Here is a 57,204-nt window from a genome sequence, read left to right on the forward strand (position 1 = left end):
TATTTGAAATGCGACGTAAAAATACCGTAAAATTCATTCCTGAATAATACGGTATTGCATAAAATGATTACACTAATTTAGGGATACAGAACTTTAATGGAAATCCATATAAACTTTAACTGCTAACACTATTGACCACATCTTCAATTCCATTAATAAACCATTCTAGACTTATAAATTCACGGCCAATTCTAGTCACATGATAATTAGATGCAACCATATCTATATCCTCTCCATCATGTTCGAAAGTAATTGTAAATTCACCATTCTCATTATGATTAAAAATATATCCTTTTTGTTTTAGTTTATTTCTCAAAACTTTCAAATCAATTACTACCAATATTATCAAATTACCATTATAAAATTCCATCAAAGACTTTTCATCCTTAAATATTATTGGAAAGGGAGTGTAATTTTCATTAATATACTTCATCTGATTTATATAAAATACTCTTGGTTCATTTATGTTTTGACACACTTCTTTAAAACTATCAAAATCTTCTAATTTATAGTAAATAGCATATGTTAAACCTTCTTCCATTTCTTTAATTATTTTGCCTTTTAGAAATGCTTCCTCAATTAAGAGTTGCAAATCTTCTTTATAATTAATTTCCTGTTTATTTGTATGTACTCGCTTAAATGTTTGATTGGTTTCCTCAAAATTTTCTATATAATCATTTTGAATTACCTCCATCTTCTCATCAAGCCCTTTTTCTTGTCTAATGATCCTATTATTTCTATTATCACTTGATTTAATCTCTAACAGGTATGGTTTCCCCTCTTTTTCAATTGTTATATCTCCATATCTTAGTGAATTAGTTATATCATTTAGAATTGCAAACCTACCTGATTCAAAAATAGATTTTAGTTCGTAAAGTTCTTTTTTTAAACCTTCTTTACCACCAATAAAGCCAGCTGTCTGTTTCCAACAAAGAGTTTTTAAATCATGTTTATTGAAATATGCAAAAGCTAAAGAATCCCCTATCTCACGAAGTCTTTTAATATCTTCCTTAAGATTTATACTTTCATCTTTAAGATTTTTAGATTCTGTACTCAACTTACGTCTAGTATCATTTGTAGTATTTTTATCTTTAGTTATACCCTTATTACGAGTGATTTTGCCTTTATTTGATTTTATTTCATTTTCTATTTTTAAAATTCTATCTAATAAAGACATCTGGATATCATATGCAAGCTTCATATTTTCAAATGGATCGTCTACAAACACTTGCAAAATTTTGTTTAATTGTATAAAAAACAAATTATTGTCTGTCATCATTATCACCTCTTGCTAAATTTTGTATTTTTGGCACCGCTTCACTATTTTTCTAAGTATTTATATAAACATATACGAATACTTATCATTAGTATTTATATTAAGGCTAAAGGTAATCATATCATATACTTACAATTACTACATTTTCTTTTCAATAAAATTACGTATTACTTTTATCTTTTAATACTGTATTGTTCTGCTTTCAAAGAACATTGCTCGTAATTTAATTTTAATAGTTACGTCGTCTAATTATAATATTATTCAACAAACTTTCTAAACACTTATTCTATTTCCTTTTATAAAAAAGCACCTCAGCTGTTACACCAAGGTTAATTCTATTCCCATAAATCTTCAGTTAATTTTTCAATTTCTCTTTTTCTTTTTTCAGTTTCCTCTATATCAATAGTAATTATATTATTATTGACATTAAGTACGTCACCTTCTTTAGCCCCAGGAGGAATGTTATCTTTAGATATATCCGTCATAGTTCTATCTTCTTTTTCACAAACTGCGTAAGATCCTTCGAATCTATCTATAACTACCTTCATAATATGTCCTCCTATTGTGGTGGTCCACATTTACTACATGGACTATAACTTTTTTTAGCTTCTTCTAAAGTAACTTGTGTAGCATTGTTAGGGTTCATCTTACCACAATTATTTATTGAGTGATATTTACTCCCTGTTGCAGATAACCAAACCATTGTGCCGCTATTGCTTTGTTTTGGAGCTACCTCTTGAGTTACTTTAGGTGCGGCTACTTTTGGTGTAGCTGCTTTAACACTATTCATATTTGAACTTTTGGTAGTGGTAGTTGTCTTAGCAGCTACCTTTTCTTTAGCACCATTATAGCTGCCTGGTTTTACATTGAAACTAATATCTTTACCATTTGATGTAGCAATAACAGTACCATTTTCATCTGTTCTGTAAACCGATATATTTTTATTTTTAAATTTATCCATTGTTGATTGTACAGGATGACCATAATCATTTCCTTTTCCAACACTTATTACTGCATACTTAGGATTGACGGCATCTAAGAATTTTTGTGTAGTAGAAGAATTACTTCCATGATGGCCAACTTTTAACACATCTGCCTTAAGATCGTAACCTTTTGCTAACATCTCATTTTCTGATACGTCTTCTGCATCTCCAGTAAATAAGAATGAATTACCTCCAAACGTCACTTTAATAACTATAGAATCATTATTAGTGTCTTTATATCCACTTCCATTAGGAGCTAATATGGTGCATGTAGCTTCACCTAGTTTAAAACTTTCTCCTGGAGTCGGTGCTGAAACTTTCATACCCTTACTCTTAATAGCATTAACTACATCTGTAAAAGTTTTAGTAGTAGAAGTAGCTTTTGGCATGTAGATTTTGCCTATTTTAAAGCTATTTATTACATAATCAAGTCCGCCAATATGATCTTCATGCGGATGTGTTCCTACTAAAAAATCTAAATTAGTAATCCCTTGATCAGTTATGTATTTTTTAACTGTTTGTGAATCGGCATTGTTACCAGCATCTATTAACATAGAGCTTGAACCTTGTTGTATTAAAATGCTATCTGCTTGTCCTACATTAATATAGTGTACTTTTAGTTCACCAGAGACTGCTACTTTAGATGTTTCGGTTTTAGTAGTATTTACAGCTGCAACTTTAGCATCAGTTTTTACTTTTGCCTCATTCGTACTGCACCCAGTAGCCATACTTACAACCATTGCAATAGCAATTAGCCAAGTCCACCCCTTTTTATAAGATTTATTCATAGATTTAATTTCCAAAATTATGCCCCCTTATATTCTTTTTTTCTTTTATATAGTACCATATTAGTTATAATCATACAATTTTAGCATTGCCTTTAAAAAAGTAAATTAAATTAAAAAAGTCATGAATTGCCGTTTGCCAACCCATAGCTTTTCTATACTACCTTAGAAATTCTCAAATACATTCATAATGCCTTTGACCTGTACTTAACTTTATTACCAATCTTAAAACTTAACCAACTTTGTTATGATTAATTTAAATTATATTACTAAAATTAGTACTTAGCGAATCATACCTAGCTTTATTTAGTTTGTTTACAGGTTTGTATTTATCAGGAATATTTTCATCAATCAGTAAATTTTTATTTTCTTTACCTTTATATATCTTAGGTCTGTTAAAGCATTTAGGATAAAGATTCGGATCCTTTATATACTTATATGCTCTTGCGTCACCTGAGCATATAAGCTTAGTCTTTGAAACTATAGTTAATGCTATTAAATGAGGATCATCAAAATCCCTATGTACCAATTGCTTTTTTAAATTTATTTCTATCTGATCTACTTCTGCGTCATCCACATGTATAATTTTGTTACAAGAGGCCAAAAGCGTAAATAACTTCAAATACCTTTTTGCTTTTTTCAATTCAGTCCTATATGTATTTCCACCAATAACCGCTTTCCCGCTACCTTTCGTTATCCAATCTAATACTGGTTTAAAATCTTCATGTTCTGCCGATGAACAATTAAATACTGATGCAAATACGTTTGTGTCAATTATTATACACATATCATTATATTCCCAACAGATTTATTTCTTCTGTTATAAAAAAGTCTCTAAAAGCATCTGGTTGATTGTCAGAATAATTACCATTTTCATCAATATCTATATTATAAACATTATTACCAGCGTCAGTTCTTTCAAAGAATAAAACTTGTGAATCATTATTTTTATTATGCATTTTTGTACAAATTCTAAACCTATCAATTATGAAATCACTGTGAGTTTCTACAATAAATGTCCTATTTTCCGACCACATATTATATATAAATTCACCAAATGCAGCTTGTGCTCTTGGATGCAAATGCACTTCTGGCTGTTGTATAATTTGTAACTCGTATTCATCATTTAAAGCCGAAACAATAATAGGTAATATCTGTGATACCCCATAACCTACATTGGCAATCTTATACGATTTATTGTTAAAACAAATATTGACCTCAAAAGGAGATATTTTCCCTCTTGAATAACTTTTTATCTCTAGTGAATCAAATAATCCACTTTCTTTACCAAATCTGTTTATAGACTCTATTATTGCTGGCTCACTCCATTTATCCGCGTTATTCTTAGATAATATTTTTTTTAAAAAATATGGCATTAGTTCACTTCTATCATTACGCCTATTAAGACTACTATAACTATCATAAATGTATTTAGCCTTTGCACGAATCGGCCCTATCCATTCCACTGATTTTGAGGAATGCGTTAAATAATCAAAATCAAATACTTCACCTTTATTTTTCTTAGTTTCACTAATACGTCTATTAATATCTTGCTTAATTTTTCTAACAATAAAAAACAAACCATTCCTATCAATTCCTTCTAGTTCATTGGTTATATAGCTGCGCTTTCCTTGTAAATAATAGTTATCAGCCCATTTTCTTAAAAAATTAATATCTATATTTTTTTCTGTGATTTTACTATACTTATATTTTAAGGAATTATTATAAAAGGTAATTTCCATATCGATATTATCTTTAAGTATATGTATTGACTTAATTGTGGGTATACCCTCAATGTTAATAAACGTAAACAATGTTGACTCTTGGTCTACACTTTCTTCTTTAACAACTAATTGATCTTGATCTCGATCACCCTTTTTAATTATTTCATTCAAAATACCCACGGTAAATGATTTTTTACCCTTTGTTACTATTTCATCAAAGAATCTAACATTTATTTCATCTAGTCTAAAGTCAAAACTATATTCAAAATGAGCACTTTTCAATAGGTAAATTAATGATAAAATTGATGTTTTTCCAGTGCTGTTTTCACCTACTAAAAAATTTACTTGTTTTAATGGAATAAATGCTTTAGTAAAATTACGATAATTATCTACATATAATATTTTCATGACTTATAATACCAACCTTTCAAAAATTATTAACATTATTTATTTTATTTCGACACATATTGTATTTTAACCTTTTTTTTTGCAAATAAATATTGTTGTTAATAATTTCTCTCTATTTTTTTAAAAAATCACTTTTCTAATTATCCTATGCGCCAACAAATTTATCTACTTCTCTTTTATAATAACTTTGAAATTTAAAAAATAAAAAAGACCTCAAGGATTTCTCCCTGAGGTTTAGCTAGATTGTTCTTCTTTTATTTTGTTCTTCTTATTTTTTAATGTTTCCAAATCTTCTTTAAAGAATAAGCTTTCTCTACTTAATACTTTAATGGGTATTATCTTGCCCTTAGATACTAACTGAGATAGATACTGTCTTGAACAATCTAATAATTCTCTAGCCTCAGGAGTTGTTAACACCTCTGAGGCTAGGAACTTAATTAATTCGTCCTTTGTTTCAAATTCATATTTCATAATATTACCTCTTTCTTTTTAACAATTCATCTTTTTCAGCTTGAAGCTTTTTCTTAGTTATTTTTAACAATAAATTCCTAATCCATAAAATACAAATTACACCTAGTAATAAAACTAAAATACTGTATATTATTTTCATATTTATTGTGATATATTATTAGGTAAAGAGGAGAGAGGTTAATCACCTCTCAACTTTTTAATTTCTAGCCTTAGCTTTTCAATTTCTAACTTCGTTTTTCTGTTCATGCAGTTCAGTTGGCGTATTGTTAGTATTGAGATTACTAAGGCTATCATTTTACCTAAATTATCTATCACTTTCTCACCTCCTCTTTAATATAATTATACCACTTCGCTTGTCATGTGTCAACTAAATGTTCATAAATAATAGCAATATTAAAAATATATTTCACAAAAAAATAAAAGCCTAGAACCAGTATTTCTACTGAGTCTAGGCTTTAAATTATTGTGCTACTTGTACAGCTCCTTGTATGGTCGCTATAGTCTGTTTAAGTTGTACATTTTCGACCTGTAATTGACTTGCTCGTACTTGAACTTTCTGTAACTGTGCTTGTTTTTCCACTTCGGTTAAATCTTTATGTCCAAGTGCAAGCGTTTCTGCTTCTATAGTCCCATTTATAATAGTATCTATCTCCTCAGTTGGTTCTATATTCAGCAATTTTAGTGCAGCATATATAATTTCTTTGGATTTAGCATTTCTTTCATCTTTACCTAATTTACTATTAATACATAGCTGTTCTGCTTGATGGACCCCTACATGAACATATTTTTCTACTACTTTTAATATATCAAAAGCAGGATTAACTGGCATAATTTTATCTGCGACTGCAATAACTGCACCCGCTCCATTTAGTGCCACGTCCACCTTTTGTAATACTTCATCTACTTTTACATCTTTTCTCTTAATTAACGGAAATAAAACTAACATTGTTGCTACTACCCCTAAAGTTACCCCTAAAACTGTGCCTACATTTAATAAATTTTGCATTTTTACATTCCTCCAAGAATTTATTTTTATAATGAAAAAAAGATATCTACAAGATAGATACCTAATTGATTATTTTATATAGTCTGCAGATACATATCCACCATGATCTCCATAGAATGTTGAGTACCAATTGCCTCTTTTACAATCAATTTTAACTTTTTCGCCTTTAGTTAATTGCCCAATAATTTTGCTATTAACATTTGGTGATTCTCGAACATTCAATGTAGTTGCTGTTACAGTCCCTAACGTTGGAGTTGAAGTAATAGTAGTGCTTTTTATTGGAGTAATAACTTCTACGCAATTAGCCTTACTGATTTCTCCTATCGTTAATACCCACCAAACGGAATCAGAATCTATCGCTGTTAGTAAATCTCCCACCTTGAATTTTTTTACTAGTGCTCCAGTTATCGGATTGATGCATAATGCATTAGATTTTATTACTTTTAACACTTTACGAAATTTGATTGTAGGAGTTGGAGTAGATAACCTAGCTTTAAATTGATTCCACTTAGCCCAGTTATTATCGCTAAATGATTCCGGGCAACATTTATGTGAACAATCATAATGCCTCACCACATTGCTTATACCAATATCTAATTGTTTCATTAAGTAATTTGTTAATTCTAATGTGTTTTGTATAGTTTTCTCTGAAGGTTGTCCATTACTTTCTAAACACATTTCTATTGAGACGGAATTTCCATTAGTTTTACCAAATGCTCCATGTCCGTCGCCAATAGCCCAACTGTAATTATTGATATAGTCTATTATCTGAATTATGTTATTTGAGTCCACAAAGAAATCAGCTGAAGCTCCTCTATTTCCTCCTGAAAAGTAATCTCTATTATTCTGTGCTGTAGAACCTGTTTCTCCTACATCGTGTATAACAATAAATTTAATTGATTCATTTCTATTCGAAAAATTATAATTGATAAGTAACTTTTGAATATTTAACATTTTTATCATCTCTCCTATTTAAATATATTTTGTTGAACTGCATAAAAAAGAAGCCTTAAAAAGACTCATCTTGAAAAAATCATAGTTTTGATAAATTATTTTTTAAGTATTATAATTTGTTATTATTAATTCTTTATATTTACCCCTAGCTTTTTTGTCTTTTGAAACTGAATAATTAACCTCCACTTCCTTAAAATTAAAGCCTTCATACCATTCTCTAACCTTTTCATGATCATTAATCGTTAGAAGAAATTTTCCTTGTAAATTCTTGAGCATATTTCTTAATATAAGATGTTCTTTTTCTCCAAAAGTATTTCCATATCCAGCAGTTTCCCAATATGGAGGGTCACAAAAGAAAAAAGTGTTAGGTCTATCATACTTTTCAATGATTTTTTCGAAGCTCAAGTTTTCGACATAAGTATTTCTAAGTCTTTCTTTTAAGCTTTGTAATGCATCTTTATAAAATATTTGTGGTGATGGTCTTGTAGTAGTTCCATAACCATAGTGACCCCCTTTTCCTGCAAAACTTTGGCTTGTTAAATACAAATACCTCGTAGCTCTATGAATTTCCGTTAGGTGCTCGATAGTAGCATTTTTATATTCATCAAAAATATTTCTACCTGAGAAATCATATTCAAGTATTCTTTCTATCTCTGGAGCATGATATTTAATCATTCTGAATAAATTTATCAATTCTTTATCTATATCATTAATAACCTCAACTTTTGAAGACTCTTTGCCAAAATAAACCCATCCAGCTCCAAAGAATAACTCGGCATAACATGTATGTTCAGGTATCATCTCTATAATTGTTTTTCTTAACTTTGATTTTCCACCCATTCTTGTAATAGGTGGTTTTAGCATAGTTTCCATCTGTTTATCTATTTTTTTCATACGTATATATCCCCTTTTCATTCGTTTTTTCTAAAAAGCAATAAAAAAAGGCCTATAAAAAGCCTAAATCTACTGCTTAATTTTTATTTACTTGGAATCAATAGTGTCCTGATCCTTAATTTCTTTTTTATTTCCTTCCTGTAATTGGATAAGAGCATCTTTTAGTTTTTTAGGTATAGGTACGTTTAATCGTGCTGCGTTTTCTAAAATACTTATTCCTTCCATACCAATGTAAAAGTATATTACTAAAGTTCGGAATACCCAACCTTGACCTAGTAATCTATCTAACATTACTGCTAATGTAAGTATAATCAATATAGTGAATTTCTTTTTAAGCCCCTTAAAGCCTATATCAGAACTTAATTTGTTTTCCTTTTTGCCACATAATATCCCCATTATGTAATCTGCAATCATACAGTAAAACAAAGCTTGTAGTCCTATTTCCCATGAGCCAAACAACCATGTAAAAAGTCCAGCTGATGCAGTTCCAATAACTGCGGTTTTGCCTGTAAAGTAGTCTTGGCAGTACTCAATAAAGTGTTTCATTTACGCCCCCTTATAAAAATAAACAAAATAAAAAGACTATTTCTAGTCCCACATCTCACTTACTTTATAAATTATTTTTCTTTACACATGAATATTTTGCATTTAGAAATATCTAATAATTGGCTACCAAAATTATTCAAGGCAGCTAAATCTTCAAATCCTTCTTTCATAACCAAATCACCTACTGGAGGAATTTTACCTAAATTAGTCAACAAACCATTACTTACTTTATATACATTATTGTCTTTATCTTGTATAAGATATTTCGTTTCAGTTGCAAGTGTAATCATAGTTAATTCATTTATATACATGGCACCATTATAACTTGATGATTTTGATGTTGGTAGGATAGCGTAATATAAATATGGATTAATATTATTTAAATCAATCGTCATTGTACCAATTTTTTCTTTCCAATTAGCCACTGATATATAAGGTTGTGTGTCTAATATTACCCATGTTACACCATCATTGCTAGCTTTAAATAACCATGACTGTGGAGAATAATTATATGAAGTTGCTACTACTTTATATTGACATATAACTATCGGAGCATTAAACTTATATCCTATATATCCAAAATTGGAATTTTCTCCAAATCTAGCATCTGATGATGTTGATAGATTTTTATCAAACATAGAATAAAATTTAGCATTGCTAGGGCTTAATATTCCATTATCTCCAACTCCGTTCTTTAATAGCGGTATTGCATCCACCTTTTTCAAAATATCATCTCCCTAAGAATTTAATAATTTATTTTAACATCTCCACTAAAATATATTTTCACTTGCAATAATGTATTAGATGCATATACAACATCATACTCATTTTCTTTTGCTTGTATCCATTGTCCTTGACTATCATATTGTATTGTAAGTTCATCATAACTCTCATTATAATCAATATCATCTTGTTGTAAGAGATAAGCAAATCTTATCTTTTTAGCAGTATTTATATCATTCCAATGTTCGCCTACACTATTAAATGTATCTATATTCATTCCATATGTCTTTACATTATCCAATGATAGATTAATATCTTTCCATGTCCCTCCATACCAAGTTGCCCACGTTTCCCCACAATCCGAACTTAATATGATTTTCCCGTTTTTACCAAAGGATTTTAATTGGAATTTATCTATATGCTGAACACTTGATAAATTCATATCTCCTATAGGAATCATTAATCTATCACTTGGGATAGATTTAATTGACACATACTTATCCACCCCTTTATCTATTTGAACTATTTCTTTAATAGCCTTAAAGTCACTGAAATCAAGTTCTACAGAGTAGATATCATATTTTTCTGAAACCTCTTCAACTTTCATTTTATATTCGTAATTATTATTTAGATGGACTGTTCCATCAAAAACTAGTTTATTATCTAGTACAAAATCATTTGATTCCCCATTATTAAAACTATTTTCTGTTTTTATAACATTTTGGTCTCCGAGTTGAAATCTAAGAACATTTACCCTAGGTACTTTAAAATCTATAGTATTAATAGGAATATCTACTACCTTAGGCACTGTAGGGCTTCCTATTACACTCATTTTGGATATTTGTTTTAAACTTAATCCCGATTCGTCACCAATTTGCCTTAAATCAATAGTTGTAAACCTATTTGTATCTCCAGAAAAAACCACAATTTGTTTATCTTTTTTATTTACTACATCCACATCTGACAATTCTTCAAATTTAGTAATTCTTTTATCTATAATTTCCCTAAGTATCTTTTCACTTGACCATCCTATTTTACTAGAAACTATACTGTCATCAAGCAGTACATCATCAAGAGTTACATTAAAAAACTCACTCATGTTCTCACCTCCTACTCATTTACAATTAGCTGAAAATCTCTAACATTAAAACTATGATTATCAGCATTTTTAATTATCCTTACAAATATTTCTTTTTGAGTTCCTTGTGCTATATCTAATGCAATATTGTCTGTATAGGTTACATTATCCAGGGATAATTGAATTAGGTCATTACCGTTTGATTGAGTGCCTATATTTATATTCATATAATCTTTATTCCCTATGTTTTTAATAGTGATAAGTTCCTCCAAGTCCTGTAACAATGCTGAATCAATATTATTTATCACATTGCCAAGATATATGATTTCAAAATTGTAAGGACTTAAAACATAAGCATCTCCATAGCCAAGCTCCAATAATTCAGACTTATAATATTCTTTATTATCTAAGTCTTTAAATATAAAATATCCTTGAATTTTAGCATCTAGGAACACCTTGCATTCCATCTCAGCATTGAATTTTCTAGTGACGACTATTTCATCTTTTGAATTGTAAAACTCAACTATGAAGCCCTCTGGTGCATTTTGTAGGGTAACATATGGACTAGCATATACTTTATAATTATTTAATATAAAATCATCTGTGTTAGATTTCGTAAATCCTTGTTTTGTAAGTGAATCTGAGAACTCCATGCCTCCAATATTTATATAGGCATCTCCATCTTTGCTACTATAAGCTTGTATATAATTATCTTGCTTTAATATCTTCCAAAACTTATTTTGTGTATCTGCTTTTGTATCTTTAATTCCGAAGCTATAATCCTTATTACCTAAATAAATCATAGAATAATCGTCTATATCCATAGTTTTAAAATTCTCTTTTTCTAACTCTATAACAAACTCTTTATACTCAAATTTTCTTTCTATTTTGTTATTTGAGATTAGCTTCAATTTGCCTGAGGAAATATCTCTAGTTATATTTGCACTCCCAGCAAAATCAGAAAAAGAAGAAGCTAAGAAATAGTTCTCAGCTTCCAACAATCCATTTTTAACTTTTATAAGTTTCATTTAAATCACCTCTAAACCCTAGGTTGCATCATGTAATCATATGGTACGAACTCAATTATTTGCACATTTTTAGTTCCTGAGCCTTTCGCTATTAGCGTATGTGCCTCTTCTAAAGCGTCTGCGTAACAATTAGTTGCATAAGACATTTTTTCTACTCCTAGATTGTCAGATTCATGCCCAAATGGTAGCTGTGTTAAAGTTTTGTCTTTTAATATACCCCACATGTTTTGTCTGGGTTTTTTAAAATCTATTGTGCTTTCTATCATATTTTTTACCTCCCTAAAATATTTTTCTTTTCAAAACTTTGCGTTTCTATTATATAATTTCTTTTGCCTTTTAATTTATCTGTAGCCTTCATTAAATCACCATTTGTGGCCATTCTGTTAAAAGTTCTTTCTATATCCATAGCCTTTACATTTCCCCATATTGGAACTAAGTTGAAATGATGATACTTCATATAATCTATTAAATTTGCCATCAATATGCCTATAGATTGCAGTCCATTTTCAATATTTAAGAAATATACCTTTTCGGCTTCCCACCTAATCCATCTATATGCTCTTAAATAATCAGTATTAGGACTGGAAGTATCTAAAGTGTACCAATCATAAATCAATTCCATTAATAATTGTATAGCTTCTTTGCCGGTTATACTTAGCCATCCTTGTGTGTTCTTGTGCCATACCATTGTCAATATATTTATTAAATCCAACATTATTTCTATCGATACCGAACAAGGTGGGATATTATAATCTATTCCCCAATTCTCGCCCCATTCTATGGGGTGATTATTGTATCTTAAATATTCAAAGTCGGTATTTTCCAAAAGATCTTTCATTCTTGCATAGTCCTTATTAGGTACAACTAATCTATCTATTGGAGAGGTAGGATATAACCACCACCACCTTTTAGTTACCTCAATAAATTTATTATTGTGAGGTAAAAATATTTCTTTTTCAATTGTATTTAAATTTTTATTATAATCTTTGAAAATTTCTATTATACTTGTATTTAATAAATCTTTTTCTATTTGTTTATAAATATTTATTAAAGGATCATTACTTAAATATTTTTCATTATTTTTAAATATGTTAGTTATATATTCTCTATCAAAATATTTTTCACTGCTTTTAAACATAGTTGTTATAGCTTCTCTGTCTAAATACTTTTCTTTATCTTTAAATATAAAGTTTAATCCAATTCTATAAAAATATTTTTCATTATCTTTAAATATTTCTTTGTTTGCTATTCTGTATAATCCATCTTTAGCTCTATATTTTTCTATATTTTTCAATGCTGCATTATACATTAATATTGTTTTACAATCTTTAGATATTTCTTTAATACCTATCGGATTTAATTTATATATGTTTTTGTCTACATATATAGTTGTTACAATATCTCTATTTAGCATTATTAGATTGTTGGTAATATCTGTTTCTTTTAGACTGCTTCTATCTATAAACCTATATTTATTTTTATCTATGCCCTTAGTTCCATACCTTTCAACAAATTTTAATTTATTTGTATCAATTTCCTTGGAATGAATCTTTTCAAGATAATTCATTACATGTTTTTCTATGCCTATATTTTTCTGTAGTTCTAAACCCTGTTCAACTCCACATTTAGACAGTTCTTTTTTGACTTCTAAATGTGTAAATATACTTTCAAATTTATTTAATTGTAGAAGTTCATTGGATAAACCCATGACTTTACCATTTTTATTTAATTGCGGTAGTTCTATATTCAATAGATTTTTATTGCTTTCTATATATACTACATCATTATCTTTTATTTCCTGTATTTCTTTACCTTTACTTTTATTTATTTCTCTATCTTGTAGTGTTAATTCTTTCCCAATTTCTCTTATTATAGCAGAATCTTCTTTATATAAATGTTTGGTATTTTCTTTTTTTATATTTGCAAATCCTTTATACAAATGTTTATTTTCTTTAACCTTTTCTATTTCAATTATTGCTTCTTTATAAAACATTTTTTCTTTTGTTTTTAATATATTTTCTTCAGTGTCATATTTAAAAGTGGCACTGGAAAGGGTATCCCTTGCATATTTGAAGTTACACAAGGGGATTGTATGCAAGGGCATTTAAATCACCTCTACTCTACTGTTTTAGGGCATCTAATAGCTATACAGTAATTAATATTTGCACTATTATTTAAAAAATTATATGGTGCAGTAATCTTGAACTTCTTGTAATATTCTTCATCAGTAGTATCCTTTTTGTAAGCTAATTTATCCATATCGTGAATTGCACTAGCATCACCAGCTAAAATATTAATCATTTTACCCCTTTCCATGTCTACTGGATGAACCAATGTAATATCACTAAATTGGTGCTTTTTGTGATTCCATCTACTGCCTTCTATATTGCATTTATCCATGAAGGGGTTTGTAGCGTAAAATGCCGGATAATGTGGTTGATAAGGCATACCTATTTTATTTGCTATCATACAAAAGTCTGTTATTCCAGTTGCAGTTCTTTCGCCGTAGGGACTTGCATAACTAGGTTCTATGTCTGAACTTGTTGTTATACCGAAATTGTACATATCGTCCGTAGTAGCTGAATCTTCCACTGGCTTTAACGCACCTATATATGCATGACCTGTTAACCAGTTTTCGTAGGGTTCAACATCTGCTGAAGGGTCTCCTCTTAATACAATATTAATTGCATCTTTAGTCTGATTGATAAAATATTCAACTGGTAGAAAATCCTTAATCCCTGATTGCACTTTTCTGTACCAGGCAAGTCTGTAATTATATTCTTTTTGTATTGCTAACGATATGTCTAAATCAGTTCCAGCACTATTTAATGCTCCTGATATTTGTAACACTATATTATTCAGTGAATTACTTTTAGTCATAGCGCTAACATACGCATTATAAGCATCACTATTCCCATTTACAGCTCCTATCCCAGCCATCATATTTAAAACTTCTGCATCTGTTCTAGTTCCAACCGACCCCATCCCAATACTGTAAGTATGTAAATTTTTAAAATTAATTAATGCCTGCTTTTCCTCCTTCGTTAAATCTGACTTTAATCTATCCATTTTTAAATAAAATTGTTTTCCGTAACTCGTAGAAGCTTTCAAAATACACATATCTTTGCTACTTCCAACCGTAAATTTTGTATCAACTTTATCAGTTACACTTGCATCTGTTATAAGATCTATTTCACTAGAAGCACCTGAGACCCCTACTAAATCAATTGTTGCTGGATATATTAAATCCCATTTATATATATCTGCATTTTGTGTTATTTCAGTTACTAAACTTTTAACTAAATTTTTAACACTTGTATTTCCTTCTACATAATAAAATTTTTCTGTAATTGTCATACTGTAACCCTCCTATTTTTTAATTGTTTCTCCATCCAATGAATAATTCTCCCATTCATCACCATCGCGTATATATTTCCGCTCGCAATTTTGTATAGGAATAATTTCTAATGTATCCATATTTATTTGGCACACTCCTCTAGTTCCTTCGCCATTATATTTTGTAAAATCGACATTATATGTTTGTAATAATATTTTTTTAGTTCCATGTTTAGTTTTTAAATATATATCTACAGTAGCCGGGACTCGTTCTAGTGCTGGACTGTATTGGATCACATCAATATATATCTGAAGTATTCTGTTTTCGTATCCATGAACATATAGGGTAGATTCCATTACTGTTGCACCATCTGCACTTGGATTATGATACCCATCTGTATAAAATATAGACTCTTCACTTAGGGCATCGTCAGGTGTAGGCAATTGATACGGGCCATAATTTAAATAACTATAATTATCTAAAAATTCATCTTTTACAAACTGATGTGCGTTCATTGCGCCGATGAAATAACTTCTGTTCCCGCCATTGGCGTCAAAATGAGGGAAATATCCCAAAAGACACATAAAAGTTCTGCCATCAATTTCCCTAGAGCCATAAGGGCCACCACTACTATATTGAGGTATTCCCGGTTGATCATTTTCAAAACGCAATTTTATTTCCAAGTCTGTTTTTTCGACTAAATATTCTAAATCGAGCATTACGTGTCTACTGTTGCCACTATTATTGTTTATCTTAAATAATATTGGATCAAGCGAATTTACCAGTTTATAGCTTGGGTTAAAATATACATGTTCCCCTATTTCCTTTAATCCTTTATTAGATATTAACTTTTGATTATTTACTGTTAAGTCAAAATTATCATTCTTTTTCCAACCATCTTGATATATATGTAACCCTGTTAAATATATATCTTTAATAAATTTAAATTCCTCTGTGGTTCCCATTTTCAAAGGTGGCAAATCTAATACTCTTGATGATATTTTTTGGATCCTACCAAACATAAAACTTATAAGCTTATTTACCTTTATTAATAATTCTTTGTATTTTTCAGCTGGTAATATTTTTTCTATCTCTTCTAATAATTTGTTTATATCATTTAATTTGGATGGTGGATAATATAAAGATTCCAACTCCGAGTTTACTAATTTAATTATTTTCGTTTTAAAATCATCTGAAAATTCCTCAAAGTTTAATACATATTTTACTGTATCCATCTTGCTATCCCCTTTTATTTACCTATAGTGGAATAAAATCTGCAGTTACAAAAGTGGACTCCAAGCCAATCCATTCGCCATCAGGATTGGTTGCACCTGCAGAAGCAATATATTTAGTACTGTACTTAAACATTTTCGACCTAAACATAACAATTTTGCTCGTGGCATCTACCCATAAATCACCTTCCACAAATTTTGCTGGGACATAATCAACAAGTTGAATACTAAAATTTGACGGGTTAAAATTAATAGGTTTTGCAAATGTCCACACAACATCATAAAGGATTTCTAAAGAAATATCACCATTTGAATTAACAAATTTCTCGGTGACTATTTGAACAGGACCAGTTTCGGGCTTCGGTTGAGGTGTCTCAGTGTATCCTTCCAGCATCTCAAAATCCACCCATATAACTTTACTTGTACCACTATCATTATGATGAATAAATTTTAATGATTCGCCCGCTCTTATTGCTAGAAATACATTAAAATATTTATGTTCTCCATATTCCTTAGTTCTCACCTTATCAAATAAAACAGAATTTCCATAGAATAAATCCCAGTTATCTTTAAAATTCCAGGTCGATTGAGAATAGGTAATACCTGTAATTCTGCCATTTTTACGTGGCTTAAATTCAATCACATAATCCCCAATCGTGGCTGGGATTTCTATCATTTCTCCGTACATATGTTGTGCTCCACTATCGTCTCCTGTTAATAAACCCGTTAACTTAACACCTAGATCATTTAACGCTTTTATTAAATTGCCATAATCTATGCCTTGTATTTTATCTCTAATTTCAGCTAATAATTTTTCCATATCCGCAGTAGAAAAGGTTATATCTCCAACGTCTACTTTTATCCCATTTTCTAAATAGCCCTTTATGGCATCTACTAATTCATCAAAATTGACTACATAACTTGGTAATCCCATGACGTCCACCTGCTTTATACATATTTTATTGTTTCTACCCCGTTATCTGTATTCTTAAACAACTCTATTGTCTTAAAACTCTTATCAGGATATATTGTTTTTATTTGAAATACTTCGCCCTCTGTATTTCTTATTAATTCCTCTGACCATTCTGAGGCTGTACCTTCTGAATAGATTACGCTAATTACTTTTTTAGCTTCATTTCTGACAAGTCGGCAAGGATATTCAGGTAATTCTACTTTAGATTTACTGGCATCATCTTCAACAGTTATTTTTGTATTTTTTTTTCTGTCATAACTTTTTATAATATATTCAATTGGTTCTCTAAAGTTTATAGTTGCCATATCCTTCCCCCCCTAATCTTTAATAATATAATTACCACCTACTGCTAATGGTTCTATCCATTTATCTCCAACTACTACTTCTATTTCCAATGTATCTTGCCAAATGCCGTCTTGAATGCTTGTGTTTATGCCATTCACGATTGCCCAGCCTTGCACCTTGTTTTGATTCATAAAGATTCTTGTCATATCCCCAACGTCTCTATCTAAACTACCATCTATAGTTGTTAAACTGAATTTTTTTGCATGTCTTAGTTTATCCCTAAAATACCTTCGTGCTACATTTCTTTTTTTTTCTAAAGTGTTAGCCAGGTCTTCATCAATTACATCTAAATATATTTCATTATTCATGTGATCTACAAGATAAGGGCATACAAACGCCTGTACATCACTATCGTTTGCTTTGACAATCACTTTATTTCTTATATCATTTTCATTTCTGCTATACTCGCCAGTACTAATGAAATCCATACTTTCGAGTTTATATTTTATTATTGGAGTACCATCATAATTTTTAAATGCTTTTACAATATCCACGCTACCGTCCCTGTTGCAATTAAACCGCGCATACATAACATTAAAAAATTTATCTAACACATCTACATACGTATTGTTATATTCTACTTTTATTTTTTTTACATCATAGTCGACTACTTCGTCCGAAAATCTAACATCACTTATACCAGCATTTTTAAATAAATGTATTATTACTTGTTTTGCGGTAGTATTTTCATAAATTAATGATGGTGTAGCATCAATAGTTCTAAATATTTTATATAACATGTCCTCTGCTCTAAAGTAATAAGTGTTATTATCTTCATCATATTTATATTCTTTAAGTACACCAATAAAGGCTATTTCATCATCTATATACACTTTAACTTGATTATGATTATCATAAAACCCTAGTCCAGTAAAGTTTACTATATCAGTTAAATTCTTATCTCTAGCGGTATTATCTATAAGACAACTACAAGTACCTAATTCAAAAATTCTCCTGCTAATATTAATATTCATTATTTCATCATTTCTCAATATCCTTGGGGTTGCATAATACCCACCTGTTATTGTTTTTTCATATAATTCTATTCTAATTTCCATTTGTATCGCATCCCGTCACATCATGTCCACATAGCATTTCTAAAGCTATGTAATAAATATCTCCCTCAATCGGCGAATCTATTTCATAATTTCCCACGAGTTTACCTTTATAAAGCGTATTTAGTTCATCTTTAAAATAAAAATATTCATTGTATTTACTTCTAAATTCTTTAAAATTATTAATATCTTCTACTGTATTTATATCAAATACAATAGAAAATTTAATTTGTGTATCTGCCTTTATGCCCTCTTGAAAATGTGTGTAACCCAGTAATACCTTATTACCTTTATTGTTAAGTACAGGGCAAGGAGGCTTATAATTGGCTATTGCCCCTAATACTTCTGTACCTTTTGTTTTATCTGTATTGCTAAAATACATTTTTGGCTCGTTGTATACCAATTAGTCCACCTCCTAAAAACTTTTAATTGCATCATTCATAAACATTTCAACCATGCTATTTTTCATAGCAGTTTTAGCCATACCATTTAGTTCATTTGTTAACTGTCCTGTACCTTTCACACCTGTATCTGCAACAGTAACATACATTTTTATGTTTGGACTATAATTGAGTTTTTTGGTGCTTTCATTACTATTATTACTTACATTGCCAATTCCACCAATACCATCTCTACCACCGCTAGTTGGACCATGTAAAGCGGTGTTATTAAGTCCAGAAAAATCAGGCCTTATATTTCCCAAACCTTTTATTTTATTTCCTAGTCCTTTGAATTTAGCGGTTATAGCACCGTCTTGCTTATCCAAACCACCAACAAGACCCTCTCCTATAAATCCACCGTAAGAATCAAAAACTACTGAAGGTGAGTTTATTCCTAATATCTTTTTAAATGTATTTTTGATTCCATTTGCCATTTTCCCTACAAAATCTGTTACTTTTTTAAAGCCTTTTCCAAGTCCTCCTAAGAGTCCATCACAAATCCAATCGCCTACCTTGCCCATGAATTTCCCAAGTTCAGAAAATCCATATTTCCAGCCTTCAATTGATGTTTTGAATGTATGACTTATCTTATTACATATGTTACTTAAACTTTTAGATAGAGACCCCCAATGCTTTGATATTAGTAGTGGGATCCCTATAATTGCTACAAACGCGGCTAATGTTTCCACCCCCCATTTTTTGAAGAAGCTACTAATCTTCCCAAGAGTTTTAGTGAAAAATGCCGACAACCCATCCCAGTGCTTTCTTACTTCATATACTATAAATCCTAATCCTGCTATTATTCCCACTGCGATTAAAACGGGCGGACTTAGTAATGCGGGCAACATAGTAAATACTCTTGCTGCACTTGATATCCCACTAAAAACACTCATTACTGTTCTAGTGCTAGTTATAAGCTTAGCAAAAACTAGCATAATTGGACCGATTGCCGCCACCAATACCGCACTTTTAACTATGAATGTTTGTACAGGCTTGGGTAATGCACTAAATTTATTAGTTAAATCTGCTATAAACCCCGCTATTTTTTTAATAGAAGGGGCCAACACATCTCCAATTCTTATAGCTGCTGTTTCTAAACTACCCTTCATGGCTTCAATACTACCTTTTAAGTTGTCTTGCATAGTATCAGCCATTTTTTTACTAGCGCCATCGCAATTTTTAAGGCTACTTGATAATTGATTAAATTTTTGAGGGCCTTGGTCTACTAACGTAAGCATTCCTGACATTGCTTCTTTTCCAAAAAGTGTTTCCATAGTTGATGCTTTTTGCTGACTTGTAAGTCCTTTAGTTTTGTCTTTTAATTGTTGTATTACTTGTCCTAAAGGTAACATTTTGCCATGTGCATCAAAGAAATTCATTCCTAGTTTTTTCATTTCTTTGCTTGATTTAGTTGTTGGAGCTGCTAAACTGGTTAATGCTCCTCTAAGCGTAGTTCCCGCTTGGCTTCCCTTTATACCCGCGTTAGAAAGAAGTCCTATTGCTGCACTAGTATCTTCTAAACTTATGCCCAGTGATTTTGCTACTGGTGCTATATATTTCATTGCCTCGCCTGTATCTGTAATTCCCGCATTAGTATCACCTGCAACTTTTGCAAGTACATCCGCAACATGTGAAGTTTTATCGGCTTCAAGCCCAAATCCTCGAAGAGAACTACTAGCAATATCGGCAGCGGTTGCAATATCAACTCCACCTGCAGCTGCTAAAGATAACATTCCTGGCATGGCAGTCATTATTTCAGTATTTTTAAATCCTGCTGATGCTAAATTCTCCATTCCATTCGCGGCTTCACTAGCACTAAAATTCGTGTCCGCGCCTAGCTTAATCGCCTGTTCTCTTAATTTATTAAAGTCTTCCCCTGTTGCTCCACTAATTGCCTTAACCTTCGACATTTGAGCTTCAAAATCCATACTAGCTTTGCTTGCTGCTACACCTATGCCGACAAGCGGTGCGGTTACTCCCAGTGCCATACCTTTTCCTACACTTGTCATTGCATTCCCCAATGATTGCACTCCGCCACCACTCGCAAAGCTTCGCATTTCTGCTCCAGCACTAGCTAACCCATTGCGGAAGGGGCTTCTATCTAGTGTTAAGTAGGCAACTGCTGATCCAACATTTACCCCCATGTATTTTCACCTCCCATTTTAGAGGAATAAAAAAGGAACATATCTCTATGCTCCATAAATTTTCTTATACATGCCTGAAATTTCTAAATTTCTTTCGTGCAATTTGTTCTGTAAATTTATTAATTCTTTAAGATCTTTATTGTTTGCTGACACTTTAGTAGCTTTTTTACGAATATTATCTATTTCAATTAAATTGTTATTAAATTCTTTATCCTTATATACAACTATAAATTTATGCTTGCATTTAGGACATTTAAAATAGGTTCTTTCAACTTCTTCACCTACTTTTTCTGTTTTTAATATGCTAGGTTTTAATTTAAATTTATGTTTGCATTCATCACAATCCACTATCTGATGTTTAACAGTCGCCATTGTATCACCTCATTTTAGAATAGCACTTTAGTTAATCTCTTTAGAATGTTTCTTCATCCATTCAATTGTATTTTTATTATCATCATTTTCTTCATGATTTTTAGATTCTTCCCAATTAGGAGTTTTAGGTTTCTCTTGACTTAGTTCATTTAAAATATAAGTACAAGCTTCATCAAAACAAAAAGCTTCATAATCGTTTTTAAGCCCTATGATACTACTCGGTGACTCGTAATATTGCTTTGCCATTATCAGTATCGACATTATTCTCTGACTCTTCACGAAACGGTTCTATTTCCTTTATACCTTCTTGTGTATAATTAAAAATCGCAACTATCTGCTCATCTGTAAGTTCTAATCCTACACTATCTAAATCTTTAATAGAAGGCTCTACTAGTGCAATTTCAGCCAGTATAAACATTACCTTAGTCATTTCTTTTAAATCTACACTCTTACTCGATTTCTTACCGTAGAATAGCTCCTCTGCTGCACTCAATAAAGTATTAGGTATTACGCCCTTGCTTATTAAATTCAAAAGAGACACTCTCTTAACTTTCACGTTAAAGGGTATATCTTTCTTAAATCTTGGCAATTCCAATATATCCGCTTCAGCCATTTTTTTTAATTGTTCTAGATTCGTTACTTCCATTTTCTCACTCCTATATTTTTGTTTTATTATCGAAACAAATTTAGCAGTTGGTCTGCCATTTTCCAATGCCCACTGTTCATTATCCATAATATTTTCTCCCAGACCTATTTCTACATAGTTGTAAATTCTACTAAAATAGCAGTAGTTGTACCACTTGCATCCAATAGATTAACTGCCTTAGCTTCAGCTATATAAACTACACCTTTTTCAACGCTAGTCGGTATAAATGTAACTATTTTTTTAGTAGAATCAATAGTTACATTGCCAGTTACTACAGTACTATCAGATTTCTTTTTAACTACAAAATTACCCGCAGTTACATCATCTTGATTTATAGCTTTTACAAATGTCCATTTTACATTAGAAGTAACAGTAACTCCGACATCTGAATTACTTTGGGTTACTGTTCCGCCAACTACGGCCATGTCTCCTGTACCTGTTGGAGTCACTGGAACAGTATCGCCCGTAGGTAACTGCTTAAGAAACTTTATGTAAACAGGTTTCTCACCCTTTTTAGGTCTGCTATGAGATTCAAATTCAGGTACAAAAAACTTACCATCTTCAAACTTGAACTCTACTGGTTTACCCTTGTTGTGTTTAAAAGCAAACTGCACATACTGTAAAGTTTCACTGTCATAGTCCTTTTCTTCGCTGTACAGATTCAAAGTGAATGGATGCCTTTCTATAACTTTCCCAACTTCTGGGCCCTCATAGCCGTCTGATGTAATTATGCCACCATCAATGATTGCCATAAGTTCTGTTGGAAATGTATTGTTTGTAAGCTTTATGTCATATCCAATACAAATATCCTCCGTACGGTTCATAGCAATTATCCTGTTTTTCACTCTTAAAATATCTTCCTTACCTGCAGACAAATCAGGTTTAACATCCGCTTTGTCTGCTGTGTCGAAAATATAAGTTTTTTGTGTAACTTCGTCTATGATTTCACCTAATACAATATTTGCAATAGGCATACCTTCAAGTTCTGTCATCTTATCTCCTCCTCAATGTTTTTAATGCTTGATATTCTATAGATGATGTATATCCCTCAACTTCATCATCTATGATGCTTGGTGTCTCTACTCCAGTAGGTCTGAGTTCCTTCATTTCCTTTAGAGCTTGTTTAATATTTTCTGCATAAAATTCCATATCGGAATAATTGGTTAGAGGGCAATATAAGATAATATCAAATAACTTATATCCAACTTGGTTACCGTCTTGTCCATGTATTCCGTTTTCTTTTATTACCACGTAAGCTGATTCACATTTATCTCTTTTTTGTCCTTGAGAATATACTTCATATCCTTTTTTCTCTAAATGAAGAAATATCTTCTGCCACAAAGTTTGTGGTACCGCATTTTCTATATCTTCCTGATCCAGTTCTTTACCTACAATTTTATAATTAAAGGTAGCCACTATTGCATCACCTCAATAAATTATTTAGGCCTCTTAAAATTTCTGGTGAAAGCTTGTCTACAGTGGGTTTAAGCACTGCGTATTTTTTATCATTACAAAGTTCAAGATAAGGCGAATACACCATATTTCCACATACGTACACTCGACATTGGTCGCCTTGCCATTCCTTTCCGCCTTTAATGTTCTTGCGTGCTAACCCTGAACGATCTATCCATGTTGCACTTTTCTTAGCCTCTGCCTCGAGTTTTTTACCTGCTGTATCTGCATACAAGCCGATTGCAGCTTTGCTTTTTAATTCAAATACTGCTAACCCTTCTAATATACCTTTTATGTCTATACTAAACCCACTCATAATTTCAACTCCTATCTAACTGCATATCATAAATAATATTTTCTGCATTTCCAGTATCTATTATCTTGTATTTGGTTTCAGCTAATGTGAAATAATCATCTTGTTTAATCTTTTTAGATTCTTCATCATAGATAATTAGTACTCTTTCGCTATAGTTAGAATTTAAGGTAGCGCTCTCTGTTGCACTGATATTTATTCTAGTTTCTTTTCTATAATAAAACCCTTTTACAGTGCACACATATAAATCATTCAGCTTTTCCTTGTAGGCATTTTTCCCAATTCTCAATATTTTAATTTCTTTCAATAAACCCTTTTTGTCAAGTTGCTTATATAGTTTCTCACTTATTTTTGTTCTATTTATTCCTGCCATTACCAGCCATCAACTCTTTTCATACTGGTTATATATCCATTGCCGGGTTCAGCTGTAACGTTAAAAGTTTCCGCTAAAGTTAGCCAATATTCCCTATTAGAACTAAGCTTTATTCCAGCTACTTCAAGTTTATCATCTGCAGCTGCTTTTAATATACAACCCTGGTGACTAGCCTTTTTAATATCACCATCATTAGACTCTAATAATAATTCAAGTTCATCATCCTCAAAATACGGATATTCTCGTTCCTGAAGGTTAAATTTCAAGAAGTCTATTGGCAGCCTATCCATAATTATTCACCTTCTTTAGGTGAAAGTACATCCGCTCCTAGTTCTTCAGGGGCATCATTTAGGTCTTCTTTGAGTACCTCTTTCCCTGGCCCAATCAATCCTTTCTCTCCCATTTCTTCTAAATCATCTTCATTGACTTGGAATTCATCATCTATTTTGTAGCAGTTTTTATTGTATTTTAAATACACTAGAGCTTTAACGTTTATCATTTTAGCCTCTTCTATTTTTTTAGCCATTAAAATCAATCCTTTCTTTTCAAAATTAAAAGAGCAACCACATGGGATGCTCTAAATTATACTACTGTAGCAAAGAAACATTCATCTGCTCTTTCAAAACTTGGCATACCTAGCTGAGACACTTTAGTTTGTACTGTTACTGGATCTTGTTTTTTCATTGTCATAATGGCAATACCAGTCCTTACTACCTCACAATTAGTCCCTTCCCCAAACATTTTGTCGGCTTCCTCTGGAGTTGTTCCATAGTAAGTTTTGCCCAAATTGCCATCTGGAAGTAATGATACTTTATTGTCTTGAAAGTAAGGTTGCTCTGTTTCATCTTCTAACTTATATGATCCAGATACTATTGCCACTGATAAATCAACTTTATTTTTTAGATAACTCATTACCATTGCATCTGTCATTATTACTCTTCCATCTTTGTCTATGTCTAGTTTTATGGCTTTGTTAAGAGCAATATAACCAAAAGTTTTAGAAGACAATGTCATTCTAGTAGGGACTGAATAACCATCATCTCTTAATGTTTTTTTCCATCTTTCAATATCACCTACAATATCTGCATCAGGATTGTCCCATTTAGCAGTTCCAGTAAGGACTTCCTTGTGATTGCTAGGTACTCCAAAATCAAACACAACATCACCATCGTCACTAATTATGCTAATAGTACCATCTGTAATTAATTGCATCCTCATTCTTTCCATTTGCATATCTCCACCATCAACTAGCGCTAAATAGTTATCGTATATTTTTGATACTATCATGTCAATAATAGATTTATTCTGAGCTTGCATTGCAAGTAACAACTGTTGTCTATCAGCTTCATTGATAAGTACTGACTCCTTGAAAAATGGCATTTGTTTAGTAATTTCATCTACCTGTGCCTTTAATGCTCTAATCTTTACAGCTACATCAAAAGTACTTTGTTTAAGCACTACAGCTTTTTGTTTAGCCCCCTTAATATATTTCAGTTCCATCCCTAATTGCTTTGTGCGTGGGAATAAGCTTTCCCCTATAAGCATTTGTGTTGGCAGCTCTCTAATATAAGTTGCTATTTCTTTTACGTTTATAATGTCTCTCCAATCCATTGTAATTCCTCCTTTTTATTATAAAAATTTAATCATATTTAGTGCTGATTTAACTAGTTCAGTAGGTACTATTGGTAGTGCTGCTGTTTTAACAAATCCAAAAATAGTTACTGAAATGTTTTCAGTTCCATTTGATAATGTAAAATCAACATCTCTGTAAACTAACCCAAAGGCAGTCCCATCAGCTACGATTTTACCAGCCGTATCTACAATACTCCCAGCCTTTAATATTCTCTTACCAGTAACCTCTGCAACATCTGATTTATTTACTTTAACTGAAACGTTTTGGAATAGCTCCCCCGCAAATTGTAGAATAGTTTTATTTTCACCCATATAAGTTTGTTTAGTTTCTAACATTATTTTTCCTCCTATTTAAAAAATGTATTTTGTGATTCTGTTGCTTTTACAGCCTCAGCCTTTTCTTTCGCAAGCCTTGAACCTAGTCCGCCCTCTTGTCCTTCTGTTCCTCCTAATGTCCCCGCTACACCACCTCCTAAACTACCTGTGCCTCCTAAATTTTCTTCCGAAAATAAATAAGGGTCAGATTCTTTTAATAATTTAACCTGGTCTTCTAGTCCCAAGAAAGCTTCTCCATCTAATTTTACTTTCTCCATATCTAATAAAGCTTTTAGAGCTTTTGAGTTTTTAGGTTTATAAGTTCCTAAAGCTTTTTCAAATTTACCATCAAAATTTATTTGAGTTAATTTTGCTTCATACTCCGTACTAGCCTTTAAATTAGCTGTTTTTAAATTTTCTATTTCTGTAGTCAGCTCCGCATTATCTTTAACTTTGCCCTGTAAAACCAATAGATCTGCATCTCTTTTCGCTATATCTGTTTTATATTGTATAATGCTATTATTTGCAGTATCTAAGTCCGTTTTCTCTGCATACTTTGGATTCTTTAGTGTATCAACAAGCAATGTATTTTCTTTATCCGCTTGTATTTTATCAAATGAAGTTTGTCCCTCTACGTCCCCTAAAATCTTTTTTAAATATTCTAATAATCCCATAATTACCTTTCCTCCTTAATTTTAAACAAAATAAAAAGCCTTATTTCTAAGACTTATTAAAAGCACAATTTATATCTTTGTAAAGATTCTTTTTTAGTTGCTCAGCTATTTCTTCCATGCTAGTATTAATAGCCCCATATTCGCCAATATTAATTGTTATTGGGGTATGTTTTCTAGCTAATAGTTGTGCCGCTGGCATTGTATTTGATAACCCAATGCTACCTGTAATAGGCTGTGATCTTCCAGCTATAGCACAAGCCACCATTCTTTTATCATCACAGTTATCTCTATGTTAACATTTTTTACATTTATCATGCAACTTACTTAGTGTCATCATTCTAACCCACCTTTTAGACAAAATAAAAAGCCTTAAACTAAGGCTTTCTTAAAAAAATTATTTTTACCATGTAAGCTTATCTACACCTACTACTTTTGTACCTTGATACATAATATTATCAGCGCTGGCTCCAATTCCTACATGTATGCCATAATAATCGTATAACCCACCCAAATTATCTTTTGTAGGAGAAGCCATATCTTTGTTATTAATAGACATTTGGCTACCTAATAATCTGATAAAACTATCTGCTAAACCTTTAGCTTTATCTTCACTAATAGACGCATTTTTGACAGTAATGGCAAATACAATTTCGTTACCATTTATTTTTATATACCCATCAGAAACTTCTGAATTTTTCTTCATTTCTTGCATAGCGGTATCAATCGCAGTTTGAGGAATAGCAGGTAATTTCTTTTCCTCACTTTCACCGCAACCAACTAAACTAAGTATTAAAATCACGCCTATTAACCCTAAAATTATTTTTTTCATCTTTTGTCCCCTCTTTCTTACAATATTTATAATTAATATTGTAACATAAAAGGTATAATTTATATAATTTATCAAATAAATTCATTTCCATATTCGCTATACCAGCTATCTAAATTTGAATTACTCCTACCATTAACCCAACTATTCAGTTCTGTTCCTATATCTTCCATGGATTTTTCAATAACTGGAGTAAAATAACATACTCCCATGGGATGGTCGAGTGGGAGGTCATCGGGCTTGTATACTTTCCCATCTCTACTTTTACAAAGCTCGCATGTTCCTCTGTGACTATTAGATATATTCCACTGGATTCCTTCCACAAATGGATTAGCTTTACAGGACCTTTGCAAACTTAATTGATAAGCATGAGATATTGACGTAATTGCAAGCCTAAGGCTATTATATTCTACTTTTTTATTGCCAACACCAGGATATATCTTTTTAAAGTCCCAACTTTTTCTTACCTCTGGATTAACATAATCAGCTAAGTCATTTGCCAAGTCATACACACTTTTCTTTTCGGCTATGCCTTTCTCAATTATATAATCAAAATCTGCATTAGCTTTGCCATTATGGACCCACAATCTCTTGGATAGTCCTTTCCCATCTTTATAAAATCTACCACCAGTTAGTTCAGCCAGTGCGTCTTTTGGTATATTAGAGAACATGCTTGAAAAACTTTCTTTAGTATTTAAATTATACTTTATACCTAGCATATTGAAAAAATCTATCTGAATAGAATTAGCACACTCAGCACTTTTAAGCATAGATTTTTCTATATTGGGTTTTAAAAGTTTATTTAATTCTTTTATATCTAATTTTAATTGTTTTTCATAATCCTTTAGCCAGCGTTCATTCAAACTTCCTTTATTCGCAGTTTTTGCCCTTCTATTCAAGTCTTTTGCAACATCTTTATATAAATCTCTAGTTTGCTTTATACTATCTTTTGTTATTTCTATTCTTTTATTTTGTGCTGCAAGAACTAAATTTAAATATTCATTATTCATTTTAATTACCTCTTAAGAATGGAATTTATAATTGCTCCATCTGCCCCTGCTCTGCATCTGAAATTGTAGTTATATCCTCTGCTATTTCTTGCATTACACTTTTGGTATCTTCTTCATCTGTAAAATCTTTTATATAACTTCTGTGACTTCTAACATTGGACTTTACTTCTTCTATTGCAATTCTACGCTTATCATCCTCATCTTCAGGAACAGGATAATTTTTTCTAATTACCATATTATATTGGAGGTCATTCCACGTTACGTCCCAATCATCATAGCACTTAAACTGTCCACTGGCTTCAACTATAAGCCTTATCATACTTCTGATAACCGGCTCCCAATCGTGCCATTTTTCGGCGCAGCGAGAAACGAGTTCAGAATAAACATATTTTAAAGTTTTGGCGGACGGAACGTTTTTTAGTTGTTCCGGTTTTGGAATGCTTAATTTTTCATACATAGAATCTTCTAATCTTTTAATAAAATTTTCAGCCGCCGCTGCATTTTGAAAAGTACTTTCAATTTTCTTTGCATCTGCTGTTTTACCGCTTAGAGAAACTAGAGCCAGTAAAGAGTTAGGAGCTATTTTGGCGTTATTAACACTGTCTTCCGTAGCATCTTTTATTATATTTAATCCAAACATATCAAATCTAATTGCATCTGCTGAGTCGGAAGTTCTTCTGTTTATTTGATTTTGCAGTGGAATTAAATCCTTTATGTCACTAATCCCACTTGGATCACTAAGACATTGTTCATTTGTAATAACCCAACAAGGGATTTTTCTGAGTCCAGTCTTTTGTTCTGTTGAAGTTATAGGCTTATCTAAATTGTCACCGTTAAAAGTTTCAGTTTTCAGGTAGCAACTAGATTCTTCACCTTTTTTATTTGACATAAAATAAGTATATCTATTCCATATTTGTTTTGATTCCTCTGCATTTATAGTTGATGCATCTTGTTTTACAATCATTGCTTTATTTAATTTAATGCTATCATTGGCACTTAGCTCATAACTAAAATCATTGAAATCATGATAATATAATTTTATAGGTTGTCCAGGATTAGCCTCTAGCCTTAACATTACCCTTTTAGTTACAGTTGCAAGTCTAAAGGCCTTTAAAGTATCGCTCCAAAACCTATTTGCTTTAAGTATTGCATCTATATATTGCCTTAATTTTTCACAAGATTCTTTATTTTCTTTATTGAATGGTTTTAATAACAAATCAGGAGATTTACCAAACATAAACCTAGCTTGTTTTCCTATAAGGGGTTTAACCTTATTATCTATAACCTGCGAAGGAACGTAGTCTAAGTCATCTGTATTGATCCAACTTTGTCCTAACAAATCATTATCCATTACTGCAGCTTCCTTGTTTTCTTCTTCACATTCGCCACGATAAAATAATAAATCTTTCAATATTTTTTTTCTTTCTATTTTTTCTTTAAGATTTAAGCCTAATAATTTCTCTGTTGTATCTCTTAGACCCATTAAAATACCCTCCTTCCCTTTCTTTCATATTTTGCTAGTATATTCTGTTTAAGCCCCATCCCTTTGTTATAAACTTCATCATCATATTTAGCATTAATATATTCTATTTCATCAATTCTATTGGCTACTTCAGCAACAACGTCTGGAAAATCGTCATGTAAGCTATGTTCGCAACCTGAGAAATCTTTTATTTGTTCAATAGCCTCAGTATCCTCTTCATTGAAAATTATCTGTCCCATGTTTACCTTTGCCACTATGGTGTTGATTTTATCATCTTTATTTCTAGTCTGAGGGAAATTGACGATTTTAATATAACGGGCACTTAATTGAACATCATTTTTTATTAATTCCTCAAAACGAACACAATCTGCACCACCATATGTATTCTTTTCCACCCCTAAATGAGTTATATCCGGGTATTTTTTCAATAACATAATAGTATGATTTATGTAATCCTCATACTCTCTATTTTTTTCAAACTTGAAAACCTCACCTTTTCTAATATATTTAAGACTATTTTCGCACACACTACAAACAGCAAAAGCAAAATAATCCTTATTCTTTGTTTTGGTTTTAGTTTTCGTACCTGAAGGATCTACGCAAAGCATAGTTTTTATAAATTCATGACTTTCAATTATTCCTTCTGATTCTGTAGCAATAATTTTGAATTTCTTTTCTCCTATGGAATCTACATCGCCCTGGACTTCTTGTTTAAAAGAAGTTGGGTTTTCGTAGTAACTTAGGGCCATATCTAAACAATCCCAAAATTCAGCCCATAGCACTGGGTATTGCATATTATCCCTGTTAGCCCAGTAAAATTCCTTAGCATCCTCTAAATGACTTTCATTTTTAAAATTAAATAACAATGTTTTAAATTTAAGCCATAAACCAGTGTTAAAGTAATAATCAAGTCCATTAACATTTTGACCTTTTTCATTTATAAAATCATCAATCAGAACACCTCTGTCATTTTTAAACTTCCACGTGGGCTGTTTAATTAGCCTAGAATAAAAACACTCTTTATGTTGGAGAGTTCCTAGAGCTATAAGAGTTGTCCCTTTTTTTACTATCTTACCTTTACGTCTTACCGCTTTTTGTACTGCAAACTTAACATCATTCGAGTACCTGGTCCACTTCTTAATTCTAGCTTCATCAGTCCTGCAGTCATCTATGCTTTGGAAATCATCTAAAATTATTAAGTCAGGTCTACAATTATCATATTTTCTACCACGCATACTTGAATTAGAAGATATAGCCTCTATATAAGTCTTGTTTGTAAATTCAAGTTGAGTTGTATTACAAACATATCTCTTATCCTTGTCATCAAGTAATTTACCAAACGCCTTATATATATAATCATTATTCAAAAATGTATTTTTTATATCCTTAACAAATTTCTCAGCTGTGCTTCCTATATCAGAACATATTAGTGTGTATTTCTTGAATCCATAAGAATGACTCCACATTGCAGTAGCAAATGTTCCAAATGCAGACTTACCAGTTCCCCTGGGTTCTATTCTTCCAATTTGCTCATTACCATTTCCGATAACTGATTCTTGAATTTCGCTCCATATTTCTCTATGCACATTTGCTATAGGCGCTGCTGCATTATCTTCTTTGGGTAGAAATACGTCCTGAAGGAAATAGAGACAAAAAAATTCTAAGGATCTTTTACCTAAAGAATATGCAAGCCCATGATATGAGAATAAAGTATCTTTATATTTCATCATTAATTCTTTTGATTTTTCAGTGCCATATAATTTAACTAAATATATATATAATAATTTTCGATTTTGTTTGCCCTCATCCATGAACTCACTTCCTTTGCAAAAGAAAAACACCCACTAAATAGCGAATGTTAGTTGCTGATTATTATTTTTTAAATTAAACAGTTGCTACAGCTTCAGGGTTTACATCTTTTAATTGAAACTGGTTTGTTGCGGGTGTCTGATATAAAGCAGTAACAGTAATAACACCGTCTTTATCTTCATACATACCTTTGACTATTGCAGATACTTCGGTATTTGTGTTTGGATCAATTACAGTTACAGCAGTATCTAATACGAGAACTTTTGCTTCTTCAATTTTCATAATAATTCCTCCGTTTCTTGTCAATTTTATTGTTATTTATTCCTTCTATATTTATATTTAAATAAGACACCACTCTTATTCGAGCAATGTCTTATGGGAAGGGCACATTATTTTCAAGGTCAAAAAATGTTGGGGAAAATATATAGGCAACCCCACGATTTTAAAAGCATTTTCAAAATAAGGGTGGTGGGGGTCTTTTATATTTTTATACAATAGAATACAACTCTAGTGTTTTAATAAAAAAAAGAAGGTATCATTAACCCTCTTCATACTGTTTTACTAATTTATAGAATGTAGTTCGCTTTAACCCTAACAGTTCCATTGCTTCATTACCTTGTAGCTTTCTATTCTTATACTTAGTATATACATCCTCCCAATTGCTTGGATACTCAATGACTTTCCTGCCTTTGTATACTCCATTACCTTTTGCTATTGCTATGCCCTCGCGTTGTCGCTCTAACATATTCTCACGTTCAAACGTATTGATAGCCCCTATCATTGTCAGCATCAACTTACCTGTTGCTGTTGAAGTATCTATTGCTTCTTTACTACTAACTAAATGAATACCCTTTGCTTGGAGTTGCTCTACTATATCCAACAGATCCTTAGTACTTCTTGCCAACCTATCGAGACTATGAATATAAACTGTATCACCTTTTCTAGCAAACTTAATTGCCTCTTGTAACTTAGGTCTATTGGTATCCTTAGCACTGACCTTCTCAGTGAACCATTCATCTATATCATACTTCTTTAATCCATCTACTTGCCTTGCTTCATTCTGTTCAATTGTTGATACTCTTACATAAGCAATATTCATTATTCGCACGCTCCCTCGACTAACTTCTTAACAACATTATACAACATGTGTTCGTTTGTCGTCAAGCACTTGTACGAATAAATATTCGTTAATTGCAAAAATAACTCTATACGAATAGTTTTAACGTATTCTTATGTATTCATTTAAAGCATGCCTTAAATGAACTATATATTAGGTTCTTTATCAAATTCTTTGATTTCTTCATCCAGTACATCAACTGGTACATTGTCCTTGGTATCTCTGCCATCACTCAGTTCTATCTTTGTCGCATTGCTATGTGACTTATCGAGTATCTTTGATGCAGCATCAAAACTTCTTTTCTCATCGCCCGAATCCATTTGCTCATCCAACACTCTCACTGCTTTAATAGATAAGTAAGATATCCTATTCTTGCTCTGAGTTAAAAACTCCTGCTTACATCTGTCGACCTCAGCCGCGAATTCTTCCGATTTCTCCCAATTATAAAATGTTGCTCTATTAATGCCAATAGTTGATGCAATCTTAACAACATCAATACCCTGTGCTCTCATAAGTGCTGCATTAATTTTTCTTTCATCTAATATATTAACACCTCCTATCTATTAGACACTCTACATCTCATATAAGCTATTTAAATTTATTTTAATGCAATTACACCTATACAAGTTTATTTCTCTAATCTGCTTGTATATGGCTCATATTATGCCTTTTACAATGAAATAAGAGCACCCTGTATTGGATACTCTTTCAATAATGATATTATACAACGTTCACTTTAAACATTAATTAATTTTACTTTAAACTTTATATAAAGAATTGTTAAATATTTATTAGAGTTGATAATTTGTTTATAACTATAGCTTTAAGAGTACATATCCACTCTTCAGTTAATTCCAATCTAATGCCTATCAATCTATTATTTAACTTGTCAAAGTATCTGAGTTTTATTATATCAAGATCTCTTGGTTCTAATGTTTCTAAAGCATTATCTATTTTATTGATCTTAATCAAAGTCTCTCTTTTAGAATCTTTTAAAGTGGCAATTCTTTTTTCTCTACTAACTACTTCATTCTCAACAGAACTGTTAAAACTATTTGTAGGTGCTGACTTCTCTTCATAACTTATACCAGAGCATCCCACATACTCCATTTGATCTATTTCAAGATCAATATTCTTAACCTCTGCTTTCATAGTCTTATAGTTATATAAATAATATTCTGTTGCTTTATATAAACTCAATTATATGCCCCCCTAGTCTTACGTTCATTCTAATTTCTTAATGAAATCTTGATTTATTTTCTTTTTAGCCTCTAATTTAGCTAATATCTTCCAATCTTTTCTATTAATAGCTACTTTGATGTCTATATTAAGCTGATCTATTCTTCCTAAGTACATATCTTTAAAATCTATTCTAGCCATTATTTAACCTCTTTTAATTTATTTGAAATTATGGCGTTACACTTTTTAAAAGCTTTATAACCGTTGCAGTCATTACGTTTGATAGCATTTTATTGCCTTTTAAGCTTGTTACACTTATACGAGTACATGTAGCGCCTTAAAACCTTGTCATAGCCTAGCTTTGAACTCCATGTTACACTGTTACACTTTTAAAAAAACAATGTATATATGTATAGAAAGAGGTATATATATATTAGTGTCTCTCTATACCTTATCTATATATATATATATATTTACTGTAATACTGTAACTATATATATATAAGGAGGTTCAAAACCCTTGGTATATATGGATTTTGAAGGTGTTACACTTTTCTAAAATAACCGTAACTATGGTGTAACAACCCTAAAATACTGTAATTTATTGATAAAATCTTTTATTTTCCCAGCATTTCAGCTTTTTACCCTTCTTATTTTTGATTGGTTCAGCTATAAATTCCTCCTGAGCTTCATTTATTTCACTTAATAGTATAGAGATTTCTTTAAAAGCAGGTCTAATTGAATCAACTACATTTCTAAACGCATCACAGAGATCTTTCGCTGCTTTACTCAAATTTATCATTAATTCTGACATTTGCTCTTTATTGAGTCCAATACCTTTAACCATTATTATCTGAGAATCAGTTAAATTTAATCCTTCATATTCTTCCCTGAGTTCTTCTATAATCTTTTCATCAATTATCATTTAATGTTACCACCTCCCATTTTTCCGGAAGGTCAGAGCAGTTAACTATGCACCATATTTCCCATTCTCCATAAACAAATAAAGGACATTCACGACAATGTTTATGTTTACTACATTCAGCTTTAATTTCTTTTAATGCACTTATAGCCTCAACTCTATCCATTGCTTCCCCCAATTTTAAATTTAATTAAATTTGAACTCATTTTTAACTATTCACTTTCTTTCATTTGTCTACCTGGGCATGTACCATGGGCTATTACAGTTCTTATTGCATGTTCTTCTGTAAAACCAGCTTTTATGAGTTCATCATAGTAGACCTTTTGGAGTTGTGCTATCATTGTGCATGTATTTATAAACTGTGGTAGTTCTGAAATAAATGTCTCTCGGCTTTGTTTTAATGCCAGGGCGTTAACTGTAGTTTTGTATATATCTGTATCAGCTGCCTTTTGTTTTTTATTATTATCCATTTCAATCTCCTTTTGTATAGGAATATTAATATTGTCTTCCGGGTGGTTCTGGTGCTGGTGCATTGGAATGAGTCACTGTCTAGCATCAAGCAAAATCAAGATTACTGGCTCATTATTTTTCTTAGGATATTGTTGTATTCTTACTTATACTATTTAATATTTTTTCTTTCTTACAAATTTATAAATTGCATATCCTATAATAATTAATATAATAACTGTTGCTACATCACGCCCTCTTGAATAGGTACTTGACTGACCAGTAGTTACAATATTATTGGGATACATAGAATGTTGTGATATTGCCTGATACATCCAGTAATGTGACCAAAAGTTATTGCTAGAACTGAAACTATAATAAGCTGGTGTAAAATAAGTATGATAAGTTGGATGTACATAATTAGTATTTATATGTGTAGTCCTATAAGTGTTGTACATTTTATAAGTTGTAGAACTTGTACTATTATGTGGCACAGAACTTTTATAGCTACTACTTTTTGGTGTACTAGTTTTTGAAGAACTACTACTTTTAAATCCAGAACTACTTGATGAGCTCTTTGGCGTAGAACTTACATGGGAACTATTACTTGATGAATGAAAACTTGAAGATGAATGAAATCCTCCTGAGCTCGAATGACTACTTGAGGATCCCCTCGCTATTACTAATTGTGAAGGTAAAGCCATCATTATGCATAATACTAATCCTATTATTATTTTTTTATGTTTTCTCATTTTCTACCTCTTTTAATTATTTTTGTTAGTTCACGATGTTTTTGAACTGCATATTTAAAATTTATCCATTCTCTCATATACTTTTTTACTTTCTGTATACAATAAATAACATGGATATTGCTTCCCAGTTCCTTTGATATACGCAATTGGTTTGTTATATTTTTTAGAATAAATAGAACATAAGAACATTATAATATTTGCTAACATTTTAAACCTCTCTTCCTTCAGAATGTTTTTGCAGTGCGACGTAAAAATACCCCATAATTCAGTAAATGAATAATGCGGTATTTATATTAATTATTATACTAAGTAGAAAGTCTTTAAATTGAAATTTTACAGTTATGACTTATTATTTATTGTACTTTCAAGTTTAGGAATTAGTTCTTCTAAAACAATTAACACTTGACATGCCATTTCGTATACAACTTGATTGATAATAGTCTCTTCACCATACTGACCAGATACTAGTTTCACAGACCCATCAATAACATGCAGTAATTTATCTTGTATTCTTGGATCAACGTGGACTCCACCTAATTTATTTGCTGCCCAAAGAACTAGTTGACTCCGTGTATATCTAATATTACCTTCGACGTATACTATCTCTTTCCAATAATCTTCAAATGCTTTTTTTATTAAAAATGGTGCATCAAGACATGGTCTCTTTTGTCCAATTGTAAACCCAATATACAACGAAGTATATGCATCTATACGGGTCTGATCTTTGCCTTTAAAATAAATTTCTATACCATTTCGTGTCGCTAAATCAGGCAGTATGGAAAGAGATTGATCTGTTTTATGAAAAATCGTTCTTAAAGTAGCTGCCATTTTTAAAGCAAAATGGCCCTTACCTTTTTCATATTCACTAAATTCTACTTTTAAGAAATCGAATTGGTCTTTTAATCTACTTAAATACTCTTCATCTGTAATTACATACATTAATAATTCCCCCTTGTATAGACATTAGATACTATTACAAAATTACATATTAATTTATATTGAAATTATAACATTATTTTGATATTTTTTTATACCGCTATTCAATTTTCAAAGAACTATTTTATTTCGTACTATAGATTCACTCAACATCAAACTTTTGCCTTGTAATATTTTTATAAAAGTGGTAATGTTTAATGTGTAAATCAGGGGGTGATTTGATTGGAACTTAAAACATTAGGCAAACAATTAATCGTTATTAGAGATAAAGTCATTAAAGAACATACTGCTGAAGGTAACTCTGATAAGCTACAAGAAGAGTTACTTAATAGCATAGCCATCATGTCTGCCGAGATAGCAGGAGCAATGATTTATGAATACGAAAAATTTAAAAGCGAAAATGATTAATTACATGAAGGTTGCTCCACTGAGCAACTTTTCATTTTCCATTTCTAACTATCGTATTTCGTCATTTTTAGCAATTCCGTACTATCTCTTAGTTGAATGGGATTATATTGTCATATCCTTTTATTTCTTCTAATTCATTAGGAAGTATCCTCGTTACATCAAGTTTTCGGAACATTTCAACATCACAGGTATCATATCTCACCGTTTTTCTATCTGCTAAAGTACCTAGATTTATAGATTTATTTCCTTTACCAGTCAAATAACCTGCCTTCATAGCCTGTTTTCTAAAGTCTTTTAAGTCTAACGGGATCCAATTACTATTAACACTTCTTAAATATTCATTTATTTGATTTAACATTTCTGAACTTTTGAGATATAGGCAATCATCCCTTCGTTGTATAACCGTCTCAATCTCGCGAATTCTATTATCTTCTATCATAGAATTATATTGTTTAAGCATTAGTTCAACTTGAGACAAAGCTTCGTTCCCATCGTCCAAAACTTCTTCTTCTATATTTCTAACAATATATTCTACATGTTTAATTATTTGTTTAAGTCCTAGCTTTTTTAGAAGTAAATTGAATATTTCTATCCCAGAACATACATTGATTGCAGTATTTAAGGTCCTATCTCTTAATCCATCTATTTTAAGAGCTGCGGCTTCTCTTATACTTTTATAGTCTTCTGTACTTAATCCCAATATAGTTTCTATTAAACTTTTACCTAGTTTATTTAATAATGGTTCATTGTTAGTCAACCAAGCCATGTTTTGAGTATGTTTTGGGGTTCTTTCCTTTTTAGATAAATAAATTATACAGGATCTTTCCATCAAAGCTTTTTCTGCATTCGGAAAACATTCTTCTCCAACTAAAACCATGGATCTATTAAGCTGAAAACATTTATTTTTAAAACTTTTATCTCCCCTAGAAATTGTGGACCTATCATATAAATTTCTAAAGATTCCACTCAATTTTGAAACTTTATGATTATCCATTTGACTAGGCTTGTACTCTTCAAATAATGATGGATAATTACCTTCACTCAAATTTTTAATGAGAGCAAAAGGAGTTATATCACCAATAGAATTTTTATCTGACAAAGGATAATTTAGCAGAGGAGCTATAACCTTTTCTAGAATGGTACTTTTACCTCCTCCACTTTCTCCAATAATAAAGAGAAAATGATTTTTTAAATTTAATGCCTGGCTTTGTCCTACAGCTAAGAAATTAACTATTGATCCAATGATACTAAAAGTTTTTTCAAGCGTGGCAAATGTGAATAAATGTTCCATTACTTCAGTTAACTCTTCACAGTTTATATTTTCAATATTAACTAAATTAAGTTCGACGCCATCTTCACATTTAATGGATGTATCAATTTTCCCTTTTGTAAATGAACCATCATTCGTTATAAGCATTTGATCCATGAATTTTACACCGGTATGAACTTGTTCTACATCTAAGGCAAAATAATTATTAACCCAGGTCTTTAACATTGTTAAATCATTAATATTCCCTGTAAAGGAAAGGTCCATAGTACCTAGGAATCCTTTAAATGCTCGAATATCATCAAATACGTTTACTTCATCCAGTCTCTCTATCTTAGAGCCTGTGAAAGACCTCATCACTAGTTTTACACCTTCATTATCTTTATCTATGAAATTAATTCTTGAAGCTTCTAATAAGTTGAAATTTGTTATATATATTTTATTAAAAACTTCTTCGTCACCTTTGCTTTTAACCATTTTATAGATTCCATTGAAATCTTGTTGTAATTCAAATCTACATTTTAAATCTAAACTTCGCTTAAATGCCTGGTATAAGTCATTCTTAGTGTGTCCAGATTCTAACCAGTCCGTTACATCTTTGTTATCTCCAAGTGCTTTAATACCTTGAAGATTAATTATTTTAAAGGATGGAGAATCTTCTAATAACTCAAATTTAATATTTTCTATATACTTTGTACCTGCAGCTCCAGTGTCACCGCAAATGAAAATTTTAGCACCCCGTAACATTGAGAAATCTTTAAACCCTTTGCTACTTGTAACTACATAATTTTTGTTTTTAAGTATAGAGTTTAAGGTGTTAGCATCTTTCTCACCTTCAGTTACAACTATTATTTTATCTTGTCTTAACCCAATAATTACGTTATATAGGTTATATAATAATTCATCACCTTTTCTTTTATTTATAACTTTACCATTATCAATATGATAATATGATGATGCTTTTTTCCCATCTGGTTTCATAAATTTAGCTTTATAATATACAGGATTATTATCTCTATCTACAAAATTAAATATTGCTAGTAACTTGAAATCTTTTTTAAACGCAAGTGTTTTGATCTCCCAATCTATATAACCTCTAATTTCATCAATTTGTGTTTCTTGTAAAGTTTTTTCTAATGGAATTCCAAGGTACTCTCTAGCTTCTGGGTACTTCATGTTTCTAGTTTTCATAATGAAGTCAACCGCGTCGCCTTCTTCACCGCATCCATAACACTTATATCTCTCCTTATTTGCATTGCTTAAAAATTTAACTGCAAGTGAAGGAGTTTTATCCTTATGAAACACACAACAAATTTTCTTTTCTCTATTAAATCGTTGTCCAGTTTCAGTTTCTATTAATGATTTTAAGTCTATATCCTCAATATCCATTTATCCGTATCACATCCTTATGCTGCATGTTTCACATTTTATATCCCATTTTTATTGCTTTGTAATACACCATTATCAACCCACACACATCAAACCTGGCATCATGGAACGATATACCATCGTCACCATAAAGCCTTTGTAATTCTCTATCAAATTGCTTACTTTCACTATCTATTTTTAAAAATTGCATTGTCTCCTCTAATTTAGGAAACTTGTATTTACCATATTTGCCTTTTAACTTTATAATATTGGTGAAGTGCCTCATTGTACAAAAGCTTTCTCTAATTTCAAAAGGATATTGGGCTCTTTCTATTTCAGTCTTTACAAAATTAACATCAAATGGAGCATTATGAGCTATAAAAATCCCATCTTTTAAATCATCTGCAACTTCTGCAGCAATATCCTTAAATGTTTTTCCACCTGAGAGGATCTTCAATCTTTCTACCGAAAACCCATGCACCTTTTCTGCGCCTGGATCAATATAATCACAACTAAGAAAGAAATTTTTAGCCACCGTCACCTTATCATCCTCGGTAATCGTATAGGTGAGTTGGCATATTTGTCCTGGCTTAAATCCACTTGTTTCAGTATCTATAAATAATTTTTTCAAAAGTGAACCTCCTCCTATGCATTTACTTTATTTGCTCTAGCTTTTGTATCCCATCTAGCTGCTTTATATATTTTAATTTCAATTTTATTTTCAATTAATATCTGTTTCAACTTTACCGGAGAACAGCCCAAACTTAATGCAGCTCTATTCATAGACCCATATTTTTCATAAAGTTCAATTGCTCTATTAACATCAATTGTTTTTACGTTGGCCATTAATCTCACCCTTCAACTTTTAGATTTTATACATCTACTTCTTCAGGTCCAATATCCATGTATCCACCCTTTAAAAAGTTTCTTACAGCATAATGGAGTATTCCGAATATCTCTTCCCCTGAATCATTTTTATTTATAAATACAGTGTTGGTAAGAAACTGATCCTGAAGACTTCTTAATCTGGCCATAAAAGATTTTGGTAGATATAAACTTCTATACTTACCAGCCTTTATATTTTCCCTCCCATGTTCATCCTCTATCAATAAAAACATTTTAATACCTTTCTCTTTAGCTCTTCGTAACTCTCTTATAAGTCTTATATCATCATGAGTATCAGTTTCCTCACCGAGATTCCCAGCCAATTCATCTACAGAATTTTTACGTTCAACTCCTATAGGGAAATATAAATCTCTATATATGCCCATCTTTTCACACTTAGTAATAATTGCGGTATAGTCACCTTCATCAATTTTTTGCCTTTTATAACTGATTTTTTTCTTGTCAAAATAATCTAAAATATGTTGATTTTTATTTATTTGTTCTCGTGTATCATATAAAATCATGAAATTTTCTTTCAATAATTTTTTTATTTCTGTTTCTGTAAACTTATAATTCATTTTCACTTACCTCTTTTTAATATATTTTTAATCCTATTAGCAATTCCGGTACCAGAGCTTTCAAGATATTCATTTTTCGTTGTCAAAATTGCAATATCCTTACTTAGCCTCTGAATGTTATCCTTATAATCTTTAAGTAATGATCTATAATCTATTGTCATAGTTTCAGCTGCTAATAATTTTCTTTTACAAAGTGATAGATCTTTTTCAAGTACTTCATCTTTTTGTAACAAGATATAGTATTTATAGATATATTCTTTATTAGTTTTTTTCAAAAATTGATTTTCATTTTGCTCATTTTCATAAGCATCTTCTAGGCTATTAACTAATTTAACATGAGCATTTTCATATAAAATCTTATGTTTACATTTTTTTAATTCTGATTTCAATCTTTTGTTTGCAATCCTTAATTTTACTGATTTAATATTCATGCTTATTCCCCCTTTATTATTTGGTAGTCAATTGATACTTTTAAAATGTGACAATATCAATTGACTTAGATTCTTTGGGTGATTTTCTGAAACTATACCTTCGCCACTGAAGCTAAATTATTATAAAAATCATTATATTTTTTTAATAAATCCCATCTATCAAGGTAAATATTATATATACTGTCCCTGCCAAAATTCATTGAGGTAACTCTTAAATCACATCCTGGTATAATAAAAGTTCGTTCTATATTTTCATCTTCATCAAGTGCAAATATTAAGTATAGGTCACATGTTGCATATTTTTTGTTTATTCCTACAGTATGAACTCGACTTCCATGTGATATATAAACTTTTGATGATTTTACATCGATACTGATCTTCCCATTTGCCAGTATATCAAATGGATATTTACAACTCATTTGTTCAGCCGTATAACCCATATTTTCAATTAATATTTTAGCTTTATCTTCGAATATATGACCAAGCTGTGTTTCAGACTTCTTTATATTGAGTCCCAACTTAGTTGCCCATTCGTTAAATCCACCAGTTTTAGCAATTTTATTCGAAAGAGAAGAATCTCTTAAAATTAATTCTGTTTCCGATGCGCTAGGCATTCTATTTATATCCAATATCCTCATAACTTCATAGATTTTATTTTCTATAAGTTCATCACTCCACCTAATGCCATGTACATATCCCATAAAAACCCCCTTGTTTCATCCCATTATTTGTCAAAACGGAATGTCAGAATCGTCCAGCGGAGTTACGTCGCTTACGCTTCCAAAATCATTATCCCCAGCATTGGTTCCAGTATTATTCCCACCATTAGAATTATTATCTTTATTTTTATTATCTAAAAAATCAACCTCATCTGCTATAATTTCTGTTTTATATACTCTCACTTCATCCTTCATATAGTTAGATGTTTGTATAGTTCCAGCTATAGCTACTTGACTCCCTTTTCTCATATAATTTGCGGTTGCCTCGGCTTGTTTGTTAAACACGGTTACTGGAAGAAAGTCTGCGTCTGGTTGTCCTTCTTTTTTAAATCTTCTATTTACAGCAATCGTAAATTTACATACTGCAGTTCCTGTCCCCTGAGCGAATCTAAGTTCAGGATCCTTAGTTAATCTTCCGACTAAAGCTACTTTATTCATCCTAATCCACTCCTTTTTATTGCCCATCATCGCTTATATTCCCTTATCTTTCTGAATTTCCACGTCTTAGTCGTATTATAATCATCAACATTTTTATCATTATTTTTCTCTTTAAGCCTTTTTTCTTCTATTCTTTTGTTTACATAAGCCATAAAGTTTTTCTTGTTTTCAGGAGTCATTTTTACCCCACCTCTAGTCCCTCTATAGCAATGTAAGTTGGTATACCAGTTAATGCTTCTATCTCTTTTTTAAATCGTTCAGGCTCTCCATTGTTATGAGATAAATGGATTAATGTTATTGTTTTAGTTTTATATAAATCCCAAGTGCTTAAAGTTGTTTTTAAAGTTTCTAAACTCATATGAGACTTAAATGTCCTTTGGTCCCGTGGATCTAACATATCTATAGTTGATTCTGAATAATTACATTCAATTAATATGTGATCTATATCTTTGAACTTATATTTTAAATAGTAAGTATCTGTTGCAAATAAAACTTTTCCTATTAATTTGTGTTGTATTATATAGCCTAGATTTTCACACTCAGATTCATCAGAATTGGTGTGCTGGCAATTGAATGGCATTACAGTGAATTCACCTATTTTAAAGGTACTTTTAGACTGTACTAATATGCTTTTATGATAATTGTCATATTTGAATTTCACTAAAACTTCCATTGGAGCAGCTATCTTTGGAAAGTTTTCATATATCTTTTTTAAACTTTTACAATGATCTTCATGTTTATGAGATATTAAGCATCCCACAACCCCTTTTATGCTATAATTCAGACCTTTTAAAATACTTTTATAATCTATTCCACACTCAATAACTAACTTTTCTAATCCAGATTCGATAATATAACAATTGCCAGAACTTCCTGAGGCTAATACTTTAATCATTTAGTAAGGATCATCACCTTTCTCCTCACTTTTTTCATCATTTTTATTCTCAACTATTTCAGCGTCTATTACTTCCGTATCATCTTCAGGTGTTTCATTTATATCAAGTTCATCTTTATTAGCTTCATTTTTAATTTCTTCTTTAACTTCATGCTGTACGTTGATTATTTTATCTTCATCGACTCCAAGTTCTTCTTTAGCGTATAATGCGCCTACTTCTGTAGGGAACGCTTCTCTTAAGGCTTGGACTAGTGCAACTTTCCTAATCATCGTGCTTGGTTTATTGGTCCATATGCTCTTACCTGTGCTGTATTCAGTTAGCGCAACCTTTGCAACAACTGGATAATCTTTTCCTTCAACGAAAATTTGTGCCCATCCACCTACTAAAACGTCAGTCTTAAGCTTGAAGCAACCTTCTAACTCTAATATTTCCTTTTCTCTGACCACTATTATTCCGGCTTTATGACCTTTATATCTTGGACTTTCTTCAGCTTTTCTCATAAGTGCTTCTTTACCAACTACTATCTGTGCATCCTCACCAAATTTAACTAAATATGCCTCATTCAAAAATGGGTTAAGTTTTCTATATTTACATAAGTTCATGAAGATTACTAGCTCTTTATCTGTAACATTTTTAGTTCCTCTTGCTATAAATGTTTTTACTATATTGGCGGTTAATTTAACCTCTTCGTCTCCAACTGTATATACCATTTCTTTTTCCAATAATGTTACTGCACTGCTTTTGGTATTATTTTTTTCTGTCATTTATATTTCCTCGCTTTCAATTTTGGGATTATTATTTTTTATACATTTGCACCATTCAGGATCAACACTGTACGTCTTAACATAATTCTCATCACTATAGTTTTTAACCCAAGCATTCCCTGCATTAGAAACTGTAACAATATTTCCATTTACCTTGTTGGCCCATGTGTTTCTTGATGACGATCTATTATTGTGATATATCTTTCGCATATTCTTTAAAAGCTTTTTCTTGCTAAAAACATAAACATTGCCTTTTACAAATTGCTTTGACATTTATAATTCACCTCAACTTCTTATATTTCATTAAGTTCTTTTTGAAGTTTTACACGTTTGTCTATAAATTCATTAAGTAGAACTGGTCTGAGTATTTCATAAAGTTCTCTATTGCTATTTCCACCGTTGCTATTACTGTTTTCAATACCTGCATGCCGTCTTACTAAGTCTTTAGCGCCACCAGGTACTTCGATACTAATCTCACTTAAAGCCTTACTGTTATTTATTAATTCAATTGTTTCATTTATTACAGCTAGTTTCCTAAATAATTCTTGAGCTTTTCTAACTCTTATTTGCATGTATTGGAGTGTTTTTATATCCACTTTTACATCACCTCAACTTTTAACTTTTTATCTTTACTAACAATTAAATTAATTACCTGGCTATCTACATCAATTATTTTATTTACAGATTCTTTGTTATCAATAAAAATTGGTGCATTGACACCATAATGGGTGCACAGTGTATTTATAATATCTAATCCAGCATTAATCTTTGCAGCAGTATTCAGATTGCTAGTAAATGGAACTCCATTTATGCAAGGCTCACATACTTCTTCTAGTCCGCCGTTATTTTGGTTCCTGAACATTTTAAAAGTTACATATTTGAACTTAGAATTAACTGTCTCTTCCAATAGTTGTACCTTAGTCCTTATAAATTCTTCAGATAATATTTCTATGCCCTCTAATTCAGCTATTTTCTCGCTTACCTTTAACTCTTCGGCTTTAAGCGTTTCAATTCTTTTTAAAGTTTTTTCATTAGCATCCTTAAACGCAAGTTGATTTTCAACTTCTTTTAAGCTTGTTTTTAACTCAACTTTCTTAGCATTTAATTCCGTGGTATCTGCTGCTTTATAATTTTTAATTTTATTATCTAAGCCTTCAATTTCTGTTTTAATATCTTTAGTTTCAGAAGATTCGCCTACTGGTGCAGTTTTAAGTTCTTGCAATTCTTCTTTTTTTGCATCTAATGATTTTTGAATTAGTGCCTGATCTCCTTTTTGATCTTCTATTTCTTCATCCAGCTTCGTAATTTCTAGATTTAATCTTACTATTTCTGCTTTAGTTGCCTTACCTTCAATAACATTTTTTTCTATTTTTTTAACTTTTTCTAAATTGAAGTTACCTTCTAGCTTTATTTTTTCGGCTTCTATATCCTCAGTTTCAAATTTCCGTTGACAGGTTGGACAAGTGCAACTATTTTCATCAAATTCAAACTTTAATTCCTTTATAGCTTTATAGGTTTCAAGTAATTTCTTTAATCTGGGGTCAAGTATATTAGCTATTTTATTTTTCTTTACACGTATAGAATCTGCATACTCAAGTACAACCCCATTTGAATGTCTTACACTAGATTCTTTTGTCCGTATATCACTTTCTAATATTTCTCTTGGTTTATTCTTATTAGCATTAATCTTATATTCAAGATCCAATAACTCAGATTCTTTTTCCCTAAATTCAGATTTTAAAGTATATAGGCCTTCATTTTCTTTACTTTTGTCTAGTAATTGAGCTTCAATACTTTTTATAGCGGATTCAGTATCAGTTCTTTGAATTTCTAATGCATCAAAGTCAAACTCCTGGATGCTCTTAGTAGCTTCATCAATCCTAGTTGGCAATTTTATTCGGTCTTCTTTTAACTTATTAACTTTGCTCCTAGTCATTTTCATAAGTTCATTTACTGTATGCTCTATTAAATGTTTGCGAAGTGATTCAAGTTCTTTCTTAGAATCAAGTACAGTCATATTGTCTAAATCTCCAACTATTTCAGTTATAATTTCCATCCTTTTTTTCTTATCTAAACTAGCGAAATACGTTGGACTTGTAAGCAATTTAAAAGTATCTTCATTTAGTAAGCTTCCTATATACTTTTTATACTCTGTGACCTTCATTGGAACATCATTTACGTAATACTCTGATTCGTGGCCTTTGAAGTCTAACTTAGAAGTACCCTTAATCTTAGTGTATTTTTCTTTATATATCCTTTTTAAAACTACTTGTTTACCATCTATATCCAATGTAGCTTCAATTACGGTTTCAAGGTTATGAATATGATTATTATTTGAATCTAATGGTTGTGCATCAAATTTAGCGCTATCCTTGCTATCTTTATCAAATAATAAGAAAGTAAATGCATCAGGTATAGTTGTTTTTCCAGTTCCATTCTCTCCATAGATATTTGTAACTTTTCCAAATTTAATTAATTGTTCAGTAATACCTTTAAATTGGATGACTCTTAATTGTTCAATTATGATGTTCATTTATATATTCCCTCCCCCAAGTTTTATAGAAGTTTACTTTTGCCAATATCTTTCAAACAACTTTTACAAATATTTTTTCCTTTATAGTTAACTAGATCATTATTGTTCTCACCACAAAGTATGCAGTCAGGTGTATATTTTTTAAGAATTATAGTATCATCCTCTGTATATATTTCTAAAGCATCTTTAATAGCTATACCCAAAGTTCTTCTTAATTCTATTGGAATAACTACTCTTCCTAACTCGTCCACTTTTCTTACTATTCCTGTACTTTTCATAATTAACATTCTCCTTTTAATTTGTTTTTTAATTTATTTTTTCTAAAACTTTGTTTGTTTTATATTTTTATTGCCCTGTTGGATCCTATACACCATTGCGATGCTATGTGGTTATCTTTATTAAAATATAATTATTTGACTATAGATTTATCATTTTTGTTGATGCACTCAAAATGATTGCTCTTACATCTTCATATGTTGCGATTTTCTGTTTTAGTGCTTCGATTTCTCGCTCTAATTTTTTTCTTTCAATGGGGGAAAATCTTTCTAACTTAGTACCTTCCAGTTCTTCAATTTGTTGAAGATTAAACCTTATCCCAGGAACTCCTTTTACCGCTGTTATGATTCCAGCCTTTCTGCAATTCTCTACCGCTCTTACAGTTAACTGCCATCTACCGGCAATATCTTGCTGTGTTAGCAATTTATACTCCACTCCTTCCTTTGGTAACACTTCTTTAATAGTCTCATTAATAATTTTTATTAAATCATCCTTGCTAATATCCATATAATTCACACTCCTATTAAGTTTTCAATAGTGTGTGTGTTTAATTAGAAATTTATTATTTATATCTTCATTACTTTTCTTTTTTTTATATTTTTATTGCCCTCTGTTGGGGAGCCTGTACACCCTTGCGGTGTAACTGGGTTAGAATTATCAAGATATGATTATATGACTATGCTTCCTTTGAATAGATACCTTCTGCACCTATTGATAACATTCTTGTGATTTTTAATTTTAAATCTGCTATTTCTTTATCCCTCAATTCAACTATTATGTTTCTACTTTCCAACTCTTTTTCAAGTTTCTTTCTTTGTAATGGAGAAAACTTTTCAAGTTTAGTACCTTCTAGCTCTGCAATATGTTGCGGTGAGAATCTTATTACCGGCATCCCTTTACATGCTGTTAGAGTTCCCTCTCTTCTCCAGTTATCTATTGATGTTTCAGTTACTTGCCATCGTTCCGCTAAATCCTTTTTAGTTAAAAGCCTGTCCATTACTTGCCCTCATTTTTTATACTATCCAATAATTTAAGTAGTAGTTCAGTGTATTCAACATCTTTTTTCATTTGATTTTGTCTCCTCCCATGCTTTTAAAATTAGTAACGGTTCAATATTGAATTTTTTTGAAAGCTTTTCAATTCTTCCTGCATTCATCTTTCCTTTCCCTTTTTCAATGTTGCTGTACTGTTGCCTGCTGATTTCAAGTATTTCAGCTAATTTCATTAATTTTATCCCGTTGTCTAGCCTAAGCTGCTTAAGATCCATTTCGTTCCCCTCCTTTGCTTCATCCGATACATTTATAATAACTGTAATTTGCTTTTTAGCAAACTCTTATATTTTACCATTTAACCACATTGTCGCATACATTCTCTAATAAGCTCGGATTATATCGAATTTAATCACATTTTCTTTTTGGCAAATTTAGTTTGCCTACTTTACATTTATGTAAAATCATATATAATGGTAATTGAGGTGATTGTGTTGACAATAGTTGATAGATTAAAAAAATTTAAAAGCGAATTAGGCTTAGAGAACAATAAAGAAATGGCTACTCTATTAAAAATAGGTGAATCATTTTACAGTTCAATTGAGAGTGGTAAGAAGCCAGTGAGCAAAAACGTTTTACAGAGATTAGTAGTTTTATCTAAGCTTCCTGAGGAATATTGGAAATATGGAATAACTGATGAAGTGGAACTAATAGAAAAAAGAGAAGAGTTTAAATGTTTAAAGGATGCCATAAATCAATTAAGCAATATTGGGTTATTAAAAAGCGGTAGTAAAGATTTTAGTTCTTCTGTTGAAGAAGTTTTAATTGCTGCAATGAAAGCAGATGTGACACATATATTAGAAAAGCAAAAAATAAAAAAAGAAGCTATTAAGGAGGATTAATTTATTTGGAACATAATATTACTTATAGACAAAAAGACAAAGGTTGGCAATTTATAATAAGTTATAAAGATATTGATAATAAGTGGAAACAGAAAAGCAAGCAAGGCTTTAAAACTAAGAGAGATGCCAAACCTATTGCTGAAAAGATGTTAGAAGATTTAGAGTCTAGCATTAAAAATAATGTAGATGTAGACGGTGCAAATCAAACCTTTAAGGAAGTCTCTAAAATGTATTTAAAGCATAGCAATTTATATAAGGAATATAATACAGTGAAGGCTTCTGAAAATACCTTTTCTAAATTTAAGTGTCTAAATTCTATTAAAATAAAAGATATACAGAAAATTGATATTCAAGGTGTCGTAGATAAATTAGTTAAAGAAGGTTTAAAGCAAAGTACAATTACATCACATGTAGTAAGGTTAAATACTTTTTTAAAATATGTTAAGGAAGATCTAAATATAATTGTAAACTTACCGACCGAAAAAATAAAAGTACCTAAGGAAAAAAATAAAACTAATAAAAAAGCACTTACTAAACCAGAACTTGATAAACTTTTAAATGATTTAATAAACAATAAATTTTATATAGTAGCTTTTATAGCTTCCAATACAGGAATAAGGTTAGGTGAAATACTTGGTCTTACTTGGAATGATCTAGACGAAATAAATCTAACATTAGATGTTAATAAGCAATGGAAGGTACTTGAAAAAAATAAACCCTCTACATTTGGCACATTAAAGAGCAAAAATTCATATAGGACAGTACCAATATCAAGTAAAACATTAAATGCATTAAAATTTTACAAAAAAAATAACCCTACTGATCTTAAGAATAGGATAGCACCATTTAACAGTGCAAGCATTTTTAAATATTTAAATCCTAAGTTGAGAGAACTTGCTGATATTAGCCTACATGAGTTAAGACATACTTATGCAACTTTGTTGATAGCGGATGGGATGGATTTTAAAACAGCTGCTAAGTTGTTGGGGCATGATGTTCAAGAAACTTATAGAACCTATTCCCATGTAACAAGTGATATGCTTAAAAATGCTGCTAAAAGAATAGACAAAATTTTTAAGTAATTTTTTTTCACTTTATTTTTGACGAATCTTTTGACGAATGTATCTAAACCCCAGTAAATTCAGTGCTTAACAAACTATATAAGTATCCTGCCTTAAAATGCTCCTAAGCCCTATTGAAAAAGTTAGGCCTGCCTTGTTGTTTACGTTTACTTGATTAATTCCAGGCATATTATATTCTATTGGATCCTCTATTGTAACTATATTCTTAGTTTTACTATTAATTTCATTTAGTAGTGCATATAATGTTGTTGATTTTCCACTTCCTGTAGGTCCTGCTACTATTATCATTCCATGAGAAAGTTTTAATACATTTTTTAAAAGAAGAACCTTCTCCTTACTAAAACCTAATGAGTCCAAATTAATAAATCTTTCTACTTTGTATAAAACCCTTATAACTAACTTCTCGCCATACATTGTAGGCAATGAAGATACCCTAAAGTCATAATCTATACCGTCTATATTTTCTGTCATCTTCCCATCTAGCGGAGTTAATTTTGTAGCTATATCCATGTTGGCCATTATCTTTAATCTTGTGCATAAGGATTTATATACATTTTTAGGGACTTTATTTATTTCATTTAAGATACCATCTACTCTCATGCGAATTAAAGCGAAATCCTTAAAAGGCTCTAGATGAATATCACTAGCTTCTGCATTTATGGCCCTCTTTAACAAAGAATTCGTTATCCTTATAACCGGCGCGTTCTCAGCCCCAAATGTAGAAGACTTATCTTCATTATTCTGTTTGCTTTCTAAATTATATTCTTTTTTCATTTCTTCAACTGCAACATCTACAATTTGTTTTGCATAACAGTTCTCAATAGCCTCTGCGATATGACTAGTCAGATCGAAAAAGACCTTAATCTTTTTATTTGTTATAAATCTTAGTTCATCAATAACTGTTATCTCGAATGGATTTGAAAAGGCAACATATACCTCATTGTTATTATCATAAAAGGGTATTAAATTGTACCTAGTAGCGACCTCCTTTGATATTAAGTTAAAGACTTCATCCTTTATACATGCAGAATCTAAATCGATATACGATATTCCAAAATTAATCTCCATTACAGAAATAACTTCCTTTAGATCTATTTTTTCGTCATTCATAATAATTTGCTCTTCGCTGCACCTATTTAAAATTGAAACTTGCTTTACTTCATTGTATTGCCTTGTGTTAATAAGTTTTTTGTCTAATAATATTTGAAGCAAATTTTTTTTCATGGTATTTTACCTCTCCTGATCCGTAAAATTTATAAATGCTATTCTATTTGTAATCATTGTCAATTTTAGGAATTTTATTCACTTCTTCAGAAATAATTTCCATAAAAAAACAACTGTACTATTATTACATAGACAGTTGCGTATAAGTTATGTCGTTAAAAATTGTCCTTTAAAAACAGTTTCTGCGGGGCCTTCCATTAAAACCTCACCTTTAATAATTTCTATATTAAGTATTCCACCCGGAACTTGCACTTCGACTTTCCCCTCTGTATATCCTAATCTATTGGCTGCTACCACTGCCGCACAACTACCAGTACCACACGCAAGCGTCGGTCCTGCACCCCTTTCCCAAGTCTTAACTCTTATCCTGTTTTTGTCCACTATTTCACAAAAATTTACATTTGTTTTCTGCGGAAATAGACTGTTATTCTCAATAACTTTCCCCTCGCAAACTTCATAATCTTCAAGTTTTCCGAAAACAATAGTATGTGGAACCCCCATAAGTAATGATGTAATATAATAGTCCTTATTATTAGTGTCTAACTTCTTATTTATTATTTCGCTAGATGATAAAGCTGGAATGCTTATAGGATTAAAATTATATTTCCCCATATTTATAGTAACACCTTTGAACTCTCCATCGCAAACACAAATACTTGCAAGCTTTACTCCATCACCGGTCTCAATTTTTATGTTCTCACTTAATACGTATTTTTTCTCAAATATATATTTAGCGAAGCACCTAATACCGTTTCCACACATAGAAGCATAAGAACCATCAGCATTAATAATTATCATCTGAATATCCGCTATAGTACTTTTTCTAACCACTAAAATTCCATCAGCACCTATTCCATAATGCCTATCACAAAGCTTTTTAGAAAGTACCCCTAGATCATTATATTTTTCCTCTAAATCTTCAATAACAATAAAATCATTTCCTGTTCCCTGCATTTTAGTAAAATTTATAATTTCCATATAACTCCTCCTCGTATACCGTGACTTTTCATTAATTTTCTTTAATGGTATACTATTATTAGTAATATATCTCATACTACGCTGAATACATAAAGCTTACCTAAAAGATAATATATTATATATAATAGTATATAATATAATGTATTATTTACAAAGTAAAAATAAAATTTATAATGATAAAACAAACTGAAAGGATGATATATATATGGCATTGGATGGAATTTTTTTATCTAGCCTCATTGAGGAAATAAAAGATGTAATCATAGATTGTAGAGTTGATAAAGTAAACCAACCAGAGAAAGATCAAATCATACTAAGTTTCAAGAAAAACAGAAAAATACATAAGTTGCTAATAAGTTCAGGAGCCAATTATCCTAGAATTCACTTTACAGACTTTAACCTAGAGAACCCAAAACAAGCCCCTATATTTTGCATGGTTCTAAGAAAATATTTAAATACAGCCACTGTCTTAGATGTTAGACAACTAAATTCGGATAGGTTACTAGTTATTGACTTTAAAAGCAGTGATGAATTAGGCTTTGATAGTATGTATTCATTAATAATTGAAATAATGGGTAGACATAGTAACATCAGCCTCGTTCGTACGCGAGATAATATAATTATGGATAGCATTAAACATGTTGGCGCAGATGTCAACAGTTTCCGTGTTTTATATACCGGCGTTGAATACATCTATCCACCAGTTTCCACAAAATTAGATGCTTTTAATTTTGAATATGATGAATTCTATAAGTATATAACTACAAAAGATATACAATTTACCGAGAAATTTTTCACAGGTACTTTCACAGGCGTAAGCTCAAACCTTTCCTCCGAACTTGTGTATAGATACCTTAATAAAAATGCAGATTTTAACTTAGAAAACGCTAAAAATATATATGATTTCACAACAGAACTTTTTAAAAACATGCATGAAAATAAATTTTTAGCAGCCTATGCTAAAAAAGGTGTCCTTAAAGATTTTCACTCCGTTGAGCTTACCTCATTAAAAGATTGTGAAATAGAACAATATGATTCACCCTCTAACCTTATAGAGACTTTTTATTTCCGTAAAGATAAACATGATAGGTTAAACTCTAAAAGTTCTAACCTTCAAAAAATAATTAATACCAACATTAGCCGTTGTGACAAGAAAATGAGAATACTTAACGCAACTTTGAAAGATTGTTCCACTAAAGGTACTTATAAATTACACGGCGAACTCCTAACTGCAAATATATACTCACTTAAAAAGGGCGATAAATTTGCAAATCTTGTGAACTATTACAGCGATAATGGTGAATATATTAAAATCAAACTAGATGAACATAAAACTCCATCACAAAATGTCCAATACTATTACAAAAAATATAATAAATTTAAAATAGGCGAGGAAATGGCCTTAATTCAAATGGATCTTACCCAAAATGAATTAAAATATCTTCATTCCGTGCTTACTAATATATTAAATGTAGATAACTATAGTGGAATAGAAGATATTAAAAATGAACTAATAGAAACCGAGTATATTAAAATAAAAAAACACGGTAAAACTAAAAAAGTAAAACCAACCAAACCAAGACACTTCATATCAAGTGATGGAATTGATATTTATGTTGGTAGAAATAATATTCAAAATGATCTTTTAACATTAAAGTTTGCCAATAAAAATGATATGTGGCTCCACACAAAGGATATACCAGGTTCTCATGTTATTATTAAAAACATTGGTGATATCCCAGCAAATACTTTACTTGAAGCTGTGAACTTATCAGCATTTTATAGTAAGTCCCAAAATTCTTCTAGTGTTCCGGTGGATTATACGCAAGTTAGAAATGTAAAGAAACCTTCAGGAGCAAAACCTGGAATGGTTATTTACACAACAAATAAAACCATATATGTAACTCCTGTTGAAAGTACTCTAGAAAGAATAGAATAGACTCCAATAATTACCACAAAAAAATCTTTTAGCCGACAGGCTGCGTATGTAGTAACTAATATATTAAAACCTATATCAAATATAATGATATGGGTTTTCTTACTATGATATATAAGAAAGATTTGAAGAGACTATTTGTCTTATAAAGTCGATAATTTTAAAATAAACCCTTATTTTCAACTTCAACTATCCATGTAAAATTCACGATATGCTCACTATGAATTATGCAACCTAAAACTCTAATATATTTTTCTAATTCTACTATATTAGTATAGTGTTTATTTTCAATTACACTCGATAAATCTTCTCTACCTTTACTATATAGGTTCTTTATGCATTTTTTTCTTTCATTATCATCGGCAAACATAAAATCAACAATAATAATTTTACCATCATTTTTTAAAAATCCTAACATGTACTTAATTGCTTCTTTCTTTTCATTATCATTTAGGCTATGGAAAGCATATGTTGTTACAACAATATCTACATCGTTTTTTCTAAAAGGCTCATCTAGAAAACCCCCTAATTTAAATTTCATCTTCTTATATTTATTTTCAGCAAATAATATCATTTCCATGCTTTGGTCAATTCCGGTTATATCCATTCTTTCACTTAATTCACCGCATAGATTACCTGTTCCACAGCCTATGTCAATCACACTTACAGCCTTATATTTAATTATCCTACTTCTTACGTCAAATAAAATCTCATCATACTTTTCAAATAACCCTAATTCATCATTTGATTGATCTCTAACCATTCCTTGAAATTTCGTTGCCCTATTATTAAATTCCAAACTGATTATACCTCCAATTTTAAATATATATTACTTTATTAATCTCTCCATTGTATTCCCCATGCTTTCTACAATAGCAAATCTACCATTAAATATATTGTAGTTATAATGCTCATATAAATCCTTTGCTAATATATTTCCATTATCAAATGTTGTATTTGTTTTCTCTGGAATAATTACCTTAAACCCATATTCAAATGCAACTTTACAAGTAGCATCGAAGCAATATTCCGTCTGCATACCTGTAATAATTAATTGTTTTACTCCCTTATCATCTAAATACTTTTTTAAAATGGTCTCCTTAAAAGCAGAATTATAATTTTTAGTTATTACTTTTTCATTTATATTTGGACTTACTTCCCCGTATATCTTCCATCCTTCTGAATTAGGCTCTAATTCATCCCCGACTTTATCATTATGTTGAATATAAATCACCTCTACGTTGCCTTCTCTACATGTTATAACTAATTTTTTTATATTAGTTATAACCTCTTCCACTGCAAAAGGTTTTGCTAATACTAATGCATTTTGAAAATCTATAACTAATAGTGCTATTTTTTCCATTTTCCTATTTCCCCCTGTAACTTTAATTTTAAGCCTGTTATAAAACACCAGTGATACATAACATATTTGAATAGTTATTCTACAGATATCTCTATAATCCTTTAAAATATTATTTAAAATACAAAACTTAATTCTTGTCCGTTTTGAGGTATAAGAACATTAGTATTAATATTATTGATATTAATATAATTAATTAAATCTTTTCTTGATAGTCTGCAATGGTTCCATGCTTCCATATGTACAGCAACAACCTTTAGATTTGAATATCTAAGACATAATTCATTTATATCTTGTGTTGTCATGGTAATAGGCTCTCCATGATCAAATTGTGCACCACCACAATTACAAACAACAATATCAGGCTTGAATTTATCTATTGTATCTTCAACTTCTTTACACCAGACTGTATCTCCTGCTATATAAACAGTAGGTTCCCCACATTGGGTCATAACAAACCCTGATACTGGTGCCATTTTTATAGCAAGTTCATCATGTCCATGCTTTCCAT

Annotated in this window: 77 protein-coding genes (1 of these 77 running past the window's edge); 4 read left to right on the forward strand and 73 right to left on the reverse strand. The window is 30.9% G+C overall.

The window, feature by feature from the left end:
• Positions 1-115 precede the first annotated feature (115 nt).
• The 51 genes from A7L45_RS13815 to A7L45_RS14045 form a co-directional block, all read right to left on the reverse strand.
• Complete coding sequence (locus A7L45_RS13815; protein ID WP_236900447.1) at positions 116-1,279, reverse strand: hypothetical protein; 1,164 nt, start codon at positions 1,277-1,279, stop codon at positions 116-118.
• 332 nt (positions 1,280-1,611) lie between these two features.
• Positions 1,612-1,824 (reverse strand): DUF3006 domain-containing protein, encoded by a 213-nt coding sequence (locus A7L45_RS13820; RefSeq protein ID WP_071613332.1) that lies wholly within the window; start codon positions 1,822-1,824, stop codon positions 1,612-1,614.
• Positions 1,825-1,835: 11 nt separating this feature from the next.
• On the reverse strand, positions 1,836-3,062 hold the full coding sequence (locus tag A7L45_RS13825) for a ComEC/Rec2 family competence protein (RefSeq protein WP_236900448.1): 1,227 nt from the start codon (positions 3,060-3,062) through the stop codon (positions 1,836-1,838).
• A gap of 238 nt (positions 3,063-3,300) precedes the next feature.
• Positions 3,301-3,831: a type II toxin-antitoxin system VapC family toxin gene (locus A7L45_RS13830; protein WP_071613333.1), complete on the reverse strand. Its 531-nt coding sequence runs from the start codon at positions 3,829-3,831 to the stop codon at positions 3,301-3,303.
• A 4-nt stretch (positions 3,832-3,835) separates the two neighbouring features.
• Entirely contained in the window at positions 3,836-5,176 is a 1,341-nt protein-coding gene (locus A7L45_RS13835; RefSeq protein ID WP_071613334.1) for an AAA family ATPase, read from the reverse strand.
• Between the two features lie 234 nt (positions 5,177-5,410).
• Positions 5,411-5,647, reverse strand: a complete 237-nt coding sequence (locus A7L45_RS13840; RefSeq protein ID WP_071613335.1) for a helix-turn-helix domain-containing protein — start codon at positions 5,645-5,647, stop codon at positions 5,411-5,413.
• 177 nt (positions 5,648-5,824) lie between these two features.
• Positions 5,825-5,962, reverse strand: a complete 138-nt coding sequence (locus tag A7L45_RS23270) for a hypothetical protein (protein ID WP_169829599.1) — start codon at positions 5,960-5,962, stop codon at positions 5,825-5,827.
• Between the two features lie 145 nt (positions 5,963-6,107).
• Positions 6,108-6,653, reverse strand: a complete 546-nt coding sequence (locus A7L45_RS13845) for a hypothetical protein (protein WP_071613336.1) — start codon at positions 6,651-6,653, stop codon at positions 6,108-6,110.
• A gap of 69 nt (positions 6,654-6,722) precedes the next feature.
• On the reverse strand, positions 6,723-7,607 hold the full coding sequence (locus tag A7L45_RS13850) for an N-acetylmuramoyl-L-alanine amidase (RefSeq protein ID WP_071613337.1): 885 nt from the start codon (positions 7,605-7,607) through the stop codon (positions 6,723-6,725).
• A gap of 102 nt (positions 7,608-7,709) precedes the next feature.
• Entirely contained in the window at positions 7,710-8,471 is a 762-nt protein-coding gene (locus tag A7L45_RS13855; protein ID WP_071614981.1) for a DNA adenine methylase, read from the reverse strand.
• Between the two features lie 117 nt (positions 8,472-8,588).
• Positions 8,589-9,047: a phage holin family protein gene (locus tag A7L45_RS13860; RefSeq protein ID WP_084647467.1), complete on the reverse strand. Its 459-nt coding sequence runs from the start codon at positions 9,045-9,047 to the stop codon at positions 8,589-8,591.
• Positions 9,048-9,118: 71 nt separating this feature from the next.
• Positions 9,119-9,772: a hypothetical protein gene (locus A7L45_RS13865; RefSeq protein WP_071613338.1), complete on the reverse strand. Its 654-nt coding sequence runs from the start codon at positions 9,770-9,772 to the stop codon at positions 9,119-9,121.
• 20 nt (positions 9,773-9,792) lie between these two features.
• Positions 9,793-10,869, reverse strand: coding sequence for a signal peptidase II (locus A7L45_RS13870; RefSeq protein ID WP_071613339.1), 1,077 nt, complete (start codon positions 10,867-10,869; stop codon positions 9,793-9,795).
• A gap of 11 nt (positions 10,870-10,880) precedes the next feature.
• Complete coding sequence (locus A7L45_RS13875) at positions 10,881-11,876, reverse strand: hypothetical protein (RefSeq protein WP_071613340.1); 996 nt, start codon at positions 11,874-11,876, stop codon at positions 10,881-10,883.
• Between the two features lie 11 nt (positions 11,877-11,887).
• Positions 11,888-12,142 carry a hypothetical protein gene (locus A7L45_RS13880; protein ID WP_071613341.1) on the reverse strand — a complete coding sequence of 85 codons (255 nt, stop codon included), beginning with the start codon at positions 12,140-12,142 and terminating at the stop codon, positions 11,888-11,890.
• 5 nt (positions 12,143-12,147) lie between these two features.
• Entirely contained in the window at positions 12,148-13,959 is a 1,812-nt protein-coding gene (locus A7L45_RS13885; RefSeq protein WP_236900449.1) for a nitroreductase family protein, read from the reverse strand.
• Between the two features lie 32 nt (positions 13,960-13,991).
• Positions 13,992-15,233 carry a hypothetical protein gene (locus tag A7L45_RS13890; RefSeq protein ID WP_071613343.1) on the reverse strand — a complete coding sequence of 414 codons (1,242 nt, stop codon included), beginning with the start codon at positions 15,231-15,233 and terminating at the stop codon, positions 13,992-13,994.
• Positions 15,234-15,245: 12 nt separating this feature from the next.
• On the reverse strand, positions 15,246-16,448 hold the full coding sequence (locus A7L45_RS13895; protein WP_071613344.1) for a hypothetical protein: 1,203 nt from the start codon (positions 16,446-16,448) through the stop codon (positions 15,246-15,248).
• 22 nt (positions 16,449-16,470) lie between these two features.
• Positions 16,471-17,379, reverse strand: coding sequence for a hypothetical protein (locus tag A7L45_RS23895; protein WP_071613345.1), 909 nt, complete (start codon positions 17,377-17,379; stop codon positions 16,471-16,473).
• Positions 17,380-17,393: 14 nt separating this feature from the next.
• Positions 17,394-17,723 (reverse strand): hypothetical protein, encoded by a 330-nt coding sequence (locus A7L45_RS13905; protein ID WP_071613346.1) that lies wholly within the window; start codon positions 17,721-17,723, stop codon positions 17,394-17,396.
• A gap of 12 nt (positions 17,724-17,735) precedes the next feature.
• Positions 17,736-18,821 carry a hypothetical protein gene (locus A7L45_RS13910; protein ID WP_071613347.1) on the reverse strand — a complete coding sequence of 362 codons (1,086 nt, stop codon included), beginning with the start codon at positions 18,819-18,821 and terminating at the stop codon, positions 17,736-17,738.
• Entirely contained in the window at positions 18,811-19,221 is a 411-nt protein-coding gene (locus A7L45_RS13915; protein WP_071613348.1) for a hypothetical protein, read from the reverse strand. Before A7L45_RS13915 ends, A7L45_RS13910 begins: the two co-directional genes overlap by 11 nt.
• A gap of 12 nt (positions 19,222-19,233) precedes the next feature.
• A complete protein-coding gene (locus A7L45_RS13920) occupies positions 19,234-21,402 on the reverse strand; it encodes a phage tail tape measure protein (RefSeq protein ID WP_071613349.1) in 2,169 nt (722 codons plus the stop codon).
• A 45-nt stretch (positions 21,403-21,447) separates the two neighbouring features.
• Positions 21,448-21,774 (reverse strand): hypothetical protein, encoded by a 327-nt coding sequence (locus A7L45_RS13925; protein WP_071613350.1) that lies wholly within the window; start codon positions 21,772-21,774, stop codon positions 21,448-21,450.
• 27 nt (positions 21,775-21,801) lie between these two features.
• A complete protein-coding gene (locus A7L45_RS13930) occupies positions 21,802-22,020 on the reverse strand; it encodes a hypothetical protein (RefSeq protein ID WP_236900450.1) in 219 nt (72 codons plus the stop codon).
• Positions 21,989-22,420: an esterase gene (locus A7L45_RS13935; protein ID WP_071614983.1), complete on the reverse strand. Its 432-nt coding sequence runs from the start codon at positions 22,418-22,420 to the stop codon at positions 21,989-21,991. The genes A7L45_RS13930 and A7L45_RS13935 overlap by 32 nt, the downstream gene beginning before the upstream one ends.
• Before the next feature lie 110 nt (positions 22,421-22,530).
• A complete protein-coding gene (locus A7L45_RS13940; protein WP_071613352.1) occupies positions 22,531-23,412 on the reverse strand; it encodes an Ig-like domain-containing domain in 882 nt (293 codons plus the stop codon).
• Between the two features lies 1 nt (position 23,413).
• A complete protein-coding gene (locus tag A7L45_RS13945) occupies positions 23,414-23,836 on the reverse strand; it encodes a hypothetical protein (protein WP_071613353.1) in 423 nt (140 codons plus the stop codon).
• Between the two features lie 7 nt (positions 23,837-23,843).
• On the reverse strand, positions 23,844-24,188 hold the full coding sequence (locus tag A7L45_RS13950; RefSeq protein WP_071613354.1) for a hypothetical protein: 345 nt from the start codon (positions 24,186-24,188) through the stop codon (positions 23,844-23,846).
• A 4-nt stretch (positions 24,189-24,192) separates the two neighbouring features.
• Positions 24,193-24,558 carry a hypothetical protein gene (locus tag A7L45_RS13955; RefSeq protein ID WP_071613355.1) on the reverse strand — a complete coding sequence of 122 codons (366 nt, stop codon included), beginning with the start codon at positions 24,556-24,558 and terminating at the stop codon, positions 24,193-24,195.
• On the reverse strand, positions 24,558-24,848 hold the full coding sequence (locus A7L45_RS13960) for a hypothetical protein (protein ID WP_071613356.1): 291 nt from the start codon (positions 24,846-24,848) through the stop codon (positions 24,558-24,560). Before A7L45_RS13960 ends, A7L45_RS13955 begins: the two co-directional genes overlap by 1 nt.
• Positions 24,849-24,850: 2 nt before the next feature.
• Positions 24,851-25,084 carry a DUF7210 family protein gene (locus A7L45_RS13965; RefSeq protein WP_071613357.1) on the reverse strand — a complete coding sequence of 78 codons (234 nt, stop codon included), beginning with the start codon at positions 25,082-25,084 and terminating at the stop codon, positions 24,851-24,853.
• Positions 25,085-25,140: 56 nt separating this feature from the next.
• Complete coding sequence (locus A7L45_RS13970) at positions 25,141-26,169, reverse strand: major capsid protein (RefSeq protein WP_071613358.1); 1,029 nt, start codon at positions 26,167-26,169, stop codon at positions 25,141-25,143.
• A gap of 18 nt (positions 26,170-26,187) precedes the next feature.
• Positions 26,188-26,526, reverse strand: a complete 339-nt coding sequence (locus A7L45_RS13975) for a hypothetical protein (protein WP_071613359.1) — start codon at positions 26,524-26,526, stop codon at positions 26,188-26,190.
• A gap of 11 nt (positions 26,527-26,537) precedes the next feature.
• Entirely contained in the window at positions 26,538-27,179 is a 642-nt protein-coding gene (locus A7L45_RS13980) for a phage scaffolding protein (protein WP_071613360.1), read from the reverse strand.
• A 46-nt stretch (positions 27,180-27,225) separates the two neighbouring features.
• Positions 27,226-27,444: a hypothetical protein gene (locus tag A7L45_RS13985; RefSeq protein WP_084647468.1), complete on the reverse strand. Its 219-nt coding sequence runs from the start codon at positions 27,442-27,444 to the stop codon at positions 27,226-27,228.
• Positions 27,445-27,579: 135 nt separating this feature from the next.
• Complete coding sequence (locus A7L45_RS13990) at positions 27,580-28,008, reverse strand: hypothetical protein (RefSeq protein WP_071613361.1); 429 nt, start codon at positions 28,006-28,008, stop codon at positions 27,580-27,582.
• 71 nt (positions 28,009-28,079) lie between these two features.
• Positions 28,080-29,015, reverse strand: a complete 936-nt coding sequence (locus A7L45_RS13995; RefSeq protein ID WP_071613362.1) for a hypothetical protein — start codon at positions 29,013-29,015, stop codon at positions 28,080-28,082.
• Positions 29,016-29,040: 25 nt separating this feature from the next.
• Positions 29,041-30,498, reverse strand: a complete 1,458-nt coding sequence (locus A7L45_RS14000; RefSeq protein ID WP_071613363.1) for a phage portal protein — start codon at positions 30,496-30,498, stop codon at positions 29,041-29,043.
• Positions 30,498-32,309 (reverse strand): hypothetical protein, encoded by a 1,812-nt coding sequence (locus A7L45_RS14005; RefSeq protein ID WP_071613364.1) that lies wholly within the window; start codon positions 32,307-32,309, stop codon positions 30,498-30,500. Before A7L45_RS14005 ends, A7L45_RS14000 begins: the two co-directional genes overlap by 1 nt.
• Positions 32,310-32,382: 73 nt before the next feature.
• Positions 32,383-32,613 (reverse strand): hypothetical protein, encoded by a 231-nt coding sequence (locus tag A7L45_RS14010; protein WP_207647737.1) that lies wholly within the window; start codon positions 32,611-32,613, stop codon positions 32,383-32,385.
• Between the two features lie 232 nt (positions 32,614-32,845).
• Positions 32,846-33,406 carry a recombinase family protein gene (locus A7L45_RS14015; protein ID WP_071613366.1) on the reverse strand — a complete coding sequence of 187 codons (561 nt, stop codon included), beginning with the start codon at positions 33,404-33,406 and terminating at the stop codon, positions 32,846-32,848.
• Between the two features lie 164 nt (positions 33,407-33,570).
• Complete coding sequence (locus A7L45_RS14020; protein ID WP_071613367.1) at positions 33,571-33,936, reverse strand: phBC6A51 family helix-turn-helix protein; 366 nt, start codon at positions 33,934-33,936, stop codon at positions 33,571-33,573.
• Between the two features lie 268 nt (positions 33,937-34,204).
• Positions 34,205-34,624: a sigma factor-like helix-turn-helix DNA-binding protein gene (locus A7L45_RS14025; protein WP_084647469.1), complete on the reverse strand. Its 420-nt coding sequence runs from the start codon at positions 34,622-34,624 to the stop codon at positions 34,205-34,207.
• Between the two features lie 24 nt (positions 34,625-34,648).
• The gene (locus A7L45_RS23275; protein WP_169829600.1) at positions 34,649-34,804 is read right to left on the reverse strand and encodes a hypothetical protein; all 156 of its coding nucleotides are present in this window, start codon (positions 34,802-34,804) and stop codon (positions 34,649-34,651) included.
• A gap of 399 nt (positions 34,805-35,203) precedes the next feature.
• Positions 35,204-35,527: a hypothetical protein gene (locus A7L45_RS14030; RefSeq protein WP_071613368.1), complete on the reverse strand. Its 324-nt coding sequence runs from the start codon at positions 35,525-35,527 to the stop codon at positions 35,204-35,206.
• Entirely contained in the window at positions 35,517-35,690 is a 174-nt protein-coding gene (locus tag A7L45_RS23280) for a hypothetical protein (protein WP_169829601.1), read from the reverse strand. The genes A7L45_RS14030 and A7L45_RS23280 overlap by 11 nt, the downstream gene beginning before the upstream one ends.
• A gap of 46 nt (positions 35,691-35,736) precedes the next feature.
• Entirely contained in the window at positions 35,737-35,994 is a 258-nt protein-coding gene (locus A7L45_RS14035; RefSeq protein ID WP_071613369.1) for a hypothetical protein, read from the reverse strand.
• Positions 35,995-36,147: 153 nt separating this feature from the next.
• Complete coding sequence (locus A7L45_RS14040; RefSeq protein ID WP_071613370.1) at positions 36,148-36,723, reverse strand: hypothetical protein; 576 nt, start codon at positions 36,721-36,723, stop codon at positions 36,148-36,150.
• A 54-nt stretch (positions 36,724-36,777) separates the two neighbouring features.
• Entirely contained in the window at positions 36,778-36,930 is a 153-nt protein-coding gene (locus tag A7L45_RS23285; RefSeq protein WP_169829602.1) for a hypothetical protein, read from the reverse strand.
• 132 nt (positions 36,931-37,062) lie between these two features.
• Complete coding sequence (locus tag A7L45_RS14045) at positions 37,063-37,662, reverse strand: hypothetical protein (protein ID WP_071613371.1); 600 nt, start codon at positions 37,660-37,662, stop codon at positions 37,063-37,065.
• A 219-nt stretch (positions 37,663-37,881) separates the two neighbouring features.
• On the opposite strand from A7L45_RS14045, the gene A7L45_RS14050 reads away from it, so the two are divergent.
• Positions 37,882-38,067 carry a hypothetical protein gene (locus A7L45_RS14050; RefSeq protein ID WP_071613372.1) on the forward strand — a complete coding sequence of 62 codons (186 nt, stop codon included), beginning with the start codon at positions 37,882-37,884 and terminating at the stop codon, positions 38,065-38,067.
• 88 nt (positions 38,068-38,155) lie between these two features.
• Here the strand turns inward: A7L45_RS14050 and A7L45_RS14055 are convergent, their stop codons facing one another.
• From A7L45_RS14055 to A7L45_RS14130, 17 genes are all read right to left on the reverse strand, one after another.
• Positions 38,156-40,723 carry a CHC2 zinc finger domain-containing protein gene (locus tag A7L45_RS14055; protein ID WP_071613373.1) on the reverse strand — a complete coding sequence of 856 codons (2,568 nt, stop codon included), beginning with the start codon at positions 40,721-40,723 and terminating at the stop codon, positions 38,156-38,158.
• 31 nt (positions 40,724-40,754) lie between these two features.
• Positions 40,755-41,333, reverse strand: coding sequence for a 3'-5' exonuclease (locus A7L45_RS14060; protein ID WP_071613374.1), 579 nt, complete (start codon positions 41,331-41,333; stop codon positions 40,755-40,757).
• 14 nt (positions 41,334-41,347) lie between these two features.
• On the reverse strand, positions 41,348-41,548 hold the full coding sequence (locus A7L45_RS14065) for a hypothetical protein (protein ID WP_071613375.1): 201 nt from the start codon (positions 41,546-41,548) through the stop codon (positions 41,348-41,350).
• A gap of 26 nt (positions 41,549-41,574) precedes the next feature.
• Positions 41,575-42,165, reverse strand: coding sequence for an ERCC4 domain-containing protein (locus A7L45_RS14070; protein WP_071613376.1), 591 nt, complete (start codon positions 42,163-42,165; stop codon positions 41,575-41,577).
• Between the two features lie 2 nt (positions 42,166-42,167).
• Positions 42,168-42,596 carry a hypothetical protein gene (locus A7L45_RS14075; protein WP_071613377.1) on the reverse strand — a complete coding sequence of 143 codons (429 nt, stop codon included), beginning with the start codon at positions 42,594-42,596 and terminating at the stop codon, positions 42,168-42,170.
• A gap of 92 nt (positions 42,597-42,688) precedes the next feature.
• Complete coding sequence (locus A7L45_RS14080) at positions 42,689-43,297, reverse strand: hypothetical protein (RefSeq protein ID WP_071613378.1); 609 nt, start codon at positions 43,295-43,297, stop codon at positions 42,689-42,691.
• A gap of 30 nt (positions 43,298-43,327) precedes the next feature.
• A complete protein-coding gene (locus tag A7L45_RS14085; protein ID WP_071614985.1) occupies positions 43,328-43,753 on the reverse strand; it encodes a single-stranded DNA-binding protein in 426 nt (141 codons plus the stop codon).
• A gap of 26 nt (positions 43,754-43,779) precedes the next feature.
• Entirely contained in the window at positions 43,780-43,932 is a 153-nt protein-coding gene (locus tag A7L45_RS23290) for a hypothetical protein (protein WP_169829603.1), read from the reverse strand.
• A 2-nt stretch (positions 43,933-43,934) separates the two neighbouring features.
• Positions 43,935-44,648 carry an MBL fold metallo-hydrolase gene (locus A7L45_RS14090; protein WP_071613379.1) on the reverse strand — a complete coding sequence of 238 codons (714 nt, stop codon included), beginning with the start codon at positions 44,646-44,648 and terminating at the stop codon, positions 43,935-43,937.
• Positions 44,649-45,413: a phage recombination protein Bet gene (gene bet / locus A7L45_RS14095; RefSeq protein ID WP_071613380.1), complete on the reverse strand. Its 765-nt coding sequence runs from the start codon at positions 45,411-45,413 to the stop codon at positions 44,649-44,651.
• On the reverse strand, positions 45,414-45,686 hold the full coding sequence (locus A7L45_RS14100; protein ID WP_071613381.1) for a hypothetical protein: 273 nt from the start codon (positions 45,684-45,686) through the stop codon (positions 45,414-45,416).
• Between the two features lie 20 nt (positions 45,687-45,706).
• Complete coding sequence (locus tag A7L45_RS14105; protein WP_071613382.1) at positions 45,707-46,009, reverse strand: hypothetical protein; 303 nt, start codon at positions 46,007-46,009, stop codon at positions 45,707-45,709.
• A gap of 2 nt (positions 46,010-46,011) precedes the next feature.
• On the reverse strand, positions 46,012-47,946 hold the full coding sequence (locus tag A7L45_RS14110) for an AAA family ATPase (RefSeq protein ID WP_071613383.1): 1,935 nt from the start codon (positions 47,944-47,946) through the stop codon (positions 46,012-46,014).
• A gap of 23 nt (positions 47,947-47,969) precedes the next feature.
• Positions 47,970-48,224: an AbrB/MazE/SpoVT family DNA-binding domain-containing protein gene (locus tag A7L45_RS14115; protein WP_071613384.1), complete on the reverse strand. Its 255-nt coding sequence runs from the start codon at positions 48,222-48,224 to the stop codon at positions 47,970-47,972.
• 139 nt (positions 48,225-48,363) lie between these two features.
• Positions 48,364-48,729 (reverse strand): histidine kinase, encoded by a 366-nt coding sequence (locus A7L45_RS14120; RefSeq protein ID WP_236900452.1) that lies wholly within the window; start codon positions 48,727-48,729, stop codon positions 48,364-48,366.
• 169 nt (positions 48,730-48,898) lie between these two features.
• Positions 48,899-49,219 carry a MerR family transcriptional regulator gene (locus A7L45_RS14125; protein WP_071613385.1) on the reverse strand — a complete coding sequence of 107 codons (321 nt, stop codon included), beginning with the start codon at positions 49,217-49,219 and terminating at the stop codon, positions 48,899-48,901.
• A 54-nt stretch (positions 49,220-49,273) separates the two neighbouring features.
• The gene (locus A7L45_RS14130) at positions 49,274-49,489 is read right to left on the reverse strand and encodes a helix-turn-helix domain-containing protein (RefSeq protein WP_071613386.1); all 216 of its coding nucleotides are present in this window, start codon (positions 49,487-49,489) and stop codon (positions 49,274-49,276) included.
• 216 nt (positions 49,490-49,705) lie between these two features.
• Here A7L45_RS14130 and A7L45_RS14135 point away from each other — a divergent pair, with 216 nt between their 5' ends.
• Complete coding sequence (locus tag A7L45_RS14135) at positions 49,706-50,113, forward strand: helix-turn-helix domain-containing protein (protein ID WP_084647470.1); 408 nt, start codon at positions 49,706-49,708, stop codon at positions 50,111-50,113.
• A gap of 5 nt (positions 50,114-50,118) precedes the next feature.
• Positions 50,119-51,195, forward strand: a complete 1,077-nt coding sequence (locus tag A7L45_RS14140; RefSeq protein WP_071613388.1) for a site-specific integrase — start codon at positions 50,119-50,121, stop codon at positions 51,193-51,195.
• 66 nt (positions 51,196-51,261) lie between these two features.
• On the opposite strand, the gene A7L45_RS14145 is transcribed toward A7L45_RS14140, so the two are convergent.
• Both A7L45_RS14145 and dapF read right to left on the reverse strand, forming a co-directional pair.
• Positions 51,262-52,419, reverse strand: a complete 1,158-nt coding sequence (locus A7L45_RS14145; RefSeq protein ID WP_084647471.1) for a GspE/PulE family protein — start codon at positions 52,417-52,419, stop codon at positions 51,262-51,264.
• Between the two features lie 147 nt (positions 52,420-52,566).
• A complete protein-coding gene (gene dapF, locus A7L45_RS14150) occupies positions 52,567-53,388 on the reverse strand; it encodes a diaminopimelate epimerase (protein ID WP_071614988.1) in 822 nt (273 codons plus the stop codon).
• Between the two features lie 214 nt (positions 53,389-53,602).
• Between dapF and A7L45_RS14155 the strand changes: the two genes are divergently transcribed.
• Positions 53,603-55,336, forward strand: a complete 1,734-nt coding sequence (locus tag A7L45_RS14155) for an Rqc2 family fibronectin-binding protein (RefSeq protein WP_071613389.1) — start codon at positions 53,603-53,605, stop codon at positions 55,334-55,336.
• A gap of 157 nt (positions 55,337-55,493) precedes the next feature.
• Here the strand turns inward: A7L45_RS14155 and A7L45_RS14160 are convergent, their stop codons facing one another.
• The 3 genes from A7L45_RS14160 to A7L45_RS14170 form a co-directional block, all read right to left on the reverse strand.
• Positions 55,494-56,132, reverse strand: a complete 639-nt coding sequence (locus tag A7L45_RS14160) for a class I SAM-dependent methyltransferase (protein WP_224616926.1) — start codon at positions 56,130-56,132, stop codon at positions 55,494-55,496.
• 30 nt (positions 56,133-56,162) lie between these two features.
• On the reverse strand, positions 56,163-56,696 hold the full coding sequence (locus tag A7L45_RS14165) for a cysteine hydrolase family protein (RefSeq protein ID WP_071613390.1): 534 nt from the start codon (positions 56,694-56,696) through the stop codon (positions 56,163-56,165).
• A gap of 113 nt (positions 56,697-56,809) precedes the next feature.
• Positions 56,810-57,204 carry the 3' portion of an MBL fold metallo-hydrolase gene (locus tag A7L45_RS14170; RefSeq protein ID WP_071613391.1) on the reverse strand. 364 nt of this gene lie beyond the right edge of the window, so the window shows 395 of its 759 coding nt (coding positions 365-759); its start codon lies beyond the right edge, outside the window — the gene reads right to left on this strand; the stop codon is at positions 56,810-56,812.

This window comes from Clostridium estertheticum subsp. estertheticum (genome assembly GCF_001877035.1).
Classification (GTDB): Bacteria; Bacillota; Clostridia; order Clostridiales; family Clostridiaceae; genus Clostridium_AD; species Clostridium_AD estertheticum.

Excerpts from the sequence above, each read along its gene's own strand:
- A7L45_RS13815 (WP_236900447.1), bottom strand. The coding sequence starts at position 1,279 with ATGATGACAGACAATAATTTGTTTTTTATACAATTAAACAAAATTTTG.
- A7L45_RS13820 (WP_071613332.1), bottom strand. The coding sequence starts at position 1,824 with ATGAAGGTAGTTATAGATAGATTCGAAGGATCTTACGCAGTTTGTGAA.
- A7L45_RS13830 (WP_071613333.1), bottom strand. The coding sequence starts at position 3,831 with ATGTGTATAATAATTGACACAAACGTATTTGCATCAGTATTTAATTGT.
- A7L45_RS13835 (WP_071613334.1), bottom strand. The coding sequence starts at position 5,176 with ATGAAAATATTATATGTAGATAATTATCGTAATTTTACTAAAGCATTT.
- A7L45_RS13840 (WP_071613335.1), bottom strand. The coding sequence starts at position 5,647 with ATGAAATATGAATTTGAAACAAAGGACGAATTAATTAAGTTCCTAGCC.
- A7L45_RS13845 (WP_071613336.1), bottom strand. The coding sequence starts at position 6,653 with ATGCAAAATTTATTAAATGTAGGCACAGTTTTAGGGGTAACTTTAGGG.
- A7L45_RS13850 (WP_071613337.1), bottom strand. The coding sequence starts at position 7,607 with ATGTTAAATATTCAAAAGTTACTTATCAATTATAATTTTTCGAATAGA.
- A7L45_RS13855 (WP_071614981.1), bottom strand. The coding sequence starts at position 8,471 with ATGCTAAAACCACCTATTACAAGAATGGGTGGAAAATCAAAGTTAAGA.
- A7L45_RS13860 (WP_084647467.1), bottom strand. The coding sequence starts at position 9,047 with ATGAAACACTTTATTGAGTACTGCCAAGACTACTTTACAGGCAAAACC.
- A7L45_RS13870 (WP_071613339.1), bottom strand. The coding sequence starts at position 10,869 with ATGAGTGAGTTTTTTAATGTAACTCTTGATGATGTACTGCTTGATGAC.
- A7L45_RS13875 (WP_071613340.1), bottom strand. The coding sequence starts at position 11,876 with ATGAAACTTATAAAAGTTAAAAATGGATTGTTGGAAGCTGAGAACTAT.
- A7L45_RS13880 (WP_071613341.1), bottom strand. The coding sequence starts at position 12,142 with ATGATAGAAAGCACAATAGATTTTAAAAAACCCAGACAAAACATGTGG.
- A7L45_RS13890 (WP_071613343.1), bottom strand. The coding sequence starts at position 15,233 with ATGACAATTACAGAAAAATTTTATTATGTAGAAGGAAATACAAGTGTT.
- A7L45_RS13895 (WP_071613344.1), bottom strand. The coding sequence starts at position 16,448 with ATGGATACAGTAAAATATGTATTAAACTTTGAGGAATTTTCAGATGAT.
- A7L45_RS23895 (WP_071613345.1), bottom strand. The coding sequence starts at position 17,379 with ATGGGATTACCAAGTTATGTAGTCAATTTTGATGAATTAGTAGATGCC.
- A7L45_RS13905 (WP_071613346.1), bottom strand. The coding sequence starts at position 17,723 with ATGGCAACTATAAACTTTAGAGAACCAATTGAATATATTATAAAAAGT.
- A7L45_RS13910 (WP_071613347.1), bottom strand. The coding sequence starts at position 18,821 with ATGGAAATTAGAATAGAATTATATGAAAAAACAATAACAGGTGGGTAT.
- A7L45_RS13920 (WP_071613349.1), bottom strand. The coding sequence starts at position 21,402 with ATGGGGGTAAATGTTGGATCAGCAGTTGCCTACTTAACACTAGATAGA.
- A7L45_RS13925 (WP_071613350.1), bottom strand. The coding sequence starts at position 21,774 with ATGGCGACTGTTAAACATCAGATAGTGGATTGTGATGAATGCAAACAT.
- A7L45_RS13930 (WP_236900450.1), bottom strand. The coding sequence starts at position 22,020 with ATGGCAAAGCAATATTACGAGTCACCGAGTAGTATCATAGGGCTTAAA.
- A7L45_RS13935 (WP_071614983.1), bottom strand. The coding sequence starts at position 22,420 with ATGGAAGTAACGAATCTAGAACAATTAAAAAAAATGGCTGAAGCGGAT.
- A7L45_RS13940 (WP_071613352.1), bottom strand. The coding sequence starts at position 23,412 with ATGACAGAACTTGAAGGTATGCCTATTGCAAATATTGTATTAGGTGAA.
- A7L45_RS13950 (WP_071613354.1), bottom strand. The coding sequence starts at position 24,188 with ATGAGTGGGTTTAGTATAGACATAAAAGGTATATTAGAAGGGTTAGCA.
- A7L45_RS13955 (WP_071613355.1), bottom strand. The coding sequence starts at position 24,558 with ATGGCAGGAATAAATAGAACAAAAATAAGTGAGAAACTATATAAGCAA.
- A7L45_RS13960 (WP_071613356.1), bottom strand. The coding sequence starts at position 24,848 with ATGGATAGGCTGCCAATAGACTTCTTGAAATTTAACCTTCAGGAACGA.
- A7L45_RS13965 (WP_071613357.1), bottom strand. The coding sequence starts at position 25,084 with ATGGCTAAAAAAATAGAAGAGGCTAAAATGATAAACGTTAAAGCTCTA.
- A7L45_RS13970 (WP_071613358.1), bottom strand. The coding sequence starts at position 26,169 with ATGGATTGGAGAGACATTATAAACGTAAAAGAAATAGCAACTTATATT.
- A7L45_RS13975 (WP_071613359.1), bottom strand. The coding sequence starts at position 26,526 with ATGTTAGAAACTAAACAAACTTATATGGGTGAAAATAAAACTATTCTA.
- A7L45_RS13980 (WP_071613360.1), bottom strand. The coding sequence starts at position 27,179 with ATGGGATTATTAGAATATTTAAAAAAGATTTTAGGGGACGTAGAGGGA.
- A7L45_RS13985 (WP_084647468.1), bottom strand. The coding sequence starts at position 27,444 with ATGGTGGCTTGTGCTATAGCTGGAAGATCACAGCCTATTACAGGTAGC.
- A7L45_RS13990 (WP_071613361.1), bottom strand. The coding sequence starts at position 28,008 with ATGAAAAAAATAATTTTAGGGTTAATAGGCGTGATTTTAATACTTAGT.
- A7L45_RS13995 (WP_071613362.1), bottom strand. The coding sequence starts at position 29,015 with ATGAATAATGAATATTTAAATTTAGTTCTTGCAGCACAAAATAAAAGA.
- A7L45_RS14000 (WP_071613363.1), bottom strand. The coding sequence starts at position 30,498 with ATGGGTCTAAGAGATACAACAGAGAAATTATTAGGCTTAAATCTTAAA.
- A7L45_RS14005 (WP_071613364.1), bottom strand. The coding sequence starts at position 32,309 with ATGGATGAGGGCAAACAAAATCGAAAATTATTATATATATATTTAGTT.
- A7L45_RS14015 (WP_071613366.1), bottom strand. The coding sequence starts at position 33,406 with ATGAATATTGCTTATGTAAGAGTATCAACAATTGAACAGAATGAAGCA.
- A7L45_RS14020 (WP_071613367.1), bottom strand. The coding sequence starts at position 33,936 with ATGAGAGCACAGGGTATTGATGTTGTTAAGATTGCATCAACTATTGGC.
- A7L45_RS23275 (WP_169829600.1), bottom strand. The coding sequence starts at position 34,804 with ATGGCTAGAATAGATTTTAAAGATATGTACTTAGGAAGAATAGATCAG.
- A7L45_RS14030 (WP_071613368.1), bottom strand. The coding sequence starts at position 35,527 with ATGATAATTGATGAAAAGATTATAGAAGAACTCAGGGAAGAATATGAA.
- A7L45_RS23280 (WP_169829601.1), bottom strand. The coding sequence starts at position 35,690 with ATGGATAGAGTTGAGGCTATAAGTGCATTAAAAGAAATTAAAGCTGAA.
- A7L45_RS14035 (WP_071613369.1), bottom strand. The coding sequence starts at position 35,994 with ATGGATAATAATAAAAAACAAAAGGCAGCTGATACAGATATATACAAA.
- A7L45_RS14040 (WP_071613370.1), bottom strand. The coding sequence starts at position 36,723 with ATGAGAAAACATAAAAAAATAATAATAGGATTAGTATTATGCATAATG.
- A7L45_RS23285 (WP_169829602.1), bottom strand. The coding sequence starts at position 36,930 with ATGTTAGCAAATATTATAATGTTCTTATGTTCTATTTATTCTAAAAAA.
- A7L45_RS14045 (WP_071613371.1), bottom strand. The coding sequence starts at position 37,662 with ATGTATGTAATTACAGATGAAGAGTATTTAAGTAGATTAAAAGACCAA.
- A7L45_RS14055 (WP_071613373.1), bottom strand. The coding sequence starts at position 40,723 with ATGGATATTGAGGATATAGACTTAAAATCATTAATAGAAACTGAAACT.
- A7L45_RS14065 (WP_071613375.1), bottom strand. The coding sequence starts at position 41,548 with ATGGCCAACGTAAAAACAATTGATGTTAATAGAGCAATTGAACTTTAT.
- A7L45_RS14070 (WP_071613376.1), bottom strand. The coding sequence starts at position 42,165 with ATGAATTATAAGTTTACAGAAACAGAAATAAAAAAATTATTGAAAGAA.
- A7L45_RS14075 (WP_071613377.1), bottom strand. The coding sequence starts at position 42,596 with ATGAATATTAAATCAGTAAAATTAAGGATTGCAAACAAAAGATTGAAA.
- A7L45_RS14080 (WP_071613378.1), bottom strand. The coding sequence starts at position 43,297 with ATGGGATATGTACATGGCATTAGGTGGAGTGATGAACTTATAGAAAAT.
- A7L45_RS14085 (WP_071614985.1), bottom strand. The coding sequence starts at position 43,753 with ATGAATAAAGTAGCTTTAGTCGGAAGATTAACTAAGGATCCTGAACTT.
- A7L45_RS23290 (WP_169829603.1), bottom strand. The coding sequence starts at position 43,932 with ATGACTCCTGAAAACAAGAAAAACTTTATGGCTTATGTAAACAAAAGA.
- A7L45_RS14090 (WP_071613379.1), bottom strand. The coding sequence starts at position 44,648 with ATGATTAAAGTATTAGCCTCAGGAAGTTCTGGCAATTGTTATATTATC.
- bet (WP_071613380.1), bottom strand. The coding sequence starts at position 45,413 with ATGACAGAAAAAAATAATACCAAAAGCAGTGCAGTAACATTATTGGAA.
- A7L45_RS14100 (WP_071613381.1), bottom strand. The coding sequence starts at position 45,686 with ATGTCAAAGCAATTTGTAAAAGGCAATGTTTATGTTTTTAGCAAGAAA.
- A7L45_RS14110 (WP_071613383.1), bottom strand. The coding sequence starts at position 47,946 with ATGAACATCATAATTGAACAATTAAGAGTCATCCAATTTAAAGGTATT.
- A7L45_RS14115 (WP_071613384.1), bottom strand. The coding sequence starts at position 48,224 with ATGAAAAGTACAGGAATAGTAAGAAAAGTGGACGAGTTAGGAAGAGTA.
- A7L45_RS14120 (WP_236900452.1), bottom strand. The coding sequence starts at position 48,729 with ATGGATATTAGCAAGGATGATTTAATAAAAATTATTAATGAGACTATT.
- A7L45_RS14125 (WP_071613385.1), bottom strand. The coding sequence starts at position 49,219 with ATGGACAGGCTTTTAACTAAAAAGGATTTAGCGGAACGATGGCAAGTA.
- A7L45_RS14130 (WP_071613386.1), bottom strand. The coding sequence starts at position 49,489 with ATGGATCTTAAGCAGCTTAGGCTAGACAACGGGATAAAATTAATGAAA.
- A7L45_RS14145 (WP_084647471.1), bottom strand. The coding sequence starts at position 52,419 with ATGAAAAAAAATTTGCTTCAAATATTATTAGACAAAAAACTTATTAAC.
- A7L45_RS14155 (WP_071613389.1), top strand. The coding sequence starts at position 53,603 with ATGGCATTGGATGGAATTTTTTTATCTAGCCTCATTGAGGAAATAAAA.
- A7L45_RS14165 (WP_071613390.1), bottom strand. The coding sequence starts at position 56,696 with ATGGAAAAAATAGCACTATTAGTTATAGATTTTCAAAATGCATTAGTA.